Origin of the sequence: Ruminococcus sp. Marseille-P328 (genome assembly GCF_964249465.1) — a bacterium.
Taxonomy (GTDB): Bacteria; Bacillota; Clostridia; order Lachnospirales; family Lachnospiraceae; genus Blautia_A; species Blautia_A faecis.
In genome coordinates, this window is sequence record NZ_CAXUBQ010000022.1 from 1 (window position 1) to 57,299 (window position 57,299).

The window sequence follows — 57,299 nt, forward strand, 5'->3', positions numbered from 1 at the left end:
CAATATAACAAGCCCCAGCAAAAAGCCGGGGCTAATACTTCAATTATTTTAGGACATTTTCAAAAACGCTTGACAGATGTTTTTTTATTTTTTCTAATAATTTTTTTCTTATAAATTTGTGCATATTTTTTGCAGGCACAGGAAAAACTAAGACTGCTGCAGCGGTTTAGTGCCCTCATGAAATACGGTCTGCTGAACAACTGCAAATGTTTGCAAAATCAAGCATACAAAATCAGGAGGTAAAAAACATGACAATTTTAAAATGTTCCGCAACAACCTGTGCTTACAATGAAGATATGCTTTGTTCCAGAGGGGAAATCAACGTCATGGGTGACAGTGCAAAAAGTTCTGAAGAAACATCCTGCGGAAGCTTCCGGGAAAAGAGCCAGGGTGCCATGAACAGTGCCAAAAACGGCTGTGGATGTGAGACCATCCAGATTGACTGCAAAGCCCACAACTGTACCTATAACGAAAACTGTAAATGTACTGCAGCTGCTATTGATGTAGCCGGAAGCGGTGCAAAAGTATGTTCCGAAACAAAATGCGATACCTTTGAATGCCAGTGCTAGAGCGTGTTTGAAAAAGGCTTTCTGCAAAAATTTTTCAAACAGGTTCCAGAAAATAGCCGCAAATTCAAAAACAGCCCCCGCACAAATGTGCGAGGGCCTTTTAATTTCCATTCATTATCTGTTTCTTAAGAAATCCGGGATCTGGATATCTTTCTTCTGAACCGTGCTGGATGGTGTCTTCGCTGTGAATGGTGTAGCATTCATAGTCGGCATGCTGAAAGACGGCATGTTCAGATTCACACCAGCAGACGCTGTAGTGGAAGCAGGTCTCTTATTGGCAAATACAGAGTTGCTTGCCTTATTTCCAAATGGATTGGATGCCTGTGCATTATCAGAAAGGCCTGTAGCAATAACAGTGATTCTCGCATAATCAGCAACAGAGTCATCATACATAGCACCAAAGATGATATTTGCATCTTCACCTGTAAGCTCCTGTACATAGCTTGCAGCATCATTTGCGTCCATAAGGGAAATATCACCGGAAATGTTGATGATAACGTGTGTAGCACCCTTGATGGTAGTCTCAAGAAGCGGAGAGGATACAGCCTGCTGTACAGCCTCCATAGCCTTGTCATCGCCTCTTGCCTCACCGATACCAATGTGTGCAATACCTTTATCTGTCATAACAGTCTGAACATCAGCAAAGTCAAGGTTGATAAGAGCCGGCAGATTAATCAGATCTGTGATGCCCTGAACTGCCTGCTGCAGAACCTCGTCTGCTTTACGAAGTGCTTCCGGCATAGTTGTGCGGCGATCTACAATCTCCAGTAATTTGTCATTAGGAATTACAATTAATGTATCAACAGCCTTCTTCAGGTTCTCAATACCTGCAAGTGCGTTGTTCATACGTGTCTTAGCTTCAAAACGGAAAGGTTTGGTCACAACACCTACAGTGAGGATCCCCATTTCCTTAGCTGCTGCTGCGATAACCGGTGCAGCACCTGTACCAGTTCCACCGCCCATACCGCAGGTAACGAATACCATGTCAGCACCTTCGATGATCTGTTTTACTTCCTCAATGCTCTCTTCTGCTGCTTTCTGTCCAACCTCAGGCTGTGCTCCTGCACCAAGACCTTTGGTAATTTTCTCACCGATCTGAAGTACAGTTGGAGCTTTACACAGAGTCAGAGCCTGCTTATCTGTATTCACTCCTACAAACTCTACCCCGCCGATGGCTTCTTCAACCATTCTGTTAACTGCGTTATTTCCGGCGCCGCCTACTCCGATTACAATAATCTTAGCAGAGGATTCCGCCTCATTTGACATTATCTCTAACAATGTACTTCCTCCTTTATTTCTACCTTATATCCTTTATCTTTAATTTCAGCAAATATATATACCAAGCTGCATATAGCTATATCATATATTTTTTTTGTGAATTTATCAACCACTAATTTTGTTTTTTTATACTTTTTTCGCGAAATACGCGATATTTTCCTCAGAGTGTGTTTGAAAAAGGCTTTCTGCAAAATGTGCATCACATTTACAGGAGATTTTCAGACACTCTCTAATATTCCTCATCGTACCCGTCATAACCGCTGTTATTATAGTCTTCGCTGTAGTCCTCACTGTAATCTTCAAGCTCCTCTTCGCTTCCATCTTCACTGGTTTCATTGGGATTGGGACCTACATAATTTCCATCTTTATCCAGCTGCCCATAACCGGTATAGCTTCCATCTTCCATATATCCGCCAAGCCAGCTGCCATTTGCAGCAATACTCTCCTCAGTAGGTCTGGAGCCTACATAGTTTCCGTTCTGGTCATATTCCCCTTCACCGGTATAGTCACCCTCCAGGTCATACCCTCCATGCCAGTTAGCCACTGCATTCTCGTAAGCAGCCGCAGTATCCACATCCTCAATCACGCCATCCTCGCCCAGATCCTGCTCGAAGGTAATCGTCTTGGAATTGTCATTTACATTTTCCAGATGAAGGATTCCCTTTTTGCCAGAAAGCTTGGGCAAAATTGCGTTGACACGTGTCATCTTGTCCTCAAGATACTCGTCCTTTCCCAGCATCACCCGGATATCTCCATAAGTCAAGGTAATCTGATAACTGGTGTCAAATTCAATATGATCCGGTATGGCATCGTTCTTCTGGAAAATAGTTGACAGCGCCACCGCAGTGGTAAGCACCGAGTTTCCTTTAATTGGAAGCTTCTCCCCTTCGATCACATGGCTTACTTCAATGCCGTCAAAAAAAGGCACCAGTTCATCCCTTGTATGGGAACTTTCAATAAAAATACCGTTTCTGTCAAAATAAATATAGCTGTCCAGATAAGGAATGCAGCCTACCGCCTTCTTTTCCCGGACACTGATGCAGATACTGTTATGAGAAAGCCTGGTAATATAAAAGCCTTCCACAAAAGGCACACCCTCTACGTCCACCCTGGAATGGAGCAAAACTGCAAGAACGGAATTATCCGTAAAAACCCCCTGCAAAGCCATCTCCTTCACCTGTTCATCCGTGTAACGAGAGGTTCCCATTACCTCCACCTTTGTCACATGAAAATAGGAAAAGAAAAAGACAAGTCCTGCCAGCAGAACTGCCCCCAGGGTACCCAGAATCGCTTTCTTATGTTTTCTATAGATCAACTTCATTTTCAGTGATTTCATATATTGTTATTCCTGTATCCTTTTTACTGCTGCTCCCAGCGCATTAAGATCCTGGCAAATATGCTCATACCCCCGCTGTACAAAAGAATATCCTTCCAGTACGGTAACTCCCTTAGCCCCAAGTGCTGCCAGGATCAGGGACGCACCGCCTCTTAATTCCTGCGCCTGCACAGCTGCTCCATGTAAAGTCTTTACACCGCAGATTACAGCCTCATTTCCCTGTACGCGGATCCTGGCTCCCATTTTCCGCAACTGGTCAGCTGCTTTATAACGGTCTTCAAAAACCATTTCACGAATGCAACTTTCCCCCTCTATGGTGGAAAGAACTGCCATTACGGGAGACTGCAGATCTGTTGGAAATCCTGGATAAACACCCGTTTCCAGCAGTTTAACAGGGCTTTGAACATTTTTTCCATTGACTAATAGTTTACCACTGTTACCTTTATATTGTCCACCCATTTTCCTATATACTTCCAGAAAGGCCTTCAGTTCTCCTTCCGGAGGGTTTTCAAGAACGATCTGGCTTCTGGTTATAGCTGCCGCACAGATATAGGTTCCTGACACAATGCGGTCTGGCGGCACCTGAATGCACCCGGCACTCAGGCTTTTAACTCCCTGGATTCTTATTTCAGAAGTTCCATCCCCCTGTATTTTTGCTCCCATGGAACGCATATACCTGCAAAGCCACTGTATTTCCGGCTCACAGGCACAATTTTCCAATACAGTCTCTCCCTCTGCAAGCACGGCTCCTAAAATGCCCTGCTGGGTAGCTCCCACACTTCTTTTTGAAAAAGAAACCAATGCCCCTTGCAGATGAGGTGCTTCTGCCATCAAAACTCCCTGTTCCTCTGTGACCACTGCGCCAAGCTTCCGAAGCACAAAAAGATGCATATCAATAGGTCTTTTCCCGATCACGCACCCACCTGGATAACCAAGGCTTCCTTTCCCATTTCTTGCGAGAAGCGCTCCAAGAAGAATCACGGAAGACCGCATCCTCCCTGTAAATTCAAAAGGAACTGACCATTTACCGGCATTTTCGCAGTCCATATACAGATCATGGTCTTCCCACCAGGTCACTGCCCCAAGCTTCTGAAGAATTTCCTCCATACAAAAAACATCCGCGATCCGCGGACAGCCTTTGAGCACACTGACTCCCCGATGTAAAAGAGACGCCGCCATCATAGGAAGCGCTGCATTTTTTGAGCCCTGTATCCGAATACTTCCCTTCAGCTGGTGTCCTCCCTCAATGTAAATCCGGTCATTCAAGCCATTCACTCCTAAAGGGCCTCTTACCTTTTATTGTATGCGAATATTTCTGACTGGTGATAAAATTTCATTTTCTGCTTACGCTCAAAGCCAGCCCCATCTCGCCCAGAAGAAACACCACTGAGGTTCCGCCATAGCTGATAAAGGGAAGCGTGATTCCTGTATTTGGAATGGTGTTTGTCACCACCGCAATATTCAGGATCACCTGAATGGCCATATGGCTCATAATGCCAACGCATAAAAGTGTTCCCTGCAGTTCCCGGCAGTGAAGGGCAATCACCATCAGTCTCCACATAAGAAGCCCAAATATGCCAATGAGAAAAAAAGCTCCGGTCAGTCCCAGTTCTTCGCAGATAATGGAAAAGATCATATCATTCTGGGCTTCCGGCACAAATCCCAGTTTCTGCAGGCTGCTGCCAAATCCTCTTCCGAAAAGCCCGCCGCTTCCAATAGCATAAAGTCCCTGAATGGTCTGAAAACCCTTTTCATACTTCTCCGGATTCCGCCATATGGCAAGCCTTTCCAGACGGTAGCTCTCTGCTGCCAGAAACACTGCGATCACTGCTGCACCAGTCACTCCCATTCCAATAAATCTGGCATATCCCGGATCTGATATAAAAATCAGGATTACACCGATTCCAAGGATTATAATTGCCGTACTTAGATTATTGGAGCCTACCAGTCCTACAATTGGAAGAAGTGTCAGCATTGTCCTGCACATAAACCAGAAGCCAGCTGTAGTCTTTTTGCTTCCCTGGATCTGCCAGGTGAGAAAAAGGATCACTGCTGCTTTTGCAAATTCCGAAGGCTGAAAAGACAACGGTCCAAAATTCAGCCACCTTCTGGAGCCATTGATTTCCTGTCCTACAAATAAAACTGCTGTAGAAAGTCCCATAGATAAGAGATAAGCAGCCGGTGCCAGCCGAACAAAGAATCTGTAATCTGTCTCTGCTACTATGTACATGGTCATAAGGCCCAGAGCTGTTGCAAAAAGCTGCTTTTTAAAATAATAGGCAGAGTCGCCGAAACGTACTCTGCCATTATATTCACTGATGGAAAACAGCATGACCAGTCCGAATACTGCCAGAAGCAGCACAAGGATCAGTAAGACCGTGTCTGTTTTCGTTTCTTTCTTTCGCTCCCGGATCATAGAGATCTGCTCCTGACGTCCCATGCCTTGGTTAAAGCATATGCCAGATCCGGGTATTCTATGAAATAAATCATAAGTTTCTGTACCTGCCGCCAATCACATTCTATGGCTACGACAACCGAGTTCGAGTGAAATATACTGCAAAACGGAACGTGCAGATTACAGGGATGATTTTTCAAACAAGCTCCAGAGCATGCCTCCAAAAGGCTTTCTTCAAGATGTACGCTGCAATTTGCGGTATATTACAGTGCTCTCACATACTCCTTAAACATCTGGCCTCTCTGCTCATAATTGTCAAACTGACCCCAGCTTGCGCATGCAGGAGATAAAAGGACCGCGTCCCCGGCGTTTGCCTTATCCGCACACACCTGCACAGCTTCTTTCAGATCCTCACAGAGAATAACATCATGAAAGCCATTCTTCTCAGCCGCAGCCTTAATTTTCTCTTTCGTCTGACCAATAAGTACCAGATACCTTACTTTGCCGTCAAATGCCTGAATCCACTCATCATAACTGGATTCCTTATCATATCCGCCGCCAATCAGAAGAGTCGGACGGTTCATTGCCTGGATTCCCTTAATAGCCGCATCCGGGTTGGTTCCCTTTGAATCGTTATAATATGCCACACCGTTTTTCTCAGTTACATACTCAATTCTGTGCTCCACGGCTGTAAACTCACAGATACTCCTACGGATACTATCCATATCAACACCTGCGTAGTAAGCCATGGCCACTGCTGCCATTACATTCTCAAAATTGTGTGTACCAAGAAGCTTCAGTTCTCCTGTTCTCACAACCGGAATCTCCTCTTTCTCTGTGCGGAGAATAATCTGGTCTCCTCTCAGGAAAATACCCTGTTCAAGTTCTCTTGCACTGGAAAAATATACAGCCTTTGGCACAATGCTTTTGCCAAATTCACGAAGGATTTCATCCTCATAATTCAGCACACATACATCCTCCGGACCCTGGTTGCTTGTGATCAGCTCTTTCACGCGGATATACTCAGCCATTGTATGATGACGGTTCAGATGATCCTCTGTGATATTCAAAATGGCGCTTACCCTTGGAGCAAATTTCCAGATAGTCTCAAGCTGGAAGCTGCTGATCTCTGCAACCGTGACCGTCTCATCTGTCATCTCCAGTGACTTGGAAGTATACGGAGTTCCAATATTTCCAACAACAAATACAGATGGGCGTGCATCTGACATGATTTTCCCAAGAAGGGCTGTTGTTGTAGTTTTTCCGTTTGTTCCGGTAATTGCAAGAACTTCACCCTTTCCAGTCTGATAAGCCAGTTCAACCTCGCCCCACACAGGAAGTCCCTGATCATAAAAACCTTTTACTATTGGAAGATCTGTGGGAACTCCAGGACTTAATACCACAAGATCCAGGCTTTCCTGAACTTCCTTCGGCAGCTCTCCTGCATAGATGGGAAGTTCATAATTTCCACTGATTTTATGTAATACGCTTTCTTTATCCAGATCTGCTTTTCCATCGTAGAGAACCGGGCAGGCACCAACTGCATTCAGAAGATCAGCTGCGCCGATACCGCTTTTTCCGGCTCCGAAAACCAGAACTTTTTTTCCTTTTAATTCCATGATTTATTTCCTCCTTAATGCCTTGCAATGGATGCCCCGGAATTCTCCCTTTTCAGGCAGCTCTTACAGGGCTAAAAGTCCGATCAGGCACATAATTGCAGTCACAATAGTAAACACTGCAACTACTCTGGCTTCTGACCATCCGCAAAGCTCAAAATGATGATGGATAGGCGCCATTTTGAAAATACGTTTGCCATGTGTTGCTTTGAAATAGGTTACCTGGATCATAACGGACAATACCTCAACCAGATAGATCAGTCCCACGATCAGTATAAACAGAGGCATCTGCAGCATATAAGCCACACCTGCCACAAATCCACCAAGCGCCAGAGATCCTGTATCTCCCATGAACACACTTGCCGGGTATACATTGTAAAGTAAAAATCCCATCAGTCCGCCGATAACAGCACAGGTGACAGGCTCGATACCTGACTGAGTTCCAATGGATACAACCGTGAAAAATACGGCTACGATCAGGGTAACGCTGGTAGCAAGACCATCTACACCGTCAGTAAAGTTTACGCCATTTACCGTTCCGATCACTGCAAAGAACAGCACCGGTACAGCCAGCCAGCCAAGATTCAGATAATGTCCCCCCCAGAATGGAATACGCATGGTCAGAGACACATCTGTATACCGCAGCAGGTAGAAAGTAAAAATACCTGTTACCACTACCTGAAGCAGAAATTTCTGCCATGGAAGAAGTCCGTCAGATCTTCTAAGGACTACCTTCAGATAATCATCCAGAAAACCGATCAGTCCGAATCCCAGAGTCAGGAACAGAACCGGGATAATCTTGGGATAATCTTTTACATAAAACAATGAAGTAATAATCGTGGATATCAGAAAGATCACGCCGCCCATAGTCGGGGTTCCGGCCTTTTTCAGATGCGACTGTACGCCCTCTGTTCTCTCTGTCTGTCCCATTTTCAGCTTACGCAGAAAAGGAATAATAACAGGTCCTAATACTGCACTGATTGCGAAGGAAATCAGTACCGGGATCACAATATGAAATTCCATCCTCACACCTCTTTAATTCTTTCGTTTTTTTCGTTCCAGAGTCTGTTTAAAAAAGCATTCCGCAATCTTCCTCAAATTGTGACACACATCTTGCAGAAACCATTTTTAAACACGCTCTAAACTTTTTAAAGCATCTTATAGTATAAAGCTTTTCCCCTTATTTATCAACCCATAGCTTGGTTTTTGCAAGATAATATCCCCACATTGTTTACTGCTTACTTCGTGACCGGTAACATACTTCTCCTTGCTCACAGCCTGACCGATCACCGAAGCTTATCTTTCTTTTTTCTGATTTAGAGCGTGTTTGAAAAAGGCTTTCTGCAAGATGTGCGTCACAATTTGTGGGAGATTTTGCCCGGATGAGGGCGCCGTAGCGGGCTACGGCAACCGAATTCGGGTGAAATCTCCCACAAAGTGGGGCGTGCAGATTGCGGGAATGATTTTTCAAACACGCTCTAGCACCGCCTCAAAAATATTCTTTATCACAGGTGCCGCAATGGTTCCTCCGTAATACACGCCCTGCGGGTCATGTATAATGCAAAGCCCCAGGATCTGTGGATCTTCCGCAGGCATAAAACCAAGAAAGGAAGAAATATACCGGTTGGCACTTCTTGGCAAAGTCTGGGAAGTAGCCGTCTTGCCCCCCACTGTGCATCCCTCGATCCGGGCATTTCTTCCGGAACCTTCTGACACTACTTTCTCCAGAATTCCTCTTACTGTCTCTGATGTTTTTTCCGAAATAATCCCCGTTTCCACCGGATATTCCAACTTTCTTCCGCTGGTGCCATCTGAGCTCAGAACGGATACCCCAAAATGAGGTGTGATCCGCCTCCCCCCATTGATCAGAGAACTGACTGTAGTCGCCAGCTGAATTGGCGTAATCTGAAAAGACTGGCCAAAAGCAACTGTTGCCAGCTCCACATTCCCCATGTTTTCCATTTTATGCATGATCGTTCCAGCCTCTCCCGGCAGATCTACACCTGTCTTCTTTAAAAGTCCAAACTCCTTGAAATAATGATAATAGTTTTCCACCCCAAGTCTCAGACCCACTTCAATAAAAACCGGATTGCAGGAATTCTGGGCACCTTCCACAAAGCTCTGGGAACCGTGTCCTGTTCTCCTTGCACAGTGAATCCGTCTGTCATCCACCAGCTTATACCCCGGACAGAAAAATCTGTCATTTACGGAAACCACGCCAGCCTCCAGACCTGCAGACATGGTAATGATCTTAAAGGTAGAACCGGGCTCATATGTATCGTTCAGGCAGGGATTTCTCCACATCTGGTTCAGAAGATCCTGTTTTTCCTGTTCATTCAGTCCTGAAGTGTCCACGTCCGTATTCAATGTAAAAGGATCGTTCAGATCAAATTCCGGCACATTAACACATACATAAATTTCTCCGTTCTGCGGATTCATAAGAAGTATGGAAACACGCGCAGCCTGTTTTTCTTCCATTACTTTCAGAGCCGCCTGCTGAGCATACTGCTGCAGATCCACATCCAGACTGATTTTCAGGTTTTCCCCTGCCACCGGATCTTCCCTGCTTTCTCCGATCTGGTCGATTTCCACGCCTCTGGCATCTGTTGTGGTCAGGATTTTTCCCGCCTGTCCCTTTAAAATTTCCTCATATTTCACTTCCAGGCCAATTATCCCCTGATTGTCACCGCCTGTAAATCCCAGAACCTTGGAAGCCAGAGATCCGTAAGGATAATACCGCTTATAATCCTCATCCACCTTCACACCATCCAGTTCATACCCACGTATCACATCCCCCACAGATTTTTCCACATTTGTCTTAATTCGTTCAATTGAAGATATTTTTTCAACTTTTTTACGCACTGTGTCAGTATCTATTTCCAACTCTTTTGACAAGACCTCAATAACCTTCTGTGGTTCCTTAATCTGACTGTGAATAACGGAAATGGTACATACAGTTTTATTATCTGCCAGAATCCTCCCTTTTGCATCCAGTATCTGTCCTCTTGCAGCCTTAATGACTCGTTCTCTTTCATGAAGTTCTTCTGCTTTCTGGTAATAGTAATCCGACCGAACCCCCATCAGGTAAACAAGCCTTCCCACAAGTCCCAGAAGCATAAGTGCACATACAAGAAAAACCATCCATATTTTTTTCCTGTGAAAGGTCATGGTTTTTTTCATAAAAAAATCCCCATCTGAAATCATCATAACTAATATATGCTAATTTCAGATGGAGGTATGTGTTGTATTATGGTGAACAGTCCGTTTTTTATTTCCTGCCAATACTATGCCACCTATGGACAGTATTTCTAATCCAGTCCGGCTTCCTCGTTAGTCAGGCCTTCACTCTCCATATTGTTATCCTCAATGGGATCCGTGTTATCTTCCGGAGGTCCCGGAACATTGGTATCAGAAACAGCCTCCGGCAGAGTTTCCCCGGCTGAACCAGTGTAGGAATCGCTGATTCCATCAAGGTTAGCAGATTTTATATACTCTCCGTTTGCATTGATCTGATAACTTCCGTCACTATTCAGCAGGTAACCATTTTCGTCAATCCGATTGCCATCCCAGTCAATGAGGTTGCCCTCTTCATCCACCAGATTTCCATTTTCATCAATCTGACTGTCAGATATAGTATTTACATGACCATTAAATTTCTCCCAAAGCTCTGTCTCCGGAACAGTTCCGTCTGTAGACTGATCGGGCTGAATATTCATGTATGGCAGAAGCTCGGAAAGAATTGCCTGTGCCACATACTGTGGATAAATACTGCTGGCCTGATCCTCTACATTGGGCTCGTCAATTACCACATAAATCAGAACCTGCGGGTCATCAACCGGGGCAAATCCGATAAAGGAAACCACGTATTTACCGTTTCCACGAGGGAATTTCTCCGCAGTTCCTGTTTTACCGCCTGAGCTGTAACCCTGTACCTTTGACGTCATACTGGTACCCTGCTCTACACTGGCCTGCATATAGCTTCTGATATCAGCGGAAATGCTGGAAGAAATGGTCTGCTTCTGAAGAAGCGGGCTGATTGTCTTCACAGTTGCACCGCTGGCGTCTTTGACTTTTGTCACAAGATGTGGCTGATAATAGTAGCCGCCATTGATAACCGAACACATTGCATTGATTTCCTGGATCATAGTACAGCTGAATCCCTGACCAAATGCAGAACACGCAAGCTCTGTCTCATGCATGGTATCAACAGTATGCATAATACCATATCCCTCATTTGGAAGATCGATTCCTGTCCGGCTTCCGAAATTGAAAGTACTCTGTGCTTTCAGAAAATTTTCAACTCCCATCTTTGCACCAATCTGCATCATGGCATCGTTACAGGAGTTTGCGATTACTTCCGCAAGGGTTTCCATTCCGTGTCCGTAAATATTTGCACATTTGATGGTGGTCATATTTCCTGGCACACCAAAATTCTGGTAACCATCACAATAGAAGGTATCACTGGTGGATATTTTTCCCTGTTCCAGAGCAGCTGCCATAACAATGGGCTTCACAACAGAACCAGGTTCGTAAATGTCGGTTACACAAAAGTTATTCCACATGGCGCTTAGAGCATCCATGGTCTCACTGTCGTTCATAGCAGCAATCTCATCTGCTGAATATAAGGAAGACAGATTACGTGGATCATTAAGATCATATCGGTCGCCCCCATCCATGGCAAGGATTTCACCACTTGAAGGGTCTTCCACGATCACTCCTATATTTTTGGCGCCAGTAGATTCCTTAAAGGCATTTACCCATTTTTCCACAATCTGCTGTGTTCCAAGATCAAGGCTAAGCTCCAGACTGTTTCCGTCAGAAGCTTCGATAATGGTTTGCTCCACGTTAGAATCATCACTGAAATATCCGTACTGTCGGCCATCAATTCCTGTCAGGCTGCTATTGTAGTAGCCCTCAATTCCATAGTCCGCAGTATCTCGGGAAAAAGTAAATCCCAGCGTATCACAGGCCAGCTCATTATATGGATAGACTCTCAGATAATCTTCTTCAAACCATACACCCTGGATATTGTTTTTCTCCTGAATTTCTTCCCTGGTCATTTCCGTATCATCTGGTATGCTGCAGTAATCCTCGAATGCTTTCTTATCATCCATGGAGACCTGCTTTTTCACGATCTGATACTGACTCTCCCTGGTCTTATCAGAAGTAAGCCTGGTACGGAGTTCTCCTTCATCAAGGCCAAATATGGTAACCAGAGCATTCACCGTAGGATCCAGATAATCCTCATCTGAATTTACAGCTTTACAGTCCAGTACAACATTATACACCTTGTTGCTCGTTGCCAGAATGTTGCCATTTCGATCATAGATTGCCCCTCGTTTCGCTGGCATTGTGCGATTCTGGTATTTTTGCTGAGCCTGACTCAGCACCTGTTTCTTATACTTGTCACCACTTTGAAAATTAATATAAGTGATAACTCCCAATAAAACGATTAAAGCTCCCAATACGCAAAAGAGCAGTATTGACAGCTTTTTTTTCATACTGTGATTTATTTTTTTTATAGGTTTTCTTTTTGTTTTTCTTCTCAGAGTAGTCAATCAAACACCTGCCTTCATTCCCATTACTTCCCGGTCACGTCCTGATACTGTCTTACGTAGCTGCCGCCTTCAGTCGCATAGGTTTCTGTCTGCTGGTTGCTTGGATATTTCATGCCCAGACGTCCGATGGCGATTTTCCGGATTCTTTCAAGGTCAACACTTGAAGTCACCTGGCTCTCATATGCATCGTTGTCTTCTTTCAGCTCGGCCAGTTGGGATTCAAGAGTGGCCAGCTGGCTTCTTTTACTGGTGCATTCTGTTTTCAGTTTCAGATAATTAATACTGCAAAACACAATAAGGATACCAAGTGCAGCCAGAAATATGGCAAAATTACGGTTCATATTATTGGCTTTCGCACGGTTTCTCCTGGCTGCCTTACTAAGCGGCTTGTTCCCCCGGACCTGCTGCTCTGGTGTGGTCAGCTCTGGTTTTGCCTTATTTTTACGAACAGAATGCTCTGGCTGACGGTACTCTCTCCGCTCAGGAACTTCCTGGACTTTTCGGACAGTGTTGCCATCAACATACACATTTTGTGGACGTCTTTTACCTGACACAGTATTCGTATGTCTGCCTGTCTCCGCCATTTTTTACCCTTCTTTTAAACTTTTTTTTCAAAAATTCTAAGCTTAGCACTCTTAGAACGCGGGTTTTCTTCCATTTCTTCATCACTTGGAAGAATTGGCTTCCTTGTGATAACTCTCCCCTTGGATTTCTTTCCGCACACACATACCGGAAAATCCGGTGGACAGGTACACGGGTTCTCATTTTTTCGAAAAATTGTTTTTACAATTCTGTCTTCCAGTGAATGGAACGTAATAATGCAAAGCCTTCCGCCATCATCCAGAAGATCAATCATCCCATCAAGTGAATCACGAAGAACATCCAGTTCCTTATTCAGCTCAATTCTGATTGCCTGGAACGTACGCTTAGCCGGATGACCTCCTGCTGCCTGTATCTTCATAGGTATGGATTCCCGGATGATCTGTGTAAGCTGACCCGTTGTCATAATGGGGCTCTGCTGTCTTGCTGCTACTATATGTTTCGCGATATTTTTCGCAAATTTATCTTCACCGTAATCGCGGATAATGCGATACAGTTCTCTTTCTTCATAACCGTTAACAATGTCACTGGCAGTCTGTGTCTGTCTCTGATCCATGCGCATGTCAAGAGGTGCATCTACCCGATAGGTAAATCCACGTTCCTCATTGTCCAGCTGATAGGAGGATACTCCCAAATCCAGAACAATACCATCAACCTTGTGAATTCCCCTTGCGGAAAGCTCCTGTACCATGTAACAATAATTGCTGCGAATGATTGTCACCTGGTCAAAGGCGGCAAGCCGTTCACTCGCAGCAATTATCGCATCCTGGTCTTGATCTATACCAATAAATCTCCCCTTGGCAGAAAGTTTCCTGCATACCTCAATGGCATGTCCTGCGCCGCCCAAAGTGCCATCCACATAGATTCCATCCGGCTTAATATTCAGCCCGCCAACGGTCTCGTCCAGTAATACAGATTTGTGTTTAAATTCCATTTCCGTCTCCTGTTGGATTTCTCGCTTATTTTATGCTCAGATGACGATTCCCATGTTCTCCATGTCGGCAGCAATGCTGTCCATATCGTCATAATTGCAATTCTCGCTCCATTTCTCCTTGCTCCAGACTTCTACTCTGCTTAAGTTTCCAGCCAGAATAACATCTTTCTCCAGACCAGCGAACTCACGTAACGTCTGTGGTACGAGAATTCTCCCCTGCTTGTCCAGTTCACATGTTGTTGCACCTGCAACAAAGAAGCGCGAAAAGGCTCTAGCGTCTTTATTTGTAAGTGGTAATGCACGGAGTTTCTCTTCAAAGGCTTCCCATTCATCCATAGGATAAATATAAAGACAACCATCAAGTCCTCTGGTAAGAACAAATTCCTCACCTAAAGGTTCCCGAAATTTCGCTGGGATGATCAAACGCCCCTTCGCGTCGATTGTGTGATTGTACTCGCCCATGAACATAAAAACTCACCTACTCTCGTGAAATACGAGTCTCCCCCTCGTATCTCATGACGGGAAACAAATGGAAGTTCTGCCACTTCGTCCCCATTTGTCACCACTTTTCTCCACTTCCTACCACTTATGAACCCATTCTAACCCATTTGCCCCTAAATTACAAGTGGGAAATTATGAAATCTATTACATAATTCTGTTACAAAGTCCTTACAAACAGTGAAAATGCAGTCAAAAAATTTTTTTATACAAATAAATCCTGCCCTGCAGGACTTTTTATATTGCCGGAAATTCCAGCGAAATTACCTATTACACACAAAAAAACGCCACTTCAGTGGGATTCGCTCCCACCAAAATAACGTTTTGTTTAGTCCAGATTCAGGTATCTGACAATCATATGATCAATCTTCCTGCTCATGGGCAGGTTTTTTCGCAAATCTGCGCGGCTGGCTATACAACCATTCATCTTCTTCTGAAGCTGTCGGATTTTTCGCAGCAACAGTTTCTTCTTCAGAAATCCCGGCATTTTCTTCCACATGATTTTCTGTACTGGAAGCCTCTGGAAAGGCTTCCTCCTCAGAAACTTCTTCTGTATCTTTCTCTGAGTCCTCCTCATAAAAATCCTCAGCAGCTGAATTTTCCTCTTCCACGATTTTCTCTGTATTCTCTTCATCCCGGGGATTTTCTTCCGGATGCTCTTCTTCCACAGACGAAGTTTCTTCTGATTCTTCGGAATCATGTTCATAAGCAGATGCTGTTCCGTTATAGACTTCCCGAACACCTGCGGCATCTCCATCTGCAAAAGCTCTCTCCAGTCTGAGCCGGTCTCTGTATTCTTCTGCTTCAGCTTCTCTGGCTGCTCTTTCCTGCGCTTCATAGTCCTGTTCTCTCCTGCGTCTGCGCCTTGCCGCCCTCTTTTTCGCCATGGTTTCTTCCACAACTGCGATCATAGCACAGATTACAAACATTGCTGCTGAGATCAGCTGGGAAATTCCAACAGAAGTTCCCGGAATCATAAGCTTGTCTGTTCGAAGAAGTTCTATGCAAAATCGTCCGAGACCATATCCTGCCAGATATTTCAGAAATACTTCTCCGTGGAAATGTTTTTTGCGCTTCCACACAAGCATCAGGAGAAACAAAAGCAGACACCAAAGACTCTCGTATAAGAAAACCGGATGTACTTGAATATAAGAAGTTCCACCTATTGTCTCCAGGTTTTCCCTCATTGCAGATGTCACTTCGCTGGAACGCACAGCAGATAAAGGGAGCTGCATTGCAAATATGCTGTTGGTATACTCACCGAAAGATTCCCTGTTAAAGAAATCTCCCCACCTTCCTATTATCTGCGCAATAACGATTCCCATGCTGGCAGTATCTGCCATCTGCATAAAAGATTTTCTGCGCACGCCGCAGTAAATGGCTGCTCCCAGCATTCCTCCAAACAGACCGCCGTAGAATGTAAGTCCGCCATTTCTCACATTAAAGATCTCAATAATATTGCCCTTATAAAGATTCCAGGAACATAAAACATAAAGCATTCTGGATCCGACCACACCCAGAAGCAGGGACATGATCATCATTTCCAGATAATCGTCTTTATTCTCGCCGCAGCGCTTCGCTTCCAGAATCACAAATCCCATTCCCAGAAGCATTCCCAGAGCTATTACAAGGCCAAAAAATGTAATCTCAAATCCAAATATTTGAATGGATTTCCCCACATAACCCAGGTTTATTCCTAGATTCGGAAACTGAATTGACATTTATGCTATCCCTCTGTTTCTATTACTTATCAGACATTGAAACGGAATAAGATCACATCGCCATCCTGTACTACGTAATCCTTACCTTCCATTCTTACAAGACCTTTTTCTCTTGCGCCTGCATAGGAGCCACAGTCAAGAAGATCCTGATAGTTTACCACCTCAGCCTTAATGAATCCACGCTCAAAATCAGAATGAATCTTACCTGCTGCCTGCGGAGCCTTGGTTCCAATCTTGATGGTCCATGCTCTGGTCTCATCTTCTCCGGAGGTCAGGAAGCTCATAAGTCCAAGGAGATGATAACTTGCCTTAACCAGCTTCTCAAGTCCTGATTCCTTGAGTCCAAGATCCTCCAGGAACATTTTTCTCTCATCCTCATCCAGTTCGGAAATCTCTTCCTCGATCTGAGCACAGATTACGAAAATCTCACTGTTCTGCTCTGCAGCATATTTTCTTACAGCCTGTACATGCGCATTGTCAGCACCATCATTTGCAAGATCGTCTTCTGCAACATTTGCAGCGTAAATAACCGGTTTCTGAGTGAGCAGATTGTATGTTCCCATCCATGCTTCCTCATCCTCATTCTCCAGTTCCATAGTGATGGCCATTTTGCCGTCTTCCAGCCATTTCTTGATCTTCTGAAGGAAATCAAGCTCTTTTGCAGCTTCTTTGTCCATACGAGCAGTCTTGGTAACCTTTGCAATTCTTCTCTCCAGGATCTCAAGATCAGAGAAAATGAGCTCCAGGTTGATAGTCTCAATATCACGGATCGGGTCGATGCTTCCATCTACGTGAATTACATTGGTATCCTCAAAACAGCGTACTACATGAACGATTGCATCAACTTCACGGATGTTTGCAAGGAACTGGTTTCCAAGACCTTCTCCCTTAGAAGCGCCCTTTACAAGTCCTGCAATGTCAACAAATTCTATAACGGCCGGTGTCACTTTCTTGGAATGATAAAAATCACCAAGCAGTGCAAGTCTTTCATCCGGCACAGTAACAACTCCCACATTCGGGTCAATGGTACAGAAGGGATAGTTCGCAGATTCTGCACCAGCCTTTGTCAGGGAATTAAAAAGTGTACTTTTTCCTACATTTGGAAGTCCAACGATACCTAATTTCATTTTATCCTATTTCTCCTTATTTTTAGAGGCGTTTGACATTTCTTTACGCCATTCTTTTGCTATTATACCACAAACAATAAAAATATGATATATTTCCGGCCCCATATTGTCTTCTCTATACATCTTTTTATTTTAGCATACCCAACTCTTTCCATCAAGACAAAAGCTCTGGACAATCTGATAAATTTGAAAAAACACCTCATATTTCCAATTGAATATGAAGTGTTTCTCTTTTGTAATACATCATTTATTTCAAATCTCTGGACATGATCATAAGAAGACTGCCTTTTTCGTAGAGTACCTTGGCCTTTTCTTCCTGGATCTCGTTGCTAACGGTGCGGCCGCAGTTATCTGTAGTAAGGCGGTAATGATCCAATGGGTATTTAAACCCCTTCAAAGTAAGACCTTCAACCGTTTCACCGGCTGCGAAAAAAGAAATATATTTTCCGAACTGACTGTCTTTTCGAATAATATAGCCATTTTCCACAAGACAGATGTAATTCTGAGCATCTGCCAGGATCACATTGACACCCTTTTGTCTGCCATATCCCAAAAGTCCCATGTTTCCAATAAAATGATCCAGTCTTCCACCAGTTGCGCCAAGAATAAGAATATTCTTTGCCCCTCTTCTTATTGCCAGATTTAAAGTAGACTGGGTATCTGTATCATCCTTTTCAGGATTCAGTCTGACAATTTCTGTATGGTCAAGACTCTCCAGATATGCCTTTCCAGCACCTGATAAACTGTCAAAATCACCGTCCACAATATCCGGGACAAGACCTGTTTCCAGAAAGAAATCCAGTCCTCTGTCAGCCGCCAGCAAAAGCAGCTTCTTTCCTTTTCGCTCTTCTTCTATTTTTCTTATAAAATCGAGGGCAAAATCTTTCTGGATCATGCCCCCGCTTACGATTACTGTATCTATCATTCTATCTCTCACTCAATCCTGTCACCAATCTCTTCGATCTGTTTCTGAATATGGCGGACATTCTGGGCAATATTACCGCCGAATACCCAGGATCCGGCAACAAAGATATTGGCACCAGCTTTCATAACAGTCTCTATGGTACCTTCATTGATTCCACCGTCAACCTCAATATCCACATTCAGATTCTCTTTGTCGATCAGTTCTCTCAGTTCCTGAATCTTCTCTGTACACTCGTCCATATATTTCTGTCCGCCAAAGCCAGGCTGAACAGTCATTACCAAAACCATATCCACATCCTCAAGCATATGGCTGATATCATTTACCGGAGTTGCAGGCTTGATGGAAACACCAACTTTCACTCCTGCATCCTTGATACGCTCTATAGTACGTTCCAGATCCTCACATGCCTCAGCATGAACGGTGATGGAATCCGCACCACAATTTACAAAATCCTGAATGTATCTTTCCGGCTCTGTCACCATAAGATGAACATCAAAAAACATCTTGGATTCTTTACGGATGGATTTGATCACCGGCATGCCAAAGGAAATGCTCGGTACAAAATCTCCATCCATAACATCAATATGGAGCCATTCAACTCCTTCGTTTTCAAGAATTTTAATCTGTTCGCCCAGACGGTTAAAATCCGCTGATAAAATGGAAGGGCATAGCTGATACATAGTTTTAGTATCTCCTTTTCTCTTTTAATTCCTCATATAAAGCCAGATAGTTGTCATACCGCTGCTGACTAATTTTACCTTCAGACAGAGCTTTCTTCACTGCACAGCCCGGTTCATGAATGTGCATACACCCCTGAAACCGGCATTGCGGCTCATACATTACAAATTCCGGGAAGTAATCCCGAAGCTCCTCTTCCTTCATATCGGTAAGATACAAAGAAGAAAATCCCGGAGTATCCACCAGGAAAGTATTCTTCTCCACCGGGATTACCTGGGAATGTCTGGTGGTATGCTTGCCGCGCTTCAGTTTTTTGCTGATCTCGCCAGTCTCCATCTGCACTTCACCCTGCATACAGTTGGTAATGGAAGATTTCCCCACACCGGAAGGTCCTGCAACTACTGTTGTTTTTCCCTTCAGTATCTCGCGGATCTCGTCCATTCCCTCTCCCTCATAGGTACTGGAAAGCACTACACAATATCCACATCCAGTGTATATTTCGTAAAGCTTTTCCATTTCTTTCTTCTCTCCCACATCTTTCTTATTGAAGCAGATAACCACGGGAATTTTCTGCTGCTCCATCATGATCAGAAAGCGGTCCAGAAGAAGGAAATTAGGCTTTGGATTCTCCATGGCAAAAATCAAAAACGCCTGATCTACATTGGCTACAGCAGGACGGATAAGTGAATTGCGGCGGGGAAGAATGGAAGTTACACTGCCTTCCTTCTCCTCCTCATTCAAAACGGTAATCTCCACATTATCACCTACCAGAGGCTTGAAATTATCCTTTCGAAAAATTCCTTTTGCCTTACATTCGTAAATATTGCCGTCTTCCGCATAGATATAATAGAAACCTGCAATTCCTTTAATGATCTTTCCCTGCATGGATTACTCAACCTTCTCAAAAGTAAGAGGATAATGGCCAAGTTCCTGATAGCTTCCATCAGATTGCTGCTCAGACAGATATAAAGTACCCTCAGCAACTCCTGGTGCACCTGTAATATCCAGCTGATATGGGAAAGTAAGCTGCTGTCCTTCTACCACAGAGCTTGCTTTTGGAGCGCCGCCTACATTCTGAACAAGCTCCAGTCTGATCAGACCTCCATTATATCCGATAGGCGTCTTCAGTTTCTGTGTACATTTCCATACTTCGCCATTTGCTACTGCTGCAGTAGTATCAGAGGAACTCTGATCCTCAGTATTCTGTGAAGAAGTATCCTGACTTCCACTGCTTACAATAAGAGTGATCGTATCGTTATCCGGATCTGCATATACCGGGTTGTCATCTGTATATCCTATAGGATCCTGAGAGATAACAGTTCCCTCTGCAACGTCTGTGCTCATCTGCATTTCCACATTAATATTAATGAATTTGCCAAGCTTGGCAATTGCATCATTCTTCTCCATTCCGGTTACATCTGGCACCTGTACACTGTCACCATAATTAATACCACGGCTGATGGTAAGAGTAACTGTATCGCCTGCCTTGACAGTAGTTCCTGCTGCAGGCTCAGTATCAAGGACACATCCAATGTCTACCATAGAAGACTGACTTTCATCCGGGTAAATCTTATTGATCTGAACCGTTAAGCCCTGGCTTTCCAGAGTTTCCTGCGCCAAAGCGCCATTCTGACCGAACATATCTGTAAGGGTAACGGACTCAGAACCTTTACTTAAATAATAGTTAACAGTTGAATTTTTAGCTACCTTTGTTCCCTGTACAGGATCCTGTGAAGAAATCTTGCCTTTTTCCTGTGTGGAAGCCTCTTCACCTTTGTAGGTCATTCCGATATTTACAGAAGCGCAAAGTTCCTGTGCCTCAGCCTCTGTCTTACCGATAAGATCAGGTACTGGTACCATACCATCATCTTCGTCAGCAGCCTGGGTAACCTGTGCCTGCTGATTCTGCTGATCCAAAGAAGAATCCTTGCTGTCTCCGATCAGACCTGCTGCCTTTCCCACAACAAGAATTACCGCGATCAGAACTGCGGCACCTATGATCAAAGCAATAATACTTCCAGCTACACTGACGCCTCTTTTCTGCTTTTTGATACGTCTTTCTCTCTCTTCCCGCTCTCTGCTTCGTTCACGATCCCGGTTCTTTCTGGAGCCTTTCGAGCTCTCTTCCTTATCGTCATACCCGAAATCGTCATCATCGTAGTTTGTCTCATTCAGTTCTTTTTCCAGAGTTTCTATATCCGGTTTAAGAGTCTGCTTCGGAGTGTGCTTGATCTCTCCAAGCTCTTCATCAGAAATTACAACCGTCTTAGCGTCTGTGTCTACAGATGTAAGCTTCACAAAATCTCCCTGCGGGTCAATAAGAGAATGCTTCAGATCTTCGATCACGTCCTCCATCTTATTATATCTGCGATCCACACTCTTCTGGGTACATTTCATAATAATCTGTTCCAGACTGTACGGCAGATCTGGGGAATAAACACTTGGCGGTACCATCTCTTCCTGAAGATGTTTGATTGCAATGGCAACTGTAGTATCTCCGTCAAAAGGAACACGTCCTGTTACCATCTCATATAAAGTGATACCAAGTGAGTAGATATCACTCTTCTCATCGCTGTAGCCGCCTCGTACCTGCTCTGGTGAGCTGTAATGTACAGACCCCATAACATTAGAGCTGATGGTATTGGAAGAAGCAGCTCTTGCAATTCCAAAGTCTGTTACCTTTACTTTGCCGTCTGTGGAAATAATAATATTCTGAGGCTTCACATCACGATGTACAATGCCGTGGCTGTGTGCTGCCTCAAGTCCCATAGATACCTGAATGGCAATACTGGTAGCTTCCTTTACCGAAAGCTTGCCTTTCTTGGAAATATACTCCTTAAGAGTGATTCCCTCGATCAGCTCCATTACGATATAATAAACACCCTCATCATCGCCTACATCAAATACATTTACTATGTTTGGATGGGTAAGACCTGCTGCTGCCTGCGCTTCACTTCTGAATTTCTTTACAAAAGTTGCATCTTCCCTGAATTCCGGCTTCAGAACCTTAACTGCCACAAAACGGTTCAGTTTATGGTCCATTGCCTTATATACGTCCGCCATCCCGCCGGTACCGATTTTACTTACAATTTCATAGCGTTCTGCTATAATCATACCTGTCTTTAACATGTTTCCACCTCATTCGTGAATGGTTCTATCAATATGATTGCAATGTTATCCTTGCCGCCGTTGTTGTTGGCTTCCTGGATAAGAGTATTTCCCTTCCAGGTGATATCCTCATCAGAATTCAATATGATTTCTTCCATTTTTTTGTCTTCCACCATATTGCTGAGACCATCGGAACACATCAGGATCGTACTTCCCGGTTCCAGACGCATATCAAAGAAATCCACGTCTACAGTTTTTTCTGCTCCCAGAGCTCTGGTGATAATGTTTTTATCCGGATGATTTCTTGCCTCCTCAGCAGTGATTTCACCCATTCTTACCATTTCCTGAACCAGTGAATGATCCCTGGTAATCTGCCTCAGCTGTTTATCCACCACATATAGTCTGCTGTCTCCCACATTGGCAACATAAGCATACTGACCTACAATGGTGGCTACTACCATGGTAGTTCCCATTCCACGAAGCTTCTCATCCTTCTGCGCCTGTTCTATAATTTCTGTGTTCGCAGTCTCAATGGCATGGCGGATTACCTTTACAGGATTATAATCCGTATCCTCCCTGATTTCATCTACCAGTATCCTGACCGCGTGAGAGGAAGCATAATCACCTGCATTGTGCCCTCCCATTCCATCAGCAACAGCAAAGAGGTTCGGGAGATTTCCAACTGTGTCCTGGGAAGCGAACACATAATCCTGGTTCATCTTCCGCTTCATTCCTATATTCGTAGCTGAATATACCCTCATGTCACTTCTCGCTTTCTGTCCTTTTCGTACTGTTGTTCAACATAGCAACATCAGTTTTTCGTTACTGCGGATCGTAACTTTTTTCCATATAACTTTTTCGTAATTGTCCACAGGCACCGTCTATGTCACTGCCCATTTCCCTTCTAATAGTAACATTAATTCCGCATTTTTCAAGTTTTATTTTAAAATTCTCTACAGCCTGATGCGTAGAACGCCTGTAAGAACGCTCCTTAATAGGGTTTACCGGGATTAGATTTACATGACAATTAATATCATGGATTCTGCTGCTCAACTCTCTTGCATCTTCGTCACTGTCATTAACACCAGCCACAAGACTGTATTCAAAAGTAATTCTCCTTCCAGTCTCCTGAAAATAATTGCGGCATGCATCCAGGACTTCGTCCATACTGTACCGCTGTGCAATAGGCATAAGCTCCTGTCTTTTTTCATCATTTGGTGCATGCAGAGACAAGGCAAGGGTAATCTGCAGTTTTTCCTTTGCAAGCTCATAAATTTTTGGAACAATTCCGCAGGTCGATACGGTGATATTCCTCTGGCTGATGTTAAGACCATTTTCATCGGAAAGCAGATGTACAAAGCGTACAATATTATCATAATTATCCATAGGTTCGCCAGTTCCCATTACTACTACATTAGATACCCGCTCTCCCGTTATGCTCTGGATCCTGTAAATCTGATCCAGCATTTCCGAAGGAAGAAGGTTTCTTGTCCAGCCTCCAATAGTGGAAGCACAAAAACGGCACCCCATTTTACAGCCTACCTGTGACGAAATACATACGGAATTTCCATGCTTATAACGCATAAGAACACTCTCGATCACATTTCCATCAGAAAGGCGGAACAGATATTTTCTTGTGCCGTCAATGGCAGAAACCTGTTCATCCACCATTTCCAATGCCGCTATGGGATAGTCTTTCAGTTTTTCTTTTAGTTTTCCTGGTATGTTTCCCATCTCATCATAAGAGGTTACCAGATGTTCATGTAACCAGCTGTAGATCTGCTTTGCCCGAAAGGGTTTCTCTCCCAGTTCGGTCATCAGATTTTTCAGTTCGTCTTTCGTCATCGACTTAATGTCTGTCATATTTATATTCCTATTTTCTTCTGAATTTCGCAATAAAGAAACCGTCTGTCTTATGTACTCCCGGGAGCAGCTGCAGATATCCAAGTGCAGTTGTCTCTGAGTGCAGCTCCTCTGGAAGATAAGGATCCAGGCTCTCCAGCTTAAACGGATAATTATTCAAAAACCACATCATGTTCTCTTCATTTTCTTCTTTTGCAATGGTACAGGTACTGAAGATCAGCTCTCCTCTTGGCTTCACATAGTTTGCTGCGCGATCCAGAATGGTTCTCTGCAGAATCACTATTTCATCCTGTTTCTGTGGCGTAACACGGTATTTGATCTCCGGCTTCTTGCCGATCACTCCATACCCGGAACAAGGTACATCTGCAATTACAACATCTGCAAGCAGTTCTGAATCCTGATCAAAAATAGTAGCATCCTGCACTCTTGCCTGTACATTAATAGAATTGGTACGTTGGATATTTTCCTCGATCAGATTGACTTTATACTGGCTTACATCTCTTGCATCTACCGTTCCATATCCCTCCATCTTATCTCCCATATGAAGACTCTTTCCACCTGGCGCAGCACACACGTCAATAACATAATCGCCCTTCTTCGGATCTGCAACCTCCGCAACCAGCATGGAACTAACATCCTGCACGACGATTTTACCCTTGATAAAAGCATCCAGTGCAAGAATGTGGTTAAAATCAGAAATGCTGTATGCATAAGGCAGATATGGAGCAGGCGCTACATGAACGCCCTGACTTTCCAGGCTTTTTACAATCTCTTCCTTGGAATTCAGATAAGTTCGGCATCTGATGGTAAGAGGATGTTCCGTAAGAAAATCCGCCAGTATCTTCTCTGTTGTTTCTTCTCCATAGGCTTCCAGCCACCTGGTTACCAGCACCTCTGGCATGGAATACTTTACAGAAAGATATTTCAACAGATCATCTTCTTTTTGAGGGAACCGGACCTGATCCATTTCCCGGGCTATGGTACGAAGAACACCATTTACAAAAGGCTTCAGATTATAAAAACCTTTTCTTTGCGCCAGCTTCACAGCCTCATTGCACACTGCGCTGTCTGGCACACTATCCATGTATTTCAGCTGATATACTGCACTTCTTAAAATTTCCCGGATTGCAGGCTTCATCTTATCAACTGTCACCTTGGAAAAAGAATTGATAATGTAATCAATCTGGATCCGGTATTCCAGCGTTCCTTCACAGACACGGGTGATAAATGCCCGGTCCTGTTTGGGAAGGAACTGATATTTGGAAAGGGCATTCCGAATTGCCACGTGACTGTGCTCGCCCTCTTCGATTTCAAGTAAAATTTCCAGGATCATCTCCCTGGAATTGATTCCGTTAATCATCCCGTCTTCTACCTCCGGAAAGTATGATCAGTCTCAGAAGCTGTAAAATGGAAGAAGCAAGAGCTGCTACATAAGTAAGGGCTGCCGCTGTAAGAACCTTCTTCGCACCTTTGTTTTCCTCGCGGCTTAAAATTCCTGTGCTTTCCAGCATTTTTAAAGCTCTTGAGGAAGCATTGAATTCTACCGGAAGTGTTACAAGCTGAAACAGTACCGCCAGTGAAAACAGCACAATTCCTACAGTTGTAAGTGCCGGTATGGAAAGGATCAGTCCCAGAAGAAAAATCGGCCAGGAAAGGGAAGATCCGATATTTGCCACCGGAACAATAGCTGAACGGATATTCAGCGGTGCATAATTTATATTGTGCTGAATGGCATGACCACACTCATGGGCAGCAACACACACAGCTGCCACAGAAGTTCTTCCATATACGTCCTGTGAAAGTGCCAGCCTCTTTGTTCTCGGATCATAATGATCTGTAAGGCTTCCGGAAATTGGAACAATCGTTACGTCGTAAATTCCGGCTGCATTTAGAATCCTCTGGGCAGTCTGAGCTCCTGTAAGACCTGAATGGCTGCGCACCTGCTGATAACGTGCAAAAGTGCTTTTCATCTTTCCAGATGCAGCCAGTGCCAGCACCATTCCAATGATCAGCAATACATAAGTAGGATCAACATAAAATCCATAAGGATATCCATATCCGTACATAAGATCACTCCTTTTTATCTGTGAATCTGCTTCCGGTTTCTATATGACATCCTCGAAGGAATGCATCCGCATCCATTCTCTTTTTTCCTTCTAACTGTACCTGTGAAAGTACCAGAACATCCTCACCGCAAGCCACGTAAATTCCTTTTTTGTCTGTTTTTACTACTGTTCCAGGTTCTGGCTTTTCTGCGCCAGTTTCTTCACTTTTTACTACAAAGCTTTCCCATACCTTCAAAGTTTTTCCATTCCAGAAGGTAAATGCGCTTGGCCACGGATTTAAACCTCGCACCAGTCTTTCCAGTTCCTCGGCTGATTTCCCGAAATTGATCAATCCCATCTGTTTGGTGATCATACCGGCATATGGAGTAGGGCTTTCCTCCGGCTGTTTCTCGTAAACAGCTGTGCCATCAAAAATGTGAGGCAATGTCTCAACAAGAAGCTTCGCTCCTGCTTCTGCAAGCTTATCAAACAGAGTTCCGCCCGTCTCATCTTTTGCAATCGGCACTACGATTTTTGAAATCATATCTCCTGTATCAAGACCTGTGCCCATTCTCATGATCGTAACACCTGACTCCTTTTCCCCATCAATAACTGCCTGCTGAATAGGAGCTGCACCGCGGTATTTTGGAAGCAGGGATGCATGGATGTTAATACATCCGTATTTCGGAAGCTCCAGAATGCTTTTGGGAATGATCTGTCCAAAGGCAGCTACCACAATAATATCGGGTTCCATTTTCTCCAGAACCTGTAAAAATTCCGGATCGCGTACCTTCACAGGCTGGTAAACCGGGAACCCATGTTTCATTGCCTCTTCCTTTACAGGAGTGGGAAGCATAGTCTTTCCCCTTCCCTTCGGCTTATCCGGCTGGGTTATAACACCTGCCACCTCATAGCCAGCTTCAGCCAGTGCATGAAGGGGATTAACTGCAAAATCCGGCGTTCCCATATAAACAATTTTCATTTATTCCTCTTCCTCCTCATTGTCATAACTTACATGATGTAATTCACCTTCAACCAGACGTGTGTACATTTTTCCGTCAAGATGATCCAGCTCATGACAAAATGCACGGGCAAGGAGTCCTTCTCCTTCATATATCTGCTCATTCATATCCATATCAAGAGCTTTTACCTTCACATAATTTGGGCGGGTAACCTGACCGGACATTCCCGGAACACTTAAACATCCCTCCTCGCCTGTCTGCTCACCGGATGTCATAAGAATTTCCGGATTGATAAGAATAATTGGACCATCTCCAATATCGATCACTACGATTCTCTTTAATATACCCACCTGGGGAGCTGCAAGGCCAACACCGCATGCGTCATACATGGTTTCCAGCATGTCTCCTACCAGATCCTTTGTACGTTTGTCGATTTTCTCTACTGGTCTGCAGATTTTTTCTAAAACGGAATCTCCCTCTGTTCTGATTGTTCTAAGTGCCATCTCTGTGTTATCTCCTTTATCTTTGAATTTGGAAATACCCGTCGTTCCAAAGCCCTGCACCTTAACGCAGCCCTTTATTTCCGGTATTTCGCCTTATGAAAAATCAAATTGTATGTTAACTTTTCTGAAGCCGGAATTGATTTCTATATATTCCTCCAGCCTGTCCTTTATCCGGACAAGCAGATCATAATTCTCATGTTTCAGATAAAGTACTCTTCTGTATACATCCTTTACTTTCCCTACAGACGCAGGGGCGGGACCGATCACATGAAGATCTTTTCCCGCATATATTTTTCCTGTAAACAGACCAAGATAGTGCATGGCTGTCTCAAGAAGCTTCTCATCCTCTGAAGAACCAAGCACTGCCATCATATGGGCAGCCGGAGGATAATCCATAAGAAGACGGTATCCCATCTCTTCCTGGTAAAATTCTTCGTAATCCTGCTTTGCAGCTGTCTGGATGCTGTAATGATCCGGACTATAAGTCTGGATCAGGGCATGACCTTCTTTTCTTCCTCTTCCTGCTCGTCCCACCGCTTGAGTAAGAAGCTGAAAAGTGCGCTCACCACTGCGATAATCATCAGCATTTAGGGATAAGTCTGCAGCAAGGATCCCCACAAGCGTAACATCCGGGAAATCATGTCCCTTAACGATCATCTGGGTTCCAATCAAAATATCGGCCTCATGCCTGGAAAAAGCAGACAGAATTTTTTCATAGCTTCCCTTAGCTCTTGTAGTGTCGTAATCCATTCGAAGAACTCTTGCCTCTGGAAATTCTTTTTCTACCACCTGCTGGATCTGCTGGGTTCCCGCTTTAAAACCGCCTATATATGGGGAAGAACAGACTGGACATTTGTCCGGTTTCACAGTTTCATAACCACAATAATGACAGATCAGCTTTCTGCCATTATGCTCACTTAAGGAAACGTCACAGTGAGGACATTTCATTACATGACCGCAGGAACGGCATGAAACAAACCCTGCATAGCCACGGCGGTTGAGAAACAACATGGCCTGCTCCCCTTTTTTCAGGCACTGGCTCAGGTCTTCTCTCAGTTCCAGACTGAGGGCAAGGCGGTTTCCTTTTTTTAGTTGTTCCCTCATGTCAATAATTGATACCCTGGGAAGAGGTCTTTCTTCAAATCTGGCTTCCAGCTTTACAAGGACATATTCTCCTTCTTTCGCCCTGTAATACGCTTCCATAGATGGAGTTGCAGAACCAAGAATTACTCTTGCGCCTTCCAGCTTTGCTCTGTGGATAGCCGTTTCCCGGGCGTGATACCTTGGACTGTTTTCACTTTTATAAGAAGATTCATGCTCCTCATCAATAATGATCAGCCTCAGCTTTCCAAAAGGAGTAAAAAGTGCTGAACGGGGTCCCACCATAACCTGCAGTTCTCCCTGTTTGGCTCTTTTAAACTGGTCATAACGCTCTCCCAGGGAAAGTCTGGAGTTAATTACCGACACCTTATCACCAAAACGACCATAAAATCGCCGTACAGTCTGATAAGTCAGCGCAATTTCCGGAATCAGCACGATTGCCTGACCGCCTTCCTTTATCACCTTATCGATCAGCTCCATATATACTTCCGTTTTTCCACTGCCGGTAACTCCGTGAAGAAGAACCGGTCTCGGATCCGGGTGTTCCCATTCTGATAAGATCTGATTCACAGCCATTTGCTGGGATATACTTAATACTGCTGGTGCCACATGCGGAATATTCTCTGCATCTGCAACTGCATTTCTATACACTTCATCTGACTCCACAGAAGCAATCCCCTGTTCTTCAAAATATCTCAGGACAGAAGCCGTAGTGCCAAGCTCCTTTGAAGCCCAGGCAGTCTCAATTTTCCCATTTTCATTCTGCAAGAGTGCTTCCAGAAGGCGGATACGTGCTTTAAATCTGGTCATGCTGAGCTCTTCCAGAAGCTTTTCCCCATCTTCTCTGGAAATCAGAAGGGTTATCCACCTTTTTTCCTGGGCTTTTATCTTTTTCTGAATAGGAAGAACTGTTTTCAGAGCCTGGATCATGGTAGAGCCATAATTTTCTTTCATCCACCCTGCCAGCGCGATCAGCCTGGATTCTGTGGTTTCCTGATCATTTTCAATACCGGCAACAGACTTAAGCTGGATTCCCTTTACTTTGGGCTCATCAGAAATCCCCACTACATATCCCTTGCGCACATGATTTCCTCTTCCAAATGGAATGGAAACCACCATTCCCACCTGTATCTCGTCCTTCAGTTTCTCTGGAACCAGATATTGAAAGCTTTTATCCAGCTTCTCATGGGAAATGTCTACAATAATATCTGCATATGTCATGTTTTACCTTCCGGCAAGAATATCTGCGATCAACACACGCTCATCCATAGGATATTTTTTACCTTTGATTTCCTGGTAATCTTCATGACCTTTACCAGCCAGCACCACAATATCCCCTGGTTCTCCGTGATGGATGGCATAAGCGATTGCTTCCTTGCGATCTGGAATCTCCACATATTTACCTTCTGTCTTCGCCATGCCCACTTTGATGTCATCAATAATAGCCTGAGGCTCCTCATCTCGCGGATTATCAGAAGTGATGATGGTCAGATCTGCCAGACGACCGGAAACCTCTCCCATCTCATAACGGCGAAGCCTGGAGCGGTTTCCGCCACAGCCAAACAGGCAGACCAGTCTGTGTGGATGATACTCACGCAATGTAGTAAGAAGACTTTCCAAAGCCATTGCATTATGTGCATAATCAATCATCAGAGTAAATTCATCAGATACTTTCACCATCTCAATACGGCCTTTTACTTTTGCTACCTTCAGAGCCTTCAGGATATTTTCCTGGGAAACCTTAAAATGACGGCAGATTGCAATAGCGGTAAGAGAGTTGTAAATACTGAATTTACCCGGGATGTCGATTTCAACAGGGAAATCCATAAGTCCCTTCAGCTGATAGGAAATTCCAAGATAGCCTTTTCCGCCAATCAGTCTGGCATCCTCAGCGCGAAGGTCTGCTTTTTTTGAAAAGCCATAGGTTTCCAGAGTACAGGTATGTCCCTCTACAATTCTGTCAAAATGCTCATCATCACGGTTTACAATTCCTACGCGGCACTGCTTGAGAAGCATAGCTTTACAAGACAGATAATGATCGAAGTCCTTGTGCTCGTTTGGACCAATATGATCTGGTTCAATATTTGTGAAAATTCCAAAATCAAACACAAATCCCTGAGTACGATGCAGCATCAGCCCCTGTGAGGAAACTTCCATAACCACACAATCACAGCCAGCTTCCACCATTTCGTGAAAATACTCCTGAACTACATAGGATTCTGGTGTGGTATTAGAAGCAGGTATTATCTTATTTCCGATAATTGCCTCAATAGTACCGATCAGACCAACCTTGTATCCGGCATTTTCCAGAATGGATTTTACCATATAGGTAGTAGTGGTTTTTCCCTTGGTTCCGGTAATTCCGATTGTTTTCAGCTTCTCTGCCGGATGTCCAAACCAGGCCGCTGAAATAAATGCCATAGCATATCTGGTGTCTGTCACCTGGATAACCGTAACATCTGACGGTGCAGAAACCTCCTCTTCTACTATCAGAACTTTAGCCCCTTTTGCTGTTACATCCGGGATAAATTTATGTCCATCTACAACAGCACCTCTGATACAGATAAACAGAGAGCCGTCTGTTACCTTTCTGGAATCATAAACAACACCAGTGACTTCCTGCTCTGTGCTCCCCTGCACGCAGGTGTATTCTAACTTCTCTAATAAGGATGATAATTTCATAATATATGCCTCCCTATATTGACGTTGCTTTAAAATCACGCCAGAGCTTATTTGAAAAAGACTTTCAGCAAGATGTGCGTCACAATTTGCGGGAATGATTTTTCAAACACGCTCTAATCTGGTGACATCATACAGCAACGCATACTCTTTTATAGAATATCACACACAGAATTTGTTTTCAATCTTTCCTGTTAAAAAAGCAGTAACCGTTCACCTCACATTATAGTTTCCATTCACGAGTCATCTGTGAGCATTGCCTCCAAACATTCTTCTGGCGGCTACAGCGGAAAAAAGAAACGAAAGCAGAATCAGTACCTGAAACAGCTCTTTGTGGGAAGTATCCCCTGTTTTTGGAGAGGTGGACGCAGCCATTGTGCTGCCATCATTATTCCCACTGCCTATGCCAGTTCCATCTCCATTTCCACCCCCATTTCCGTTTCCGCTTCCATTTCCATCCTTCTCCTTATCTTCCACACGGATGGTTGCCTGATCCCGCACTGCGCTTTCCTCACCAGTCTCGTCAGTAACTACAATAATCTGATTCATCAGATTCTGGTCTTTCAGATCTTTTGGAAGTACAACTTTTGCCTTTAAATTCACACAGCCACCAGGTGCGATTTCCTGGATTTTCGCCTGAGTTCTGCTTTTATTCAAGGTTATACCTCTCTGTTCCTGAAAAGTAGCTGTTACTCCGGCAAGCCCGAAACGTTCCGTAGTAACTACGGAATGCAGAGTCACCTCTCCGGTATTGTGAATACTGATCTGATAAGTCACAGTCTCCCCAGGGCTGGCGTTGTCGCAGTCAGCTGTTTTCTTTACCGTAAAAGAGGCTTTTCCCTGCTGTAATGTTAACTGTTTTTCTGCTGCTTTCTCCAACGAAACCGGATTTTCTGTTTTTGCAAAAAGCTCCAGCTCCAGATTACTTTTCTGATTCATGTCCGGATCTATATAAAAAGACAGGGTTCGTGTTTCCCCTGCGGAAAGGCATTCCAGCACTGCACCACTTTCCAAAACTTCAAGGCCAGGCTCCTTTTCCCACACAGGTACCAGTTCCTGTTCTTTTACTTTGGCCTGAAGGGAAATTTTATAAAAAGGTACCTGACCATTATTTGTCAGATTCACTGCCATATGAATGCGTTTTCCAGTATAAAGCGCCTTTTCCTTGGCTTCCATTTCCACTGAAAAATCCATGTGTGCAGCTGGTATCTCCAGATTCTTAGATAAAGCTTTACACAAAATGGTTTTTTCATTTTCCACTTTTTTTACAATGTAAACTCCACCTCCATTTTCTTCTCCGCTTATAGCACCATTTGCATGCAAAATATCCTGACAGGTAGGAACTGTATGTTTTTCTGCTGGAAAACGATATTCATCCCGCAAGGTAACCGGAATTTTCAGCTGTTTGCCCTGTTCTCCCGGATTTATTTTCCAGCGGAATCCGGTTATACTGCTGGATCTTCCGTCAGCAGTCTCGATAGGAAGCTCCTCTTTCAGGCAGCCTTCAGGTGCCATAAACGAAGCATCTGGCTGAAAATATTCAGAAAGCCAGACTACCAGTTCGTAAGATGTTGGATGAGGTATTGTTTCATCCGAAAAATCATATTGATCATTTTCCAGGCTCCCGTCCTGATTTCCACTGCTGAATAAATTTTCATCGTCACTTTCATATTCCTGGTTTTCATTTTCCCGCGTAAGTGACGCCAGCCCATCTGCCTTTACAGAAATCACCGCCTGAAATTTCTGTAAATCTGTCCATGCCGCATCTTGGGCAACAGATAACCCGCCTTCCATTTCTGCTCCATATGCCACTGCCGGCTGCGCCGTGCATCCAACCAGCATCCCAGCTTCTGCAAGCAGACTTACTCCCACTGCCAGTATCTTTTTCCATATTCTGTTTTTCATTATAACTTCTCCTTTTCTACCCCTATTTTTCACTAATCTCTGTTATTAAACTACTATTTTACAAAACGGACTTGCCGCCTACTGGCGACATCACCATATAAATGAGTCACTGACAGCACATGGGAATCACACCTTTCTCATTTAAACAGATCCTATTCACAGCATTCCGAAGCAAATTTGCCTTGCCATTGTATGCATCCATTTTCAAAAAAGCGTATAAAACGCCCAGGTTAACAGGTTTCCTTCAAAAAACGGGTTATCTTGCGCCGAACCGGCGCGGTAGAAATTCTTTTCTGCAGAATGCAGAAACAAGATAGGTTTACTTTACCACACTTGGTCTTTAAATGCAATAAAGGGTCGGATTTTATTTTCATTTCATATTTTTTCGATTTCTTTTAGATTTGAGACACATTTTCCTCACAAATTGCCGATATAATGAATTTCGGATAGATGAAAAACCACTCTCTATCTCCCCCCTCAAAAATATAGGAAATGAGCCATCTGCTTGATGCGGATGGCTTTTCCTGTTTCAAGGACTTTTCTATTGCAATTCCCACCCTTAGCTTTTATAATGGAAGATATTACACAAGGATGTCCGGAGAAATCATTCATGTTGCTGTGAATACTTTCACAGTAATCCACTTAACTCTGATATCCGCATTATATTCTTGACAGAAACGAGGTATCTCCTATGAGTGAAAAAATCGTAGTAGTTGCATTAGGTCACAGAGCTCTCGGCACCACACTTCCAGAGCAGAAAGTAGCCACCAAAGCCGCAGCAAAAGCAATCGCAGATCTTGTTGAAGAGGGTGCCAAGGTGGTAATCTCCCACAGCAATGGCCCACAGATCGGCATGATCCACACTGCAATGAATGAATTTGGAAAGACACACCCGGATTATACATTCGCTCCTATGTCAGTCTGCTCCGCAATGAGCCAGGGCTACATTGGATATGACCTTCAGAATGCGATCCGCTCTGAATTTATCAGCCGCGGAATTTACAAACCTGTTGCTACCATTCTTACCCAGACTGTTATTGATCCATATGACGACGCTTTTGCAGATCCGGAGAAAATTATCGGACGTGTTCTCACTGAGGAAGAAGCTGAAGCAGAAGAAGAAAAAGGAAACTTTGTCACCAGACTTGCTGATGGCGGATACAGACGAATCGTAGCAGCTCCGAAGCCACAGAGAATCGTAGAGCTTGAGACTATACGAGCACTTCTCAATGCAGACCAGGTTGTTATCGCAGCCGGCGGCGGTGGAATTCCAGTGCTTGAGCAGGGCATCAACCTTCACGGTGCCAGTGCCATCATTGAGAAAGATCTTGCCGCAGGACTTCTTGCAGAAGAATTAAATGCCGATACTCTTCTGATTCTCACAAGTGTAGAGAACGTAAGTCTGAACCACGGTCAGGTAAATGAGCAGAAGCTTGGCAGCATCACTGTAGCAGACGCTAAGAAATACATCGAAGAGAACCAGTTTGCTTCCGGTTCCATGCTTCCCAAAATCGAAGCAGGTATTTCCTTTATTGAGAAAGGGGAAGGCCGGAGCACTGTGATTACCGATATGGCTCATGCCAAAGAGGGCTATGAAGGGAAAACAGGAACTACCATCCGCTAGAGAGTGTTTGAAAAAGGCTTTCTGCAAGATGTGCGTCACAATTTGCGGGAATGATTTTTCAAATACGTTCTAAACATACAAAAAGGAACCTCCGACGAAATAAGTACTCATCTGACGAGGTTCCTTTTTTTACTATTATTTTACTATTATTTCCCCAATCTCAACGAGCAGTAAGCATCAATGAGGAATCCTCTGACTCTGTATTTATGATTCCGATCAGATCTCCCTCTTTCAGGGTAATCTTACGCTCCACGCCATCTGTCACTGTCATGCTTCCGTTTTCACCCTCTTCTCCCATGATCATAAAACTTACAAAACCATTTGAACAGGAAGCAATGTAATATCCTGGGACAATGCCTCCATCCACATTTTCCCCAACCTCCAGCACATCTCCCGCCATCAGTTTATAAGAGGCTGAATCAGCCCCAGAGCCGAACATATCTCCAAATTCTTCTTCAAGTATCGGAGCAAGGCTGTCCTTTAGGGAATCCCGGATTTCCGGTAAGCTTGCGCAAATGATCACCAGGACCATGAGCCATCCAAAAAGGGAGCCTTTTTTCTTTTTTACCGGTTTCTGGGTGTAAACACTGCTTTTTTTAGCTGTAGTGCTGTAAGTTCCAGCTGTACTTTGTCTGCTCTTGGAATTATAATTCCCAGCAGGGACAGAGACCTTATTTCCATTCTTAGCAGCGCCAGTGCTGCCTCCATATGTACTTCCTGCTTTCACACTTCCCTTATTATAAAAATTCCCTGTGCCTGCACCAGCCAGTGACTTAGAACTTCCAGTTCCCGTTTTCTGATCATATTTATTTCCGGCTCCTGCCACGCCTGTTCCGGTCCCGGTCTTATATGCAGCACTTCCAGCCTTCTTATCTCCCAGCGGGATTTCCTCCTGGCGCATGATTGCCCGCGCCCGGCTGGTAGCATGACGGTAATGGTCACTTCTGTTCTCATTCAGATGATACAAAGTCTCATCATTTCTATAAGGCATTCCACACAGCTTACATCTGCCATTTACAACAGGCCCATCGCAGACCTGGCACCTTTTTTTCTCCATAGACATCCTCCCGGTTCTCTGGTTATTCTGTTTCACCACAACCTGTAATTCCTGTTTTTGCTCCAACAGGGAAAAATCATCACATTCTTTGTCTTTTATTGTATCTTTTTTGCATATTTCTTGCAAGGTCTAAATTGCCAAGCGGGAAAATACCTGTTATAATAAACCGAGATTGTTCCTGTTTACGTTTTAGTAACCACAGAACATTATCGTGAACAGAAAACAGAGATTAACACAATCAACAAGGAGGATTCCCATGGAACAATTAAAAATTCCTATGGGCTATCATGCAGACCTTAATCTTCATGATACTCAGGTAGCAATTAAAACTGTGAAAGATTTTTTCCAGCAGACACTTGCACAGAAGCTGAACCTTCTGCGTGTCTCCGCACCTATATTTGTAGATCCAAGTTCCGGCCTCAATGATAACCTGAACGGCGTGGAGCGTCCGGTAAGCTTTGACATCAAAGGCATGGACTGCAACGCTGAAATCGTACATTCTCTTGCAAAATGGAAGCGTTATGCACTGAAGAAATATGGTTTCTCTGTAGGTGAGGGCTTATACACCGATATGGTTGCCATCCGCCGTGATGAGGATGTTGACAACATCCATTCCATCTATGTAGATCAGTGGGACTGGGAGAAAATCATCACCAAAGAAGAGAGAAATGTAGAAACTCTCATTAACACTGTCCGTACTATCTACAGCGTACTCCGCAAGACAGAGAAATACATGGCAGTACAGTATGACTACATAGAAGAAATTCTTCCAAGAGAGATTGCATTTGTCTCCACAGAAGAGCTTGTAGACATGTATCCGGATCTTACCCCTAAGGAAAGAGAATACAAGATTGTCAAAGAAAAAGGCGCTGTTTTCCTTATGCAGGTAGGTAAGAAACTGACAAATGGCGAGCGCCACGACGGACGTGCTCCAGACTATGATGACTGGGAATTAAACGGCGATATTCTGGTATACTATCCTGTACTGGACATTGCCCTTGAACTTTCTTCCATGGGTATCCGTGTAGACGAGACAGCACTTGACAAACAGCTTACAGAAGCCGGCTGTGACGACCGCAGAGAGCTCCCGTTCCAGAAGGCCATTCTGAATAAAGAACTTCCATACACAATCGGCGGCGGTATCGGTCAGTCCCGTATCTGTATGTTCTTCCTGCGCAAGGCTCATATTGGAGAAGTACATGTTTCCCTGTGGCCTAAGGAAATGCAGGAAGAAGCTGCTAAAGGCGGTATTCCACTTCTGTAAAATAGAATCGAGGGATCAAATTGAATATACTTTTTTTCTTAACACCGAAAAGTGATATTGCCTACATTTTCGAGAATGAAACTTTGAGGCAGACTCTTGAGAAAATGGAACACCGGAAATTTTCCTGTATTCCTATTCTGAATCCAGATGGAAAATACGTAGGTACTATTTCTGAGGGTGATCTTCTCTGGGGAATGAAAAATCTGAACATCACGGATATGAAAACAGCCGAGGAAGTACCGGTTATGGCTATCTCCAGAAGAGCCACCTACAAACCGGTACACGTTGACTGCGACATGGAGGATCTCCTGGACCGCGCAATCAACCAGAACTTTGTGCCGGTTATAGATGATCAGGATCACTTTATCGGAATTGTCACAAGGAAAGAAATCATCAAATATTGTTATAAAGAAATGAAGAAAAACGCATAGGATTTTAAATCACCGCATTTTTTCACACAAAAAAAAGACAACCTCTGTCCCATTTAAACCAATGGAAAAGGTTGTCTTTTTTCTTTTTACAGAACCTTAGACAAAAATTCCTTCAATCGCGGATTCTGCGGATTTTCAAAAAACTCCTTCGGCGCATTCTGTTCCTGAATTTTGCCATCATCAATAAATAAAACTCTTGTTGCAACCTCTCTTGCAAATCCCATCTCGTGAGTAACTACAACCATAGTCATGCCGCTCTTTGCAAGCTCTTTCATCAGCTCCAGAACCTCTCCAACCATCTCCGGATCCAGTGCAGAAGTAGGCTCGTCAAAAAGCATAACATCCGGATTCATGGCAAGGGATCTTGCAATGGCAATACGCTGCTTCTGACCACCGGAAAGCATATCCGGATAAGCATTTGCCTTATCTGGAAGTCCCACACGGGCAAGAAGCTCGTCCGCACGTCTGGAAGCCTCTTCCTTTGTCATCAGTTTCAAGGCAACCGGTGCCATCATAATATTCTGCTTTACCGTCTTGTGTGGAAACAGATTAAACTGCTGGAAAACCATTCCGATCTTCTGACGATGTCGATTTATGTCAACCTTAGGATCTGTGATATCTGTTCCTTCAAACAGGATTTTACCTCCTGTAGGCTCCTCCAGAAGGTTGAGAGAACGAAGGAAAGTAGATTTACCAGAGCCAGATGGTCCGATAATGGCAACAACCTCGCCCTGACAAATATCTGTGGAAATTCCATCCAGAACCTGATTGGATCCAAACGCTTTTTTCAGATCCTGTACCTGGATCAAAACTTTACTCTTATCAACGCTCACTGGTTCTCAGTCTCCTCTCCAGTTTATTCATAAAGAAAGTCAGTACCATGACCACGATCAGATAAATTGCTGCTGCTGCCAGAAGAGGCATAAAAGCATTGTAGGTACGGCTCTGGATCAGCATTGCACCCTTGGTCAGGTCCATCATTCCGATGTAACCGATAATAGAAGTTTCCTTGATCAGCACGATAAACTCATTTACCAGTGCAGGAAGCACATTCTTAAACGCCTGTGGAATGATAATAAGACGCATGGTCTGGGTAAAATTAAGTCCCAGGCTACGTCCTGCCTCTGTCTGTCCCTGGTCAATTGACATGATTCCGGAACGGACGATCTCCGCAACGTAGGCACCTGAGTTAATACCAAATGCCAGACTTCCTACCAGAATCTCATTGACGCTTACAGAACCAAAAACTACAAAGTTCATGATCAGAAGCTGGATCACAGTAGGTGTTCCACGGATCACAGTCAGATAAACTCTGCAGATGGAGTTGGCAATTTTAAAATTCCCGGATTTATCGTGGGAAGAACGGATAATTGCCACCAGAAAACCAATACAGATACCGATCAACAGGGCGAAAACTGTGATGATCATGGTATTTTTCAAACCATCCAGCAGCCAGGTGTATCTGTCATCTTTTATAAAATTGATATAAAAATCGTGTCCAAATTTTTCAAACATATTATTTCCCTTTTTATTTGCTTATCTAATGGTGCAGTGCCTGCTTCTCTTTCGGCACCATTCCATATAGGAAAAGCTGCCAGAACTGTATGCTGGCTGTTTTCATTCTTTCAGTCAGTAACATTAGTATGAGTCACCTTGATCTGCATGTATCCAAAGCTTATACATTCCAAGCTTTTCCCAAACAGCATTCATCTAGGTGACTCACACTTCTCTGACAGCTTATGCTGTATTATTTCTATCAGTCAGCTTTTACAATGATAACCTGGCTTGCATTTGCATAGGTGTCTGTGAAATCAACGCTCTCCAGACGATCCTCTGTAACGGTCATTCCGGCAGCACCGAAATCAGCTTTTCCAGACTGTACTGCGGCAAGGATTGCATCAAACTCCATATCGTCGATCTCAAGCTCATATCCAAGCTTATCACAGATTGCCTGTGCAATATCAGCGTCGATACCAACAACCTCATCACCTTCACGATACTCATATGGCTCGAACTCAGCGTTTGTTGCCATTACAAGAGTTCCGTTGGAACGGTCTACATCTTCCGGAGACTCATATGGTGTCTCGCCAATGTTATCACCGATGTAGTTGTTCATAATATCATCAACAGTTCCGTCCTCTTTCAGTTCTTTTAATGCGCCGTTGATCTTGTCAAGAAGCTCATCATTGCCTTTCTTCAGGCAGATTGCATACTCTTCTTCAACGAATGGCTCGTCCAGGATCTTCAGTCCGTCTGCATTCTCAACGAATTTCTGAGCCGGCTGTGAGTCGATGATCACACAGTCGATCTGACCTGCCATAAGTGCCTGGATTGCTTCGCTTCCTTTGCTGTAACGCTTAACAGTTGCTCCGTCAGCCTCATATTCACTAGCTTCAATATCACCGGTTGTACCAAGCTGTACACCGATTGTTGCATTCTTAAGATCATCCTTTGACTCAACAGTTGCAGCAGATACGCCAGCAGTCATGGAAACTGCCATTACTGTGCCAAGTGCAAGAGCTACCAATTTTTTCATATTCTTTTCCTCCTCTTAATCTCATATACAGAACCAGTTCCTTATATCTTCATCCACATAGTAAGCTGTTGCTGTTTATTTCTTCCACAACAACCGACTTCACAAGATGGGGACATAATTATTCATGCTTTCTGCATATTCATTCATCTGTCTTTTCCTCATTTTATCAGCTTTTGGGAAAAATGCAAGAGTTTCCATAAATTTCCCCAACTTCTTTGTCATTATTTGGAAAAATTCACTTTTTGATAACAGATCTGTGTTATGATATGATTTGTGTGGAGTAATTAAATAATTGAATGACCAAGGCGTTAACCGCCCAAACAGGAGGTATTTATTATGAAATTTACAAAAATGCATGGTATCGGCAACGATTATGTATATGTGAACTGTTTTAAAGAAACTGTGAAAGATCCATCAGCAGTTGCCAAATTTGTGAGTGACAGACATTTTGGAATTGGCTCAGACGGACTGATTCTGATTAAGCCGTCTGACATTGCAGACTGTGAGATGGATATGTACAACCTGGATGGTTCCCAGGGTGCTATGTGCGGCAATGGCATCCGCTGTGTAGCCAAGTATGCTTACGATTACGGCATTGTAAACAAGACCAGTATCAGCGTAGCGACCAAAAGCGGCGTGAAATATCTGGATCTTTCTATCCGTGACGGAAAAGTCAGTATGGTAAAGGTCAATATGGGCGCCCCTATTCTTCAGGCTTCTCTGATTCCAGTTGTATCTGAGTCTGAGCAGGTCGTAAATGCCCCTATTGAAGTAGACGGACAGATTTATCACTTTACAGCTGTTTCCATGGGAAATCCTCACGCCATCGTATACATGGATGACGTAGACGGACTGAAAATCGAAAAGATCGGTCCATCTTTTGAAAACCATATAAATTTCCCTGACCGCGTCAATACCGAATTCGTAAAAGTCATCGACCGACACACTGTCCAGATGAGAGTCTGGGAGCGCGGTTCCGGTGAGACTCTGGCTTGTGGAACAGGTGCCTGTGCAGTTGCAGTTGCTTCTATTTTGAACGGGCTGGTTGACCGTGATCAGCCGGTTACCGTGAAGCTTCTTGGTGGCGATCTTAATATTTTCTGGGACGAAAATGACGATCAGGTTTATATGACTGGTCCGGCGACTACTGTATTTGATGGGGAAATTGATCTGGGATTTCTTGGAGAATGACTCAATAAAAAGGCCCTTGCGGACCGTAGGCATTTTGTAATGCTTACACTGCAAAGGCCATTATTCTTTCTACAATAAATACTGCACCACAGGCAAGAAGCGCCACAGTCAGCAGACTCTTCTCTTTGTACGCTGCAATCAGCGCCACTACAAATCCCACTACAGCAGAAATCACACTTGCCGTTGCCGACAAAATCGCCGGAAACGTCATAGCTGCAAGACAGGCATAGGGCACATAAAACAGAAATGATTTTATAAAAGGATTGGTAATCTCCTTCTTCGCCAGTGCCAATGGCAGCATACGGATCAAATATGTAACGCCAGCCATAACCAGGATATAAATATAAACATTAGGCTTCATGAGCTTCCTCCTTGGCATTTTCTTCATCAACCGGGCAAAGCCATGCTGCCAGTCCGGCTACCAGAATTGTAGTAATAATAATCACAAATCCGGATGAGACTTTCGATAATACAGGAACCCAGGCAAATAATGCGCTCACTGCCATTGCTCCAAGAACAACCAGAAGCACTGCTTTGTTTTTCTTGGATGGCGGAATAATGACAGCCAAAAACATTCCATAAATGGCAACTCCAAGTGCACTCATAATAAAATCAGGAAGAATACTTCCTGAAATAGCTCCAAGCAGGGTTCCAATGGTCCATCCCGGGATTGCTACACTCATTACACCATAATTATAAAACGCACTGACTTTCCCCGGTTTACTGGCACTGACTCCGAATATCTCATCTGTTACGCCAAATGCAACTCCGTAACGATGCCCCCAAGTTTCATCACGTCTTAGCTTCTGTGAAAGGGAAAACGACATCAGACAGTATCTCAGATTGATAATCAGCTGAGTAAGTGCCATTTCCCATAAGGAACCTCCTGCTATGATAATATCAAGACCTGCAAATTGTCCCGCTGACGTAAGATTCGTCAAAGAAATCAAGACCGCCTGCCAGATAGACAGTCCGCCCTGCACCGCCATCATACCAAACGTAAAGGAAACAGCCAGATACCCCAGGGCAATGGGGATTCCATCTGTAATTCCTTGTTTAAAGCTCTCTTTTTTCATGAGAGATTTCCTCCGGTTTCTTCTGTAGTCACGCAAAGAGCCTGGGAAACAGTTTTGGCCTCCCAGGCTCTCTCATTGTAGCACTTTACACTAATAAATTCAACTATTATCCCTTGTATTCTCACTTTCTCTCTACAATCTTGTAATAAACCTTCGCTGTCAGCCCATAAATCACGCCATAAACCAAAGCAAACACCAATAATGTCACCACCGTGCATCTGGCAAACAAACCGCTGTTTGTCATGCTAAACAGCGCCAGCAGTCTCTTTACCATAGGAAATGCCATAGCAATATGCAGTGCTGCCATTCCAAGAGGAAGGAAAAATACCATAAGGATCTGTCTGTGAATGGAAGATTTCACCTCTTTATGAGTCATGCCCACCTTCTGCATGATCTCGAACCGTTCCTTATCCTCATAGCCCTCTGAAACCTGCTTGTAGTAAATGATCATAGCCGCCCCCATCAGGAACAGCAGTCCAAGGAAAATTCCAAGGAACAAAATTCCACCGAACATACTGTAAAAACTGTTATACAGATCCTGTTTTATAGTATTGTAGTTCATTCCCACTTCTATAGTTCCAGCTGCTTTTTCGGAATCCAGAAGCTCCGTTGCAAGATCGCCTACTTTGGTGGCAGATGCATATTTTTCTTCTTCACTTCCAGACAGATACACATCCGTTTCCAGTTCCATCAGAGACATTGCACTTTGATAAACTTTCTCCTGCTGCAAAAACAAAGCAAAAAAGTCTTCGTCATTTACAACCAGCTTCAAAGAATCCATAGAAGAAAAATTATCTCCCACATACTGGTAATTTTTCAGCCATTCTTTCACCTGGTAAACCTTGTTATGAATCTCCAGAGTCTCACCGTCTGTTTTTCCATTGTGGTAAGCAAGAACTTCACCTGGCGCAAGGGAAATCTCTTCTCCCGTAACCCTGGCATACTCTTCCTGTGGAACCACGGTAAGGGTTTCCAATGAGGCTGGCATTGCCATAAGGGAACTCCCATCAACATTTGCAAATTTCCAGCTCCCATCTTCGCTTCCCACAAGCGTAGATGAAAAAGCAATTTCGGTGTTAATTTTCTCATAAGAAACCTGGTTTTCAATTTTTCCCAGTAATTTCTCTCTCATTTTTTCCAGATCTTCATAAGAATTTCCCCGGTACAGCACATTCACATCCGCCGGACAGCGTTTGTTCATAATATCATCCAGTCCGGAATTCAGGCACACCGTAGAAGAGATCATCAGAAGTACGCCTGTGCTCAGAATGCAGATACTTGCAAGTCCAACTGCATTTTGTTTCATGCGGTACAGCATACCGGAAACAGCAGTAAAATTCTTGGTTTTATAATAAAATTTCTTATTCCAGCGCAGAACTTTGAGCACCACAATGCTTCCTGCTGTAAAAAGAAGATACGTTCCTGCCATTACCAGAACCACTGCCACAAAGAACAGCGCCAGCGCCGAAAGAGGTGACTCTGTGGTAATGGCAATATAATATCCGATAAACAGACAGATAAAACCAGCAACCGCCATCAGCCATTTTGCTTTTGGTTCCTTTTCCCCTGCATTTTGTGCCTGAAGAAGCTGAATCGGGTTTGTTTTGTAAACCTTCCTGATATTTACCAGAAGGATCAAAACAAATATAGCTCCAAACACTTCCAGGCATATTCTGATTGCCGGAACGCTGACTTCGAACCCAAAGGACGCCGGAACCTTGATCAGTTTCAAGAGCAGCAGAAGCGCCAGCTTGCTTCCCAGAATTCCCACAAGGATTCCGCCAACAAAACTGATCAAGGCACTAAACAGATTCTCCAGCATCATAACCCTGCTGATATGCTTCTTTTCCAAACCGAGAATGTTGTAAAGTCCCAGTTCCTTTTGTCTTCTTTTCATGAGGAAACTGTTGCTGTACAACAGGAAAATAAAGGAGAAAATAACAATAACGCCAACTCCCATAGTCGTGATCATCAACACGTCACCACTGTGACGGATCGTTTTCATTCCTGCATTATGATTGATAAAAAGCATCATATACAGCATTGCCACATTGAACAGACACGCCAGAATATAGGGCACATAGATCTGTTTGTTTTTTCGGATGTTTACAACTGCCAGCCTGGCAAAAAATCCCTTACGCATGATACTCACCGCCCGTCATCAAAATGGTTAAGGTATCGGAAATCATCTGATACATCTCCTCTTTTGTTTTCTCGCCGCGATAGATCTGGTGGAAAACTTCACCATCTTTTATGAACAGAACCCTGGATGCCCGGCTAGCTGCCTGGGCGCTGTGAGTAACCATGAGAATGGTCTGTCCCTGTCTGTTTATCTCTCCGAAAACGTCCAGAAGAGCATTTGCAGCCTTGGAATCGAGAGCCCCTGTGGGTTCATCCGCAAGGACCAGGCGCGGCTGTGTAATCAGAGCCCTGGCAACTGCACATCTTTGTTTCTGTCCTCCAGAGACCTCATAAGGATATTTTTCCAGCAGTTCATAAATATGAAGAGCCTGTGCAATAGGGCGGATTTTCTGCCCCATTTCCCGGTAATCTTCACCAGCCAGCACCAGCGGCAGATAAATATTATCCCTCAGGCTGAAGGTATCAAGAAGATTAAAATCCTGGAACACAAAGCCCAGATTTTTTCTTCGAAATGTAGAAATCTCCTTGTCAGAAAGGTGTCCCAGGCTTTTTCCATCCAGAAGTACGTCTCCGGAAGTAGGTTTATCCAGTGTTGCAAGAATATTCAGAAGTGTAGTTTTTCCGGAACCGCTTTCTCCCATAATTGCAACAAATTCACCTTTTTCCACAGAAAAATTCACATTGGTCAATGCCTGCACCTTATTTCCGCCAAAACGGGTGGTATATATTTTTTTCAGATTTGTAACTTCAAGTAATGACATTTTTTACTCCTCTCCTTTATCAATGAGCTTTTTCATACGCTTCCTTGCAAAAAACAGTATACTTAAAAAAGTCACTTGCTGCCATCGAATCAGATTACAAAATGCAGGCAGAATCTTACAATGTTGTAAGGTTGTCACATAAAGTTTGCAAGAAAAAAATTTCATCTGGCAAAACTCTTTATGATATAGAAGATTTGGTCAGTATTTTTTGCAATATAAAAAGGCCGCTGACATATACGACCTTTTTTATATTATAATCCCCTATTGGGCATATATCTTCTCTGGCGTCATTCCGGCAGCCAATGTAAGATAATACACCGCGTCCGCCGCCACACACACTACGTTTTCCTCATGCATAAACTCTGTGATTTCCGAATCAAAAAGCATGTTTGCCTGTGCTTCAAATTCCTCATCCTTATCCCAGAACAAAACTGCAATATTCAAAAAAGGAAATACCGGAAGCACATACCCCACATCTCCCTGAGGAAGCAAAGTTCCCCCAAGAGCCTCACAGGCTTTTCTTAATTCTTCTGTTTTCCCGGCGAAAAGCTCCTGCAGCCTAAAAATAATCGTCCTTCTGTAAGCAGCCTCAAAAGGATACACTCTCTTCACCTGGCGAAAAGCCACCAGATTGCCCGATGCCACAGGATGAGCTGCTGAATAGTAAAACGTATTATAAATATTCATCACCGTATCAAATCCAGGGCTTTTCCCATCTTCTGTAATGAATCCGTTTTTTCGGTCAATTCGAAATCTTTTTGAAAAGTAGATGATATAAAGAAACTCCTCATCAGCTTCCAGCTGAAATTTGCGAATCAGTTCCTCCTGATCCATTTCCAGGAATTTCAATCTCCAGTTCTCGATTACCTGGTCATAATTAGACTGCCTGTTTTCTGGCATAATACATTCTCCTCTTATCCGCTATTTACCTTTAGCTATGCCATATAACTTGAAAGCTTCCTGTTTCAAGTATTTTTACCAGCTGCTCCACTTCATCGGAGTTCCAGTTTTGCGCAGTCTGTGCTTCCCCTGTGAATTTCACGCAGGTTCCGCAGGAAGAGCTTAAATTCCTTGGCACCGGCATGATCGTAGCCGGATATCCCTCTTTCTCACATTTTTTCTTGAAAGACATAGCTCCAAAATGGGAAAAAAATGTGGCTATGTAATCTCCCATTATTTCTCAAGAGTGAGGACAAAGTCTTCCCCATCCTCTTTTACAGACACCTTATATCCCTGATGCAGGGCGAAACGGGATACGTTTTCTTTGGCTGTTACGTTATCTACCATTACCGTATATGCCTTCTCACCGGATGCCAGCGCATTCTTAGTACGGATCACAGGTTCCGGGCAGGAAAGCCCTCTTGCATCTATTGTTTTCATACACTTAATCTCCTTAGATTTTTCATTATTTCAACTAAACGGAATTGTCTGTTTACACAGATATACTATAAATGAGCGTCCTTAATCAACTTCACGCTTCATTCTTACGCATGGAATTTACTGTCGCAATCACGATCAGAACCACAAAACCGATCACAACAGCGATCTTGCCATTTGCAGTCGGGCCTTCTCCAGAAGATGCCAGTCCGAAATTATGTGCTACAGCTGCACCAGCCATCAGACCAAATACTGTGATGGCGGAGTCTGTGTTTCCTTCACCAGCCAGAACCAGCTGACGAAGCGGGCAGCCTCCAAGAAGGACACAGCCAAATCCTGCAAGCGCCATTCCAAGTGCATTCCAAAGACCATCTGTATGTGCGACAGGTTGTCCTGCAAATCCTGGATTAAAATATCCCAGGATCATGTTTCCGATCAACGCACTTACCAGAATTGCAATAAATCCAAGAAGCAGCTTCCACTCTCCAAACAGTACCACGTCACGGATTCCTCCAACCATACACAGGCGGGTTCTCTGTGCAAGTGCACCTACCAGAAGCCCTGCGATCAGGGAGATTGCAATTGCAGCATGCTTTGCTCCAGGACCACCGTCAGCTTCTGTGAAGTGGATGAATGCAGGTGCTGCAATGAGAAGCAGAAGAATTCCGATTTCCACTACTGGGAAAATGCCGCCTTCAACCGGCTGCATTTTATAGGAACGTTTCAGAGTATAGCCTTTTTTCAGGAAAAATACTCCGGCAAGGATTCCAGCAATAAATCCGATCAAACCAAAGATGGCGTTGAAATCGCCGCCAGCCAGACGAAGGATCATGCGGAATGGGCAGCCAAGGAACATCAGGCAGCCGATCATAACGAACATTCCGATCACAAAACGGGTAACAGGTGCGGAGCCGCCTCTTGGCTTAAATTCTTTGGTTGCAAGAGCAAGAATGCAGGAGCCAAGTACCAGTCCTACAATTTCCGGGCGGATGTACTGAACCGCAGCTGCACTGTGGAATCCCAGTGCTCCTGAAGTATCACGCAGGAAGCAGGCAATGCAGAAGCCCATATTTGCAGGGTTTCCGAAATATACCAGAGCCACTGCAATGATTCCGATGATGACACCGGCTCCGATGATTATGGGTGTTTCTTTCTTTGACAATGTTTCTTTCATACTCTTTCCTCCTTAGATAACTGTCAAATCTTTCCTCTATTTTAGCATTTTTTGTCAGAAAACTCTAATTGATTATGTGGGATTATTTTAAGTATTTATAGATATTGTCGATAAATCGTGGTATTATAGATATATTAAATAACCATTTTCCAAGCGAAAGGATATAATCATGAACCGAATTTACCTCGACCAGGCCAGTACCTCTTTTCCAAAGGCTCCAGGTGTGGCACAAGCTATGATGGATTACCTGACTATGAACGGAGTTAACGTGAACCGCGGCTGCTACTCCAGTGCTTACTTAGCAGAAGAAGTTATTTATGAGACACGCCAGCTGCTGGCAGAACTTTTCCACTTTTCCAAATGCAAAAATGTAATTTTTACACCGAATGTCACCACCAGTCTCAATTTTATTTTAAAAGGATTCTTAAAACCAGGAGACCATATTCTGGTATCCGCCATGGAGCACAATGCAGTTATGAGACCTGTAGTACAGCTGGCTTCCTCAGGGATTTCCTTTGACCGGATTCCTTGCAGAACGGACGGCTCTATGATTCTGGAAAAAGTAGAAGAACTGATCCGCCCTGAGACGAAAGCTATTGTCACTTTACATGCTTCCAATGTATGCGGAACCAGGATGCCCCTTGATGCCCTTGGGGAAATCTGTCAGAGGCACCAGCTTTATTTTGTTGTGGATTCTGCACAGACGGCTGGGATCGTACCAATCAATATGGACAAAATGCATATTGACGCGTTAGCTTTTACCGGACATAAAGGACTTCGGGGACCACAAGGGACAGGTGGTTTCCTGGTTTCCCAGGAATTGGCAGAACAAATGGAACCACTGATTTCCGGCGGTACCGGAAGTGTATCTCATACGGAAGAAATTCCGGATTTTATGCCGGATCGCTTTGAATCCGGGACACCTAATCTGCCTGGAATTTATGGACTGCATGAAGCACTTTTGTACTTGAAAACGCATTCTTTGCAGGCGATAAATGAAAAAGAATTGTCTCTCACTGGTTATTTTCTGGAACAGCTGCAGGCACTGGACGATACTGGCAGACATATCCGTATTATTGGAAAAAAAGATCTCACTGACCGAAATGCAGTTGTTTCGATCCAGACACCAGAAATCGATATGTCACAGGTGGCGTGGCAGCTGGACAATGAGTATGGTGTTATGACCAGAGTCGGACTCCACTGCGCTCCAAACGCCCACAAGACGCTTGGTACTTATCCTGCCGGAACTATCCGGTTCTCCTTTGGACCGGAAAATACAAAGAATGAGCTGGATTTTGCCATCCAGGGATTAAAGAAAATTTTAGACTTATAAATTCAGCATTAGTAACACTTAATTAGTCTTTGAGAAAGGAACCAGTATTTTTATCCTATGGAATTTAAACAATTAGAGGCCTTCGTAGCCGTAGTCGAAAATAAAAGCTTCTCCGAAGCCGCCCGCCAGCTGAACCTGACCCAGCCCACCATCAGTGCCCACATCAATTCTCTGGAACAGGAATTGAACTCGCGGCTGCTGATCCGCACCACCAAGAAGCTGAACATCACCCAGCGCGGTCTTCTGCTCTATGACTGCGCCTCCAATATGCTGAACATGCGCAGCAACATTATAGAAGAGTTCACCGGACAAAATAAAAAGATCATTGACCTGGCTGTTTCCACCATTCCTTCCTCCTACCTTCTGCCAGGTATTCTCAGTGCCTTCACCTGCCAGATTCCAGACGTATATTTTCACTCCTGGCAATCCGACAGTCTCGGCGCTGTGGCAAGAGTTCTAGATGGCAGCGTGGATCTGGCTCTGGTGGGAAATACCTTTGACGAACCAGACTGCTGTTTTATCCCTTTTTGCAAAGATAAACTTGTAATTGCCACCCCGGTCAACCAGCATTACCTGCAATATCAGCAAAAAATGGATTCCGGTACCCTTGATTTCTCTGATTTTCTAAGAGAACCCTTTATTATGCGCGAAACTGGTTCTGGAACCAAAAAGGAAATTGACCGCTATCTGGAAAAACGAAATATCCCGGCTTCTTCCCTGCACATTGTAGCCCGCATGAACGATCTGGAGGCCATCCGCAAGTCTGTAGCCGGCGGCCTTGGAATCTCCATCCTCTCTGCCTGCTCTGCCAAAGATCTGGCCGACACCCACCAGATTCTCATGTTTCCCCTGAATCACGAATCCGCCATGCGAACCTTCTACATTGTGTACAGTAAGAACCGGATTCTGAAGCCACATGTGAAGCAGTTTTTAAAATTCGTAACAAATTTTTATTAGAGCGTGTTTAAAAAAGGCTTTCTGCACGATGTGCGTCACAATTTATGGGAGATTTTTCAAACACACTCTAATAACCGCTTTTAGAAATACCAGACAAAAGGAAGCTGCCCACCAATTTCCCAGTGAACAGCTTCCCATTTCATTCACACATATTCAAAATTCAATTTCAGCAACTGCCGCCAGCTTATTTCTCCTCAGCAGTCTCTTCAGCCTCTGTCTCAGTCTCCGGAACTACGTTGTGAACTGGTGTTACAGTTGCGACAACTGCTTCCGGATCAGTTGTGATGTGGATATTCTTATTCTTGGCGATTTCAAGGTCTTTCACACGAAGCGTATCACCAATCTTCATACCAGCGACATCAACCTTGATCTTGTCAACCAGATCTGCCGGAAGTGCTTTGTATGCAACCTCTTTCAACTCATCCTGCAGAACACCGGACATAACTTTCTCTTCATTTTCCAGAATGATCTCAGCAGTGGAATGAACCATCTCATTGCTTACCAGTGCCTGGAAATCAACTTCCTCTACTGTATGTGCAAGTGGATTATAATCAACTTCCTTGATCAGCGCATCATAGGTTTTACCATCCAGTTCCAGCATTACCTGGCTTCCTTTATTGTTGTTTTTCAACAGAACTTCAATTTCTTTCTTAGTAAACTTAAGGGGAATGGAACCTTCAATTTCTCTGCCGAACAGGTTACCTGTTACAAATCCTTCTCTTCTTAATTTCTTTGCTTTGACATCCATGCTTCTTTTTTCAGCTTTTAAAGTATTCATTTATCTTTTCCTCCAAAATTCTGAAACGCTTAGCAGCCTTCAACAAAGAGGTTTTGTTAAGTACTTCTTTTTTCTTTTTACGTCCCTTATTATAGTCACTTGTTTCAATTATGATTAACCAAACATAACTTTTTTTAAGGGATTTTTTTGTTAAAATCTGCTCTTGTTTTTCTTGGAAAATGGAAGTATAAAATAAATGAATCACTCAAAATTTTCAGGCAGTTGTCTTCTCTGCCGTAAAAGGCAGTTTTCGCTCTGCAACCTGCTTCAATAATGCCTCACTATGAGATACCACGATCAACCCGATTTCCCGCCTTTTTACTTCTTCCAGCAGGAAATTCCATATCTGGCTCTGCGTGATGAGATCCAGCATGGTACTGATCTCGTCTGCAATCAGAAACCTTGTCTCTTTTCCCAGTGCTCTTGCAATACAGAAACGCTGCAATTCCCCACCGGATAATTCCTGAGGATACCGGTTCAGCCAATCTTCTTCTATCCCCAGCCCCTCTATGATCCGATTTTCAACCTGCCCTCCATCAGACAAAATTTTTTCCATTTTCAGTCTGGGATTCACAGCCCTTTCCGGATGCTGCCAGATCATCTGCACCGGACAATACCCTTTCTTCGGCAAAGGCTTTCCATCCAGCAAAACCTGTCCTTTGCTGGGTTCCAGATAACCAGCCAGAATTTTACACAATGTGGTTTTTCCATAGCCACTTGGTCCTGGCACCCACACTCTTTCGTTGTTTTCCACTTTAAATTTTATATTTGAAAAAAGTTCTGCGCCTTTTCTCTCATAAGAAAATGAAATATCTCGTGCTTCCAGAATCATTTTATATCTCCTGTTATAACTATTCAGTAGGCAATATGCATTAAAGTTATCCCCTATCTGACTTTACTATGAAAGTCCCGGATTACGAATGCTGTCGGCAGCAGTGGGAGTGCCACAGGCACACAACAGCTGACTTTCCTATATAGTAATGTCGCCGATAGGTGGTATTTCCGTTTTACATACAATACCGGATACACCTGACACTTCCGCATCCATCCTCCACCATAGGTATCTCCCCTGTGCATTCTTCCCGATACCAGCTGCACCTTGGTCCAAAAGGACATCCCTGCGGCATGTCTTTCACATAAGGCTGGGTTCCGTCAAGAGGGGTAAAGCCATTCTGTGGAAGTGCTCGCCACAATGCTTTCGTATAAGGATGACGCAAGGTCTCTTCTGAACGAAAATCCGAAACCGGGGCCTCTTCCACTGTTTTTCCTGCATAAAAAACAACGATCCTGTCAGCAACTTCCAGTGCCAGCTCAATATCATGAGTAATCAAAAGAACTCCATTTCCTTCATCTGCAAATTTTCTGAAATCCTCCATAGACTTTTTTGCAAGTGTCAGGTCCATGCCAGGCGTAGGTTCATCCGCAATAATAAGCTTTGGATTTTCCATTAATGCAGTAGACAGCAAAATTCTTCTGGTCATTCCTCCAGAACACTCGAAAGGATATTTCGTTTCTGTTTTCTCAGGCAGACCATACCTGCGGAACAATTCCGATTGCTTTTCTGCCCCTTTTTTCCCTCTTTTTCCACAGACCTGTTTCCCCACTTTCATAAGCGGATCCAGATATAAGGTGCTCTGAGGTACGAAAGCAATTTCCTTTCCACGAAGTTCACTGATCTTCTTTTCGTCCATCAATTCACCCTGGAACTTCATAGTTCCGGATACATTTGCATTATAAGGCAGAATTCCCAAAATCGCATGTGCCAGAAGACTTTTTCCGGAACCGCTGGAGCCGACTACAGCCACCAGTTCCCCTTCCCTCACTGCAACAGATAAGCCTGAAATCATGGGAAGCCAGCTCTGTCTGCTGGTTTTCCCTTTATATTGGAGAAAGGAAACGGAAAGCTCTTCTATTTCCAGTATTTTTTTCTTATTTGTACAACTCATATTTTTTCATACGCTGCTGTCTCTTACCGGACAGTCCCTCCTGCTATTCTCTATTTGTGAACACTTCCCGGATCCAGAAGCTGACGAAGAGCTGTACCGCCTTTTTCAAACAGCACAACCGTAAGAACCAGCATCATTCCAGGAAATACAGCCAGCCACCATTTGCCCATGATCAGATAGCGCATACTTTCTGATAAAATAACTCCAATCGCCGGCTGCTCCGTGGAAAGCCCGAAGCCCAGAAATGTAATACTGGACTCATGAAGAATTGCATGCGGGAAAAGCAATACCAGCCCAACAATAAACTGGGGCAGAACATGGGGAACTATGTGTTTTTTCGCAATCTCCCATTTGCCCAGCCCAAGCTTTCCTGCGATCTGAATATATTCACTTTCCCGAAGCTGCATAACCTCACCTCGGATCAGCCTTGCCAGAGATGTCCAGTGTGTCAGCGCCACACCTGCGATCACTCCCTTCAACCCTTTTCCCATAGCATAGGAAATCAGGATCAACAGCAGAATATGCGGAATTCCCATAACAGTGTCAATTGCAAAAGAGATGGCAGAGTCCACCTTTTTTCCAAGAGTTGCTGCACAAATTCCAAGAATCAGTGCCATAACTGCGCTTACACCTGCTGCCAGCACGCCAATAAGAATACTCATAGATAAACCAGTAAGAGTACGGTAAAACATATTTCTGCCCAGCCAGTCTGTACCAAAAGGATATTTCAGACAGGGTGCAATATTTTTTCTGGAAAAATCAGTCACCATAGCGGCATCATGAAGCACCACTCCAAGTATGGCTGTCGCCGCCAGAAAAGCCACAGAAAGAATCAACAAAAGCCTTGCTTTCTGCCGCTGGTTCAGCCTTTTCCTCTGCTTTTCCACGACTCTCGGACTGCCCTTTGAACAACTGTTTTTCATTACGCCTTCGTTCATAGTCCCAGCCCTCCCTTCCGGATTCTGGGATCAACAACTCCATACAGTACATTTGCCAGGAAATTTCCCAGAAAAACAATGGCTGCTGTTATCAATGTAATTCCCATAAGAAGAGGTACATCACTGCCAGTTCCCGCCGCTACAGCCGCCTGTCCCAGTCCCGGATAGGAAAATACCTGCTCCACAAGAACGGAACCTCCTATGATCTCACTGACAGATGCAAACTGCAGGGTCATGGCCGGAAGCAGCACATTACGAATGCCATGGTGAAAAATGATGCTTCCGGTTTTCTCTCCCCGCGCCTTTGCAAAAAGGATGTAATCGCTTTCCATTATATCAATCATTTTTTCCCTGGTATGTAATGTGATATTCGAAATTCCGGTTATGCTTAAAGTGACTGCCGGAAGAATGGCATGACGCACTCTGTCCAAAAAGGTAACACCGCTGACTTCTACTCCAATAGGAACACTAAGTCCAATGGGAAGGATTTTCATCCAGACTCCAAAAATGATCAACAGCAAAAGTGCCAGCCAAAAAGAAGGAGTGCTGGCAATCACCAGCGAATAGCCTTTTATGATCTTATCCGGCAGCCTGCCCTGAAACACCCCTGCAAGTACTCCCAGAAGGAAGCCCACAAGTCCGGAAACCACCCACGCCAGTCCCATAAGAAAAAGAGAATTTCCCAGCTTCACTGCAATGACCTTTGTCACCGGCTGCCGGTATAACAGAGAAATTCCTCCATCTCCCTTTATAAATGCATTCAGCCAGTTCAGATATCTCTGCACTGGCGGTTCATCCACGCCCCAGTAGGAGCGCAGCTTTTCTTTTTGTTCTTCACTCATACTGCCCAGAGCAGCCTGCCCCACATTGGCCTGTAACGGGTCAATGGGGGAAGCTGATACAAGGGCAAAGGTAAGAATGCTTACTGCAAAAAGCAGTAATATGATTCGTAGCAGGTTCTTTCCTACATAAATACCTATGCGTTTCATCTTAATTTATCCGTTTCGTTTTTTCTTACTCTTCATACCTGATACAAGTACAAAAAGCATTCCTTATTGCTTTCTTTATTCCCACTCCCACTGGTCAACATTGTTTACAATAGACCAGCCATGGCCATGAGGATGTAATTTCTGATCTGCCACTTTCAGACCATCACGTACAAAATAAAGATGATCAATATTGCACAGCCAGATCCACGGAATATCCCCTTCCTGTGTAATTCCTGTGGTTCCGTCCCACTGGGCTTTTTTCCAGAGATCGTAGGATTCTTCCAGGTTGCTGCTTGCAAGTGCTTCGTCCATGTATTTGTCAACTGTCTCATTTGCATATGGAGAATATTCCGCACTTCCGGTATCTTTGATGGTGTGATAAATATTGTAAAGCTCCATAGGGCTATGTGCTCCCCATCCCCATATAAGCGGTTCTGACTGTGCCTGATCGTAGGCGGTATCCCAGCCAACACCAGAAGTAGTTACATCAATTCCAAGCTCACGCAGCTGATTCGCAGAGTCTTCTGCAAGTGCCTGGCGCACAGAATCTCCATTTGAAAACATAATGGTAAGCTCTGCTTTTTCCCCATCTTTTTCTCTTATTCCGTCATCGCCTTCTATCCAGCCTGCTTCTTCCATCAGAGCCTTCGCTGCATCAAGGTCATACTCTGTAACAGCCTCCTCGTTGTACCATGGCATTTTGTCGCAAACACTATAGGCTACTGTTCCATAACCATTGAGTACATTTTTGATCATCTCTTCCCGGTCAATAGCAAGATTAATTGCACGTCGTACCTTCACATCGGAAGTCAGACTGTTTCCATATGTGATACCGTCTTTTTCTTCTGGTTCTGTACAAGGAAGATTAAAGCCACGGTTATCCACAGTTGCCACACTCAGGAGTTCATACCCGTCAATTTCCTGGTCACTGTAAGAGGCTGCTGTGTGAGCTACATCTACCTGTCCGGACATTGCCGCTGCCATGGCTGCATCTTCTTCCATAAACAGCACCGTCAGTTTTTTGATCTTTGGTTCTTCTCCGTAGTAATCCGGGTTTGCTTCAAAAATAACCTGCTGTCCTTTGTCCCACTGCTTCATAATATAACGTCCGGAACCAATTGGATTCTGTCCATAATTTTCATCATAGGCATGCTCTGGTACGATTCCCACAATTGCCATGGTGTATGGCCAAATGGAATATGGCTCATTCATATGAAACTCTACCGTCGTATCGTCCACTGCAACCGCTTCCTTCAACATGGTAAAATCGTTTACAGAGCTTTCATCGCGACAGGTATTAAAGGTAAAAGCAACATCAGAGGCGGTCAATGGCTCCCCATCTGTAAACTTCACATCATCACGGATTTTTACAGTCCAGGTAAGACCATCGTCACTGCAGGAATACTCTGTAGCAAGGTCATTTTCAATTCCAAGGTCCTTGGTGGTACGAACCAGGGTGCTCTGGATCAATGGCTCATGAACATGCTCTCCGGCTCCCCATCCGTAAGCCGGATCAAAACCGGATTCCGGTTCTGATGTGGTTGGCATTGTAACTACCACAGACTGATCCTCCGCACCCGCATAAACATTCCCGGCTGGTACAGCCAGCAGCATGGCCGCTGTACATAATAAACTGATTACTTTCTTGATTTTCATAGCAGTTCTCCCTCTTGTTTTTATTATCAGCAGAAATATTATTTTCTGAAGATTACTGACTCTTTTTTCTCCATCCCTTATTTCTTCTCAGAGCGTGTCTGAAAAAGGCTTTCTGCAAGATGCACATCACAATTTGTGGAGATTTTTCCCGAATCCGGGTGAAATATACCGCAAAGTGGGGCGTGCAGACTGCGGAATTTTTTTCAAATACGCTCCAGATAAGAAAGGCAGTTATAAGCTTTTGTCCTATAACTGTCTTTCTATAGAAGGTCTGTATTTACATGTAATAATGAGTGGAGGTGTTACATGTAACTATGTATAAAAATTCGCATTTCAGGCGTTTTCTGCCTTGCTGCTGAAACCTATTGTACCAGAATCAACAGGTATCACAAGCTCCCCAGGGGGATATTTACCCATTCCCATTTTGCATATTTTTCTGCTTTTATGGAATATCTTACAAGGAAATTTCAAGAAAAAAAAATCCTGCTTGCAGGATTCTCCGACTGCGGCGGGTTGCCTCGAACGGCAACTCCCCTTTCATCGCAGTGCAATCCTGCCCGGCAGGGCTTTCTTCTGTGCTTATTTTACTCAAATACTGCATCCACCAGCTTCTTTGTATACGCCTCTTTCGGCTCATTGATAATATCATCCGGCTTCCCGCTCTCCAC

The 57,299-nt window shown here is 44.0% G+C and carries 58 protein-coding genes and 1 pseudogene (1 of these 59 running past the window's edge); 10 read left to right on the forward strand and 49 right to left on the reverse strand.

Annotation, left to right across the window (positions count from 1 at the left end):
• The first annotated feature begins 248 nt into the window (after positions 1-248).
• Positions 249-569 (forward strand): DUF1540 domain-containing protein, encoded by a 321-nt coding sequence (locus tag ACESTK_RS14965; protein ID WP_148461140.1) that lies wholly within the window; start codon positions 249-251, stop codon positions 567-569.
• Between the two features lie 114 nt (positions 570-683).
• Here ACESTK_RS14965 and ftsZ read toward each other — a convergent pair whose 3' ends face one another.
• The 6 genes from ftsZ to ACESTK_RS14995 all read right to left on the reverse strand — a co-directional run bounded on the left by ftsZ (position 684) and on the right by ACESTK_RS14995 (position 5,778).
• Positions 684-1,847, reverse strand: coding sequence for a cell division protein FtsZ (ftsZ, locus tag ACESTK_RS14970; RefSeq protein WP_330382736.1), 1,164 nt, complete (start codon positions 1,845-1,847; stop codon positions 684-686).
• A gap of 126 nt (positions 1,848-1,973) precedes the next feature.
• A complete protein-coding gene (locus ACESTK_RS14975; protein WP_368361298.1) occupies positions 1,974-2,168 on the reverse strand; it encodes a DUF6783 domain-containing protein in 195 nt (64 codons plus the stop codon).
• The gene (locus ACESTK_RS14980; protein WP_226854683.1) at positions 2,077-3,183 is read right to left on the reverse strand and encodes a cell division protein FtsQ/DivIB; all 1,107 of its coding nucleotides are present in this window, start codon (positions 3,181-3,183) and stop codon (positions 2,077-2,079) included. The genes ACESTK_RS14975 and ACESTK_RS14980 overlap by 92 nt, the downstream gene beginning before the upstream one ends.
• Positions 3,184-3,189: 6 nt before the next feature.
• On the reverse strand, positions 3,190-4,449 hold the full coding sequence (murA, locus tag ACESTK_RS14985) for a UDP-N-acetylglucosamine 1-carboxyvinyltransferase (RefSeq protein WP_179962525.1): 1,260 nt from the start codon (positions 4,447-4,449) through the stop codon (positions 3,190-3,192).
• A 67-nt stretch (positions 4,450-4,516) separates the two neighbouring features.
• A complete protein-coding gene (locus tag ACESTK_RS14990; RefSeq protein WP_187565056.1) occupies positions 4,517-5,599 on the reverse strand; it encodes an FtsW/RodA/SpoVE family cell cycle protein in 1,083 nt (360 codons plus the stop codon).
• Complete coding sequence (locus ACESTK_RS14995; protein WP_373120146.1) at positions 5,596-5,778, reverse strand: DUF6783 domain-containing protein; 183 nt, start codon at positions 5,776-5,778, stop codon at positions 5,596-5,598. The genes ACESTK_RS14990 and ACESTK_RS14995 overlap by 4 nt, the downstream gene beginning before the upstream one ends.
• Between ACESTK_RS14995 and ACESTK_RS15000 the strand changes: the two genes are divergently transcribed.
• A complete protein-coding gene (locus ACESTK_RS15000; protein ID WP_347708922.1) occupies positions 5,695-5,928 on the forward strand; it encodes a DUF6783 domain-containing protein in 234 nt (77 codons plus the stop codon). The genes ACESTK_RS14995 and ACESTK_RS15000 overlap by 84 nt on opposite strands.
• On the opposite strand, the gene murD is transcribed toward ACESTK_RS15000, so the two are convergent.
• The 3 genes and pseudogenes from murD to ACESTK_RS15015 all read right to left on the reverse strand — a co-directional run.
• The gene (murD, locus tag ACESTK_RS15005; protein ID WP_148461138.1) at positions 5,842-7,197 is read right to left on the reverse strand and encodes a UDP-N-acetylmuramoyl-L-alanine--D-glutamate ligase; all 1,356 of its coding nucleotides are present in this window, start codon (positions 7,195-7,197) and stop codon (positions 5,842-5,844) included. The genes ACESTK_RS15000 and murD overlap by 87 nt on opposite strands.
• A 63-nt stretch (positions 7,198-7,260) precedes the next feature.
• The gene (gene mraY / locus ACESTK_RS15010; RefSeq protein ID WP_148461137.1) at positions 7,261-8,217 is read right to left on the reverse strand and encodes a phospho-N-acetylmuramoyl-pentapeptide-transferase; all 957 of its coding nucleotides are present in this window, start codon (positions 8,215-8,217) and stop codon (positions 7,261-7,263) included.
• A gap of 208 nt (positions 8,218-8,425) precedes the next feature.
• Positions 8,426-8,605, reverse strand: a pseudogene (locus ACESTK_RS15015) (DUF6783 domain-containing protein); the annotation flags it as partial.
• Between ACESTK_RS15015 and ACESTK_RS15020 the strand changes: the two are divergent.
• Complete coding sequence (locus ACESTK_RS15020) at positions 8,543-8,728, forward strand: DUF6783 domain-containing protein (protein WP_313719214.1); 186 nt, start codon at positions 8,543-8,545, stop codon at positions 8,726-8,728. The pseudogene ACESTK_RS15015 and the gene ACESTK_RS15020 sit on opposite strands and share 63 nt — an antisense overlap.
• On the opposite strand, the gene ACESTK_RS15025 is transcribed toward ACESTK_RS15020, so the two are convergent.
• The 20 genes from ACESTK_RS15025 to ACESTK_RS15120 all read right to left on the reverse strand — a co-directional run bounded on the left by ACESTK_RS15025 (position 8,662) and on the right by ACESTK_RS15120 (position 33,401).
• Positions 8,662-10,374: a penicillin-binding protein 2 gene (locus tag ACESTK_RS15025; RefSeq protein WP_148461135.1), complete on the reverse strand. Its 1,713-nt coding sequence runs from the start codon at positions 10,372-10,374 to the stop codon at positions 8,662-8,664. The two genes, ACESTK_RS15020 and ACESTK_RS15025, sit on opposite strands and share 67 nt — an antisense overlap.
• A gap of 128 nt (positions 10,375-10,502) precedes the next feature.
• Complete coding sequence (locus ACESTK_RS15030; protein WP_243243586.1) at positions 10,503-12,545, reverse strand: penicillin-binding protein 2; 2,043 nt, start codon at positions 12,543-12,545, stop codon at positions 10,503-10,505.
• Between the two features lie 230 nt (positions 12,546-12,775).
• A complete protein-coding gene (locus ACESTK_RS15035; protein ID WP_118578198.1) occupies positions 12,776-13,336 on the reverse strand; it encodes a septum formation initiator family protein in 561 nt (186 codons plus the stop codon).
• A 14-nt stretch (positions 13,337-13,350) separates the two neighbouring features.
• The gene (rsmH, locus tag ACESTK_RS15040; RefSeq protein ID WP_373120149.1) at positions 13,351-14,286 is read right to left on the reverse strand and encodes a 16S rRNA (cytosine(1402)-N(4))-methyltransferase RsmH; all 936 of its coding nucleotides are present in this window, start codon (positions 14,284-14,286) and stop codon (positions 13,351-13,353) included.
• A gap of 36 nt (positions 14,287-14,322) precedes the next feature.
• A complete protein-coding gene (gene mraZ / locus ACESTK_RS15045) occupies positions 14,323-14,754 on the reverse strand; it encodes a division/cell wall cluster transcriptional repressor MraZ (RefSeq protein WP_118578197.1) in 432 nt (143 codons plus the stop codon).
• Between the two features lie 392 nt (positions 14,755-15,146).
• Complete coding sequence (lgt, locus tag ACESTK_RS15050) at positions 15,147-16,505, reverse strand: prolipoprotein diacylglyceryl transferase (protein WP_373120151.1); 1,359 nt, start codon at positions 16,503-16,505, stop codon at positions 15,147-15,149.
• 29 nt (positions 16,506-16,534) lie between these two features.
• A complete protein-coding gene (ychF, locus tag ACESTK_RS15055) occupies positions 16,535-17,632 on the reverse strand; it encodes a redox-regulated ATPase YchF (protein ID WP_021926448.1) in 1,098 nt (365 codons plus the stop codon).
• Between the two features lie 247 nt (positions 17,633-17,879).
• A complete protein-coding gene (locus ACESTK_RS15060) occupies positions 17,880-18,557 on the reverse strand; it encodes a thiamine diphosphokinase (RefSeq protein WP_148461132.1) in 678 nt (225 codons plus the stop codon).
• Between the two features lie 8 nt (positions 18,558-18,565).
• Complete coding sequence (rpe, locus tag ACESTK_RS15065; RefSeq protein WP_373120154.1) at positions 18,566-19,237, reverse strand: ribulose-phosphate 3-epimerase; 672 nt, start codon at positions 19,235-19,237, stop codon at positions 18,566-18,568.
• Positions 19,238-19,241: 4 nt separating this feature from the next.
• Complete coding sequence (gene rsgA / locus ACESTK_RS15070; protein WP_173716055.1) at positions 19,242-20,120, reverse strand: ribosome small subunit-dependent GTPase A; 879 nt, start codon at positions 20,118-20,120, stop codon at positions 19,242-19,244.
• A gap of 3 nt (positions 20,121-20,123) precedes the next feature.
• On the reverse strand, positions 20,124-22,364 hold the full coding sequence (pknB, locus tag ACESTK_RS15075) for a Stk1 family PASTA domain-containing Ser/Thr kinase (RefSeq protein WP_373120156.1): 2,241 nt from the start codon (positions 22,362-22,364) through the stop codon (positions 20,124-20,126).
• Positions 22,358-23,104 (reverse strand): Stp1/IreP family PP2C-type Ser/Thr phosphatase, encoded by a 747-nt coding sequence (locus tag ACESTK_RS15080; RefSeq protein ID WP_118578191.1) that lies wholly within the window; start codon positions 23,102-23,104, stop codon positions 22,358-22,360. Before ACESTK_RS15080 ends, pknB begins: the two co-directional genes overlap by 7 nt.
• Before the next feature lie 61 nt (positions 23,105-23,165).
• Complete coding sequence (gene rlmN / locus ACESTK_RS15085) at positions 23,166-24,206, reverse strand: 23S rRNA (adenine(2503)-C(2))-methyltransferase RlmN (protein ID WP_187565060.1); 1,041 nt, start codon at positions 24,204-24,206, stop codon at positions 23,166-23,168.
• Between the two features lie 10 nt (positions 24,207-24,216).
• Positions 24,217-25,566, reverse strand: coding sequence for a 16S rRNA (cytosine(967)-C(5))-methyltransferase RsmB (rsmB, locus tag ACESTK_RS15090; RefSeq protein ID WP_118578189.1), 1,350 nt, complete (start codon positions 25,564-25,566; stop codon positions 24,217-24,219).
• Positions 25,559-26,272 carry a zinc metallopeptidase gene (locus tag ACESTK_RS15095; RefSeq protein WP_173718149.1) on the reverse strand — a complete coding sequence of 238 codons (714 nt, stop codon included), beginning with the start codon at positions 26,270-26,272 and terminating at the stop codon, positions 25,559-25,561. Before ACESTK_RS15095 ends, rsmB begins: the two co-directional genes overlap by 8 nt.
• A gap of 4 nt (positions 26,273-26,276) precedes the next feature.
• On the reverse strand, positions 26,277-27,233 hold the full coding sequence (gene fmt, locus ACESTK_RS15100) for a methionyl-tRNA formyltransferase (RefSeq protein ID WP_237963140.1): 957 nt from the start codon (positions 27,231-27,233) through the stop codon (positions 26,277-26,279).
• A complete protein-coding gene (gene def, locus ACESTK_RS15105) occupies positions 27,234-27,716 on the reverse strand; it encodes a peptide deformylase (protein WP_118578240.1) in 483 nt (160 codons plus the stop codon).
• A 93-nt stretch (positions 27,717-27,809) separates the two neighbouring features.
• The gene (gene priA, locus ACESTK_RS15110) at positions 27,810-30,038 is read right to left on the reverse strand and encodes a primosomal protein N' (protein WP_313719076.1); all 2,229 of its coding nucleotides are present in this window, start codon (positions 30,036-30,038) and stop codon (positions 27,810-27,812) included.
• Positions 30,039-30,041: 3 nt separating this feature from the next.
• On the reverse strand, positions 30,042-31,499 hold the full coding sequence (locus tag ACESTK_RS15115; RefSeq protein WP_215660549.1) for a UDP-N-acetylmuramoyl-L-alanyl-D-glutamate--2,6-diaminopimelate ligase: 1,458 nt from the start codon (positions 31,497-31,499) through the stop codon (positions 30,042-30,044).
• A gap of 240 nt (positions 31,500-31,739) precedes the next feature.
• Complete coding sequence (locus tag ACESTK_RS15120) at positions 31,740-33,401, reverse strand: DUF11 domain-containing protein (RefSeq protein WP_187565064.1); 1,662 nt, start codon at positions 33,399-33,401, stop codon at positions 31,740-31,742.
• Between the two features lie 691 nt (positions 33,402-34,092).
• On the opposite strand from ACESTK_RS15120, the gene arcC reads away from it, so the two are divergent.
• On the forward strand, positions 34,093-35,025 hold the full coding sequence (gene arcC, locus ACESTK_RS15125; protein WP_148461122.1) for a carbamate kinase: 933 nt from the start codon (positions 34,093-34,095) through the stop codon (positions 35,023-35,025).
• On the opposite strand, the gene ACESTK_RS15130 is transcribed toward arcC, so the two are convergent.
• Together ACESTK_RS15130 and ACESTK_RS15135 are read right to left on the reverse strand one after the other, a co-directional pair.
• Entirely contained in the window at positions 35,012-35,080 is a 69-nt protein-coding gene (locus ACESTK_RS15130; protein WP_368072592.1) for a DUF6783 domain-containing protein, read from the reverse strand. The genes arcC and ACESTK_RS15130 overlap by 14 nt on opposite strands.
• A gap of 105 nt (positions 35,081-35,185) precedes the next feature.
• The gene (locus ACESTK_RS15135; RefSeq protein WP_373120160.1) at positions 35,186-36,082 is read right to left on the reverse strand and encodes a hypothetical protein; all 897 of its coding nucleotides are present in this window, start codon (positions 36,080-36,082) and stop codon (positions 35,186-35,188) included.
• A gap of 256 nt (positions 36,083-36,338) precedes the next feature.
• Here ACESTK_RS15135 and asnA point away from each other — a divergent pair, with 256 nt between their 5' ends.
• Together asnA and ACESTK_RS15145 are read left to right on the forward strand one after the other, a co-directional pair.
• Entirely contained in the window at positions 36,339-37,346 is a 1,008-nt protein-coding gene (gene asnA / locus ACESTK_RS15140; RefSeq protein WP_118578181.1) for an aspartate--ammonia ligase, read from the forward strand.
• A gap of 20 nt (positions 37,347-37,366) precedes the next feature.
• The gene (locus ACESTK_RS15145) at positions 37,367-37,777 is read left to right on the forward strand and encodes a CBS domain-containing protein (RefSeq protein WP_148461119.1); all 411 of its coding nucleotides are present in this window, start codon (positions 37,367-37,369) and stop codon (positions 37,775-37,777) included.
• An 86-nt stretch (positions 37,778-37,863) separates the two neighbouring features.
• Here the strand turns inward: ACESTK_RS15145 and ACESTK_RS15150 are convergent, their stop codons facing one another.
• The 3 genes from ACESTK_RS15150 to ACESTK_RS15160 form a co-directional block, all read right to left on the reverse strand.
• Entirely contained in the window at positions 37,864-38,586 is a 723-nt protein-coding gene (locus ACESTK_RS15150; RefSeq protein ID WP_148461325.1) for an amino acid ABC transporter ATP-binding protein, read from the reverse strand.
• 13 nt (positions 38,587-38,599) lie between these two features.
• Positions 38,600-39,292, reverse strand: a complete 693-nt coding sequence (locus tag ACESTK_RS15155; RefSeq protein WP_118578179.1) for an amino acid ABC transporter permease — start codon at positions 39,290-39,292, stop codon at positions 38,600-38,602.
• A 241-nt stretch (positions 39,293-39,533) separates the two neighbouring features.
• Positions 39,534-40,313, reverse strand: a complete 780-nt coding sequence (locus ACESTK_RS15160; protein WP_173718157.1) for a transporter substrate-binding domain-containing protein — start codon at positions 40,311-40,313, stop codon at positions 39,534-39,536.
• 336 nt (positions 40,314-40,649) lie between these two features.
• Between ACESTK_RS15160 and dapF the strand changes: the two genes are divergently transcribed.
• Positions 40,650-41,504 carry a diaminopimelate epimerase gene (dapF, locus tag ACESTK_RS15165; protein WP_373120163.1) on the forward strand — a complete coding sequence of 285 codons (855 nt, stop codon included), beginning with the start codon at positions 40,650-40,652 and terminating at the stop codon, positions 41,502-41,504.
• Between the two features lie 43 nt (positions 41,505-41,547).
• Here dapF and ACESTK_RS15170 read toward each other — a convergent pair whose 3' ends face one another.
• From ACESTK_RS15170 to yedE, 8 genes are all read right to left on the reverse strand, one after another.
• Entirely contained in the window at positions 41,548-41,865 is a 318-nt protein-coding gene (locus ACESTK_RS15170; RefSeq protein ID WP_118578176.1) for an AzlD domain-containing protein, read from the reverse strand.
• Complete coding sequence (locus ACESTK_RS15175) at positions 41,855-42,580, reverse strand: AzlC family ABC transporter permease (RefSeq protein WP_118578175.1); 726 nt, start codon at positions 42,578-42,580, stop codon at positions 41,855-41,857. The genes ACESTK_RS15170 and ACESTK_RS15175 overlap by 11 nt, the downstream gene beginning before the upstream one ends.
• Before the next feature lie 121 nt (positions 42,581-42,701).
• Positions 42,702-44,723, reverse strand: a complete 2,022-nt coding sequence (locus ACESTK_RS15180) for an FtsX-like permease family protein (RefSeq protein ID WP_373120164.1) — start codon at positions 44,721-44,723, stop codon at positions 42,702-42,704.
• On the reverse strand, positions 44,716-45,483 hold the full coding sequence (locus tag ACESTK_RS15185) for an ABC transporter ATP-binding protein (protein ID WP_173716048.1): 768 nt from the start codon (positions 45,481-45,483) through the stop codon (positions 44,716-44,718). Before ACESTK_RS15185 ends, ACESTK_RS15180 begins: the two co-directional genes overlap by 8 nt.
• A gap of 261 nt (positions 45,484-45,744) precedes the next feature.
• Positions 45,745-46,383, reverse strand: a complete 639-nt coding sequence (locus ACESTK_RS15190; RefSeq protein WP_173718159.1) for a DUF3786 domain-containing protein — start codon at positions 46,381-46,383, stop codon at positions 45,745-45,747.
• A gap of 31 nt (positions 46,384-46,414) precedes the next feature.
• On the reverse strand, positions 46,415-46,657 hold the full coding sequence (locus ACESTK_RS15195; protein WP_148461113.1) for a DUF3343 domain-containing protein: 243 nt from the start codon (positions 46,655-46,657) through the stop codon (positions 46,415-46,417).
• Positions 46,657-46,863 (reverse strand): sulfurtransferase TusA family protein, encoded by a 207-nt coding sequence (locus ACESTK_RS15200; RefSeq protein ID WP_148461112.1) that lies wholly within the window; start codon positions 46,861-46,863, stop codon positions 46,657-46,659. The genes ACESTK_RS15195 and ACESTK_RS15200 overlap by 1 nt, the downstream gene beginning before the upstream one ends.
• 91 nt (positions 46,864-46,954) lie before the next feature.
• Complete coding sequence (gene yedE, locus ACESTK_RS15205) at positions 46,955-48,034, reverse strand: YedE family putative selenium transporter (protein WP_118578170.1); 1,080 nt, start codon at positions 48,032-48,034, stop codon at positions 46,955-46,957.
• A gap of 169 nt (positions 48,035-48,203) precedes the next feature.
• Between yedE and ACESTK_RS15210 the strand changes: the two genes are divergently transcribed.
• Together ACESTK_RS15210 and ACESTK_RS15215 are read left to right on the forward strand one after the other, a co-directional pair.
• Positions 48,204-49,367: an aminotransferase class V-fold PLP-dependent enzyme gene (locus ACESTK_RS15210; RefSeq protein WP_373120165.1), complete on the forward strand. Its 1,164-nt coding sequence runs from the start codon at positions 48,204-48,206 to the stop codon at positions 49,365-49,367.
• A gap of 57 nt (positions 49,368-49,424) precedes the next feature.
• Positions 49,425-50,324: a selenium metabolism-associated LysR family transcriptional regulator gene (locus ACESTK_RS15215; RefSeq protein ID WP_118578168.1), complete on the forward strand. Its 900-nt coding sequence runs from the start codon at positions 49,425-49,427 to the stop codon at positions 50,322-50,324.
• A 184-nt stretch (positions 50,325-50,508) separates the two neighbouring features.
• Here ACESTK_RS15215 and ACESTK_RS15220 read toward each other — a convergent pair whose 3' ends face one another.
• The 6 genes from ACESTK_RS15220 to ACESTK_RS15245 all read right to left on the reverse strand — a co-directional run bounded on the left by ACESTK_RS15220 (position 50,509) and on the right by ACESTK_RS15245 (position 56,631).
• Positions 50,509-51,102 carry a 50S ribosomal protein L25 gene (locus ACESTK_RS15220; protein WP_118578167.1) on the reverse strand — a complete coding sequence of 198 codons (594 nt, stop codon included), beginning with the start codon at positions 51,100-51,102 and terminating at the stop codon, positions 50,509-50,511.
• 214 nt (positions 51,103-51,316) lie between these two features.
• Positions 51,317-51,934: an ABC transporter ATP-binding protein gene (locus tag ACESTK_RS15225; protein WP_195991834.1), complete on the reverse strand. Its 618-nt coding sequence runs from the start codon at positions 51,932-51,934 to the stop codon at positions 51,317-51,319.
• Positions 51,935-52,109: 175 nt separating this feature from the next.
• Positions 52,110-53,048 (reverse strand): ABC transporter ATP-binding protein, encoded by a 939-nt coding sequence (locus tag ACESTK_RS15230; RefSeq protein ID WP_373120166.1) that lies wholly within the window; start codon positions 53,046-53,048, stop codon positions 52,110-52,112.
• Positions 53,049-53,098: 50 nt separating this feature from the next.
• On the reverse strand, positions 53,099-53,971 hold the full coding sequence (locus ACESTK_RS15235) for an ABC transporter permease (RefSeq protein ID WP_373120174.1): 873 nt from the start codon (positions 53,969-53,971) through the stop codon (positions 53,099-53,101).
• An 11-nt stretch (positions 53,972-53,982) separates the two neighbouring features.
• On the reverse strand, positions 53,983-54,975 hold the full coding sequence (locus ACESTK_RS15240) for an ABC transporter permease (protein ID WP_187565072.1): 993 nt from the start codon (positions 54,973-54,975) through the stop codon (positions 53,983-53,985).
• 75 nt (positions 54,976-55,050) lie between these two features.
• Positions 55,051-56,631: an ABC transporter substrate-binding protein gene (locus ACESTK_RS15245; protein WP_187565073.1), complete on the reverse strand. Its 1,581-nt coding sequence runs from the start codon at positions 56,629-56,631 to the stop codon at positions 55,051-55,053.
• Positions 56,632-56,729: 98 nt separating this feature from the next.
• Here ACESTK_RS15245 and ACESTK_RS15250 point away from each other — a divergent pair, with 98 nt between their 5' ends.
• Entirely contained in the window at positions 56,730-56,897 is a 168-nt protein-coding gene (locus ACESTK_RS15250; RefSeq protein WP_334284955.1) for a DUF6783 domain-containing protein, read from the forward strand.
• Between the two features lie 318 nt (positions 56,898-57,215).
• Here ACESTK_RS15250 and ACESTK_RS15255 read toward each other — a convergent pair whose 3' ends face one another.
• Positions 57,216-57,299 carry the end of an ABC transporter ATP-binding protein gene (locus ACESTK_RS15255; protein WP_118578163.1) on the reverse strand. It continues 678 nt past the right edge of the window, so only the last 84 of its 762 coding nucleotides appear in the window; its start codon lies beyond the right edge, outside the window — the gene reads right to left on this strand; its stop codon occupies positions 57,216-57,218.

Excerpts from the sequence above, each read along its gene's own strand:
- ACESTK_RS14965 (WP_148461140.1), top strand. The coding sequence starts at position 249 with ATGACAATTTTAAAATGTTCCGCAACAACCTGTGCTTACAATGAAGAT.
- ACESTK_RS14975 (WP_368361298.1), bottom strand. The coding sequence starts at position 2,168 with ATGGAAGCGAAGAGGAGCTTGAAGATTACAGTGAGGACTACAGCGAAG.
- ACESTK_RS14980 (WP_226854683.1), bottom strand. The coding sequence starts at position 3,183 with ATGAAATCACTGAAAATGAAGTTGATCTATAGAAAACATAAGAAAGCG.
- ACESTK_RS14990 (WP_187565056.1), bottom strand. The coding sequence starts at position 5,599 with ATGATCCGGGAGCGAAAGAAAGAAACGAAAACAGACACGGTCTTACTG.
- murD (WP_148461138.1), bottom strand. The coding sequence starts at position 7,197 with ATGGAATTAAAAGGAAAAAAAGTTCTGGTTTTCGGAGCCGGAAAAAGC.
- mraY (WP_148461137.1), bottom strand. The coding sequence starts at position 8,217 with ATGGAATTTCATATTGTGATCCCGGTACTGATTTCCTTCGCAATCAGT.
- ACESTK_RS15020 (WP_313719214.1), top strand. The coding sequence starts at position 8,543 with ATGTGCGTCACAATTTGTGGGAGATTTTGCCCGGATGAGGGCGCCGTA.
- ACESTK_RS15025 (WP_148461135.1), bottom strand. The coding sequence starts at position 10,374 with ATGAAAAAAACCATGACCTTTCACAGGAAAAAAATATGGATGGTTTTT.
- ACESTK_RS15030 (WP_243243586.1), bottom strand. The coding sequence starts at position 12,545 with ATGCCAGCGAAACGAGGGGCAATCTATGATCGAAATGGCAACATTCTG.
- ACESTK_RS15035 (WP_118578198.1), bottom strand. The coding sequence starts at position 13,336 with ATGGCGGAGACAGGCAGACATACGAATACTGTGTCAGGTAAAAGACGT.
- rsmH (WP_373120149.1), bottom strand. The coding sequence starts at position 14,286 with ATGGAATTTAAACACAAATCTGTATTACTGGACGAGACCGTTGGCGGG.
- mraZ (WP_118578197.1), bottom strand. The coding sequence starts at position 14,754 with ATGTTCATGGGCGAGTACAATCACACAATCGACGCGAAGGGGCGTTTG.
- lgt (WP_373120151.1), bottom strand. The coding sequence starts at position 16,505 with ATGTCAATTCAGTTTCCGAATCTAGGAATAAACCTGGGTTATGTGGGG.
- ychF (WP_021926448.1), bottom strand. The coding sequence starts at position 17,632 with ATGAAATTAGGTATCGTTGGACTTCCAAATGTAGGAAAAAGTACACTT.
- ACESTK_RS15060 (WP_148461132.1), bottom strand. The coding sequence starts at position 18,557 with ATGATAGATACAGTAATCGTAAGCGGGGGCATGATCCAGAAAGATTTT.
- rpe (WP_373120154.1), bottom strand. The coding sequence starts at position 19,237 with ATGTATCAGCTATGCCCTTCCATTTTATCAGCGGATTTTAACCGTCTG.
- rsgA (WP_173716055.1), bottom strand. The coding sequence starts at position 20,120 with ATGCAGGGAAAGATCATTAAAGGAATTGCAGGTTTCTATTATATCTAT.
- pknB (WP_373120156.1), bottom strand. The coding sequence starts at position 22,364 with ATGTTAAAGACAGGTATGATTATAGCAGAACGCTATGAAATTGTAAGT.
- ACESTK_RS15080 (WP_118578191.1), bottom strand. The coding sequence starts at position 23,104 with ATGAGGGTATATTCAGCTACGAATATAGGAATGAAGCGGAAGATGAAC.
- rlmN (WP_187565060.1), bottom strand. The coding sequence starts at position 24,206 with ATGACAGACATTAAGTCGATGACGAAAGACGAACTGAAAAATCTGATG.
- rsmB (WP_118578189.1), bottom strand. The coding sequence starts at position 25,566 with ATGATTAACGGAATCAATTCCAGGGAGATGATCCTGGAAATTTTACTT.
- ACESTK_RS15095 (WP_173718149.1), bottom strand. The coding sequence starts at position 26,272 with ATGTACGGATATGGATATCCTTATGGATTTTATGTTGATCCTACTTAT.
- fmt (WP_237963140.1), bottom strand. The coding sequence starts at position 27,233 with ATGAAAATTGTTTATATGGGAACGCCGGATTTTGCAGTTAATCCCCTT.
- def (WP_118578240.1), bottom strand. The coding sequence starts at position 27,716 with ATGGCACTTAGAACAATCAGAACAGAGGGAGATTCCGTTTTAGAAAAA.
- priA (WP_313719076.1), bottom strand. The coding sequence starts at position 30,038 with ATGACATATGCAGATATTATTGTAGACATTTCCCATGAGAAGCTGGAT.
- ACESTK_RS15115 (WP_215660549.1), bottom strand. The coding sequence starts at position 31,499 with ATGAAATTATCATCCTTATTAGAGAAGTTAGAATACACCTGCGTGCAG.
- ACESTK_RS15120 (WP_187565064.1), bottom strand. The coding sequence starts at position 33,401 with ATGAAAAACAGAATATGGAAAAAGATACTGGCAGTGGGAGTAAGTCTG.
- arcC (WP_148461122.1), top strand. The coding sequence starts at position 34,093 with ATGAGTGAAAAAATCGTAGTAGTTGCATTAGGTCACAGAGCTCTCGGC.
- ACESTK_RS15135 (WP_373120160.1), bottom strand. The coding sequence starts at position 36,082 with ATGGAGAAAAAAAGGTGCCAGGTCTGCGATGGGCCTGTTGTAAATGGC.
- asnA (WP_118578181.1), top strand. The coding sequence starts at position 36,339 with ATGGAACAATTAAAAATTCCTATGGGCTATCATGCAGACCTTAATCTT.
- ACESTK_RS15155 (WP_118578179.1), bottom strand. The coding sequence starts at position 39,292 with ATGTTTGAAAAATTTGGACACGATTTTTATATCAATTTTATAAAAGAT.
- ACESTK_RS15160 (WP_173718157.1), bottom strand. The coding sequence starts at position 40,313 with ATGAAAAAATTGGTAGCTCTTGCACTTGGCACAGTAATGGCAGTTTCC.
- dapF (WP_373120163.1), top strand. The coding sequence starts at position 40,650 with ATGAAATTTACAAAAATGCATGGTATCGGCAACGATTATGTATATGTG.
- ACESTK_RS15170 (WP_118578176.1), bottom strand. The coding sequence starts at position 41,865 with ATGAAGCCTAATGTTTATATTTATATCCTGGTTATGGCTGGCGTTACA.
- ACESTK_RS15175 (WP_118578175.1), bottom strand. The coding sequence starts at position 42,580 with ATGAAAAAAGAGAGCTTTAAACAAGGAATTACAGATGGAATCCCCATT.
- ACESTK_RS15180 (WP_373120164.1), bottom strand. The coding sequence starts at position 44,723 with ATGCGTAAGGGATTTTTTGCCAGGCTGGCAGTTGTAAACATCCGAAAA.
- ACESTK_RS15185 (WP_173716048.1), bottom strand. The coding sequence starts at position 45,483 with ATGTCATTACTTGAAGTTACAAATCTGAAAAAAATATATACCACCCGT.
- ACESTK_RS15190 (WP_173718159.1), bottom strand. The coding sequence starts at position 46,383 with ATGCCAGAAAACAGGCAGTCTAATTATGACCAGGTAATCGAGAACTGG.
- ACESTK_RS15195 (WP_148461113.1), bottom strand. The coding sequence starts at position 46,657 with ATGGGAGATTACATAGCCACATTTTTTTCCCATTTTGGAGCTATGTCT.
- ACESTK_RS15200 (WP_148461112.1), bottom strand. The coding sequence starts at position 46,863 with ATGAAAACAATAGATGCAAGAGGGCTTTCCTGCCCGGAACCTGTGATC.
- yedE (WP_118578170.1), bottom strand. The coding sequence starts at position 48,034 with ATGAAAGAAACATTGTCAAAGAAAGAAACACCCATAATCATCGGAGCC.
- ACESTK_RS15210 (WP_373120165.1), top strand. The coding sequence starts at position 48,204 with ATGAACCGAATTTACCTCGACCAGGCCAGTACCTCTTTTCCAAAGGCT.
- ACESTK_RS15215 (WP_118578168.1), top strand. The coding sequence starts at position 49,425 with ATGGAATTTAAACAATTAGAGGCCTTCGTAGCCGTAGTCGAAAATAAA.
- ACESTK_RS15220 (WP_118578167.1), bottom strand. The coding sequence starts at position 51,102 with ATGAATACTTTAAAAGCTGAAAAAAGAAGCATGGATGTCAAAGCAAAG.
- ACESTK_RS15225 (WP_195991834.1), bottom strand. The coding sequence starts at position 51,934 with ATGATTCTGGAAGCACGAGATATTTCATTTTCTTATGAGAGAAAAGGC.
- ACESTK_RS15230 (WP_373120166.1), bottom strand. The coding sequence starts at position 53,048 with ATGAGTTGTACAAATAAGAAAAAAATACTGGAAATAGAAGAGCTTTCC.
- ACESTK_RS15235 (WP_373120174.1), bottom strand. The coding sequence starts at position 53,971 with ATGAAAAACAGTTGTTCAAAGGGCAGTCCGAGAGTCGTGGAAAAGCAG.
- ACESTK_RS15240 (WP_187565072.1), bottom strand. The coding sequence starts at position 54,975 with ATGAAACGCATAGGTATTTATGTAGGAAAGAACCTGCTACGAATCATA.
- ACESTK_RS15245 (WP_187565073.1), bottom strand. The coding sequence starts at position 56,631 with ATGAAAATCAAGAAAGTAATCAGTTTATTATGTACAGCGGCCATGCTG.